Genomic DNA, 57,671 nt, shown 5'->3' with positions numbered 1-57,671 from the left:
TCGTGCTCCGGGACGAAACACGAAGACGTCCAAGCACATCAGGACGCGATCGACACCGCCTACCGAGAGTTGACGCAAGCCGAAGCCGAGCTGGGACGGCTACTGACCGACCGGAGCGAACTCATTCGTGCGGCCGGCGATCTTTTCGGCTCCTCGATCGAGGTCGACGAGGCGCCAACGGCAGGTTCCCGTCTCGGCGGCGAGGACGGGAAACGGCTGGCGGACGCTGCTCGCACCCACGACACGGCCGCGATCGACGCCGTCGCTGCCGACATGCCGCCGTTTCATCTCACGCCGCAGGACCTTCAGGACTTGGCCGACGGGAAGCAAGTGTCCGACATTCCCGCCGACGTGCAGGACTACTATCGCTCGTTCTTCCAAGCCTCCGGCAAAGACGGCCTGTTCGCACTGTCGGATCGTCTCGCCGAAGGCGAGGCGATGGCACACATCGGCGGCGGCGCGACGAATCCCGCTGCGGTACAGAGAGATAATTTGGCCAACGCCATCATGATGATGTCGAACGAGAACGTCGGCAGTACTGGGCCGGACGGTAAGTTCCGCGGTGGCGGCATAGGCGAATTGCCGAGCTACATGCAGCATCTGGTGTCCGACCGGCTGGAGTCGAATCCGCCGAAAACGGCACTGGAGATGAAGACCCGCTTCGCCGATCAAGCCAAGTTCGCGCAACTGCTCGGCGAGGCGAACCCAGGCTTCACGCCGGGCAAGGGCATGGCAGGCCAGATGGCGACGACAGCTGCCAGCATGGCCGGATACCTCGATGGAAAGACGCCTCATGTCGGCGATATGGTCGACGGCTTCAAACACGAAGGTCCGTTCGGCATCGGCGACAAGTACTTCGATGAGGACAAGCCGAAGATCGAAGCGGCCGCCAAGAGCTACCTCGACCTCGCGACCCGCAACCACGACGTCGACTACAACCTCCTGACAAATCCGGACGCCACGGCGATCGCCGAGAACGATTACTACGCCGACCCGAAAACCTGCCGCAACGAGATCTTCGCTCACGATTGGGGCGACAAGGGCAAGGTCGCGTCCCAGTTGTACAGCTGGGCCGGCGAACACGCGCACGACCGGACACCCGATGGCGACCTGTCGCGCAAGACGCTCGCCGCTCTCCCCGAGGTTTTCTCACCGACCCAGGTCGATGAGCACGGCAACCACACCTCCAAGCTGGTGACGGGCGCCGGTGACCACACCGAGTTCCAGAACAACGCAGATCTGTTCAAGAAGAACCCCGAACTCGCAACAGGGTTGTCGAAGGTACTCGCTCCCAACCTGGATGCCCTTGCCGATCCACACCAGGGCGAGACCAAGACGTGGCCATTCCCGGACGCGAGCAACAGCACCTACCCGCATCCGCCGGTCGATGACGTGAGGCTCGGTCGAGATGACGGGGATCGCCTGCTGTTCCTCGCCAATCAATCCGAAGACGGCCGGAATCTGCTCGAAACCAGCCGCGCCCTTCGAGAGTCGGCCATCTACGACCAGGCGATGAAGGAGGGCGGAGACAACGTGGGTGAATGGCTCGCCGACAACGAGGACTACAGCCACCTTCAGTCGCTGAACGATCGAATGACCGTTCAGCATTACAACGCACTCTTCTACGGCGACAATATGGACGCCGAGCATACTGCTCAGCATTTGCAAGAAGTGTACGAGAGCAAGCAGAAGGCGGCAGACGTCGCGAAGAGCGTGATCGACACCGCAGTGCCGTTCGACAAGTTCACCAAGCCTGTTACCGCAGTTCTGCCCCAGGTATTGGCAGATCCCGCGGGCAAGTACATCAACGGCTTGCCCGACAAGTGGATGGACTCGGCAATATCATCCTGGAACCACAAACCCGATCCTGTGCATGTACAGGATCCGAATCCGAGCCAGGTATCTTCGGAGATCAATCGGGAAACAAGCAATCGACTACTCGACGCGGCATACCGGAACGGGCAGCTGCCGACGAAACTCCTGAATCCTGATGGCACCGGCCCGATCCACTTGACCGATGACACGGCGCACGCGACAGAAGCACAGGTCACAGAATTCATACACATCAGAGGCTTACGAAATTACGTGACCGAGTCGCAGCAATCCGGTGACATTGCCATTCTGATGGGGCTGAAGGACGATCGGGAGAAACTGCAGAGCTTCCTGAGCTCGGGATACGAGACCGTGGAGCCGACGAAATGAGTAGCCGACGTTCTCGCATAACTCGATCAGCAATAATCGCATTGATGTTTGCCCCCACTGCGATCACGTCGTGCACGACGCAGAACGACCGGACTCAGTCACAGACTCCCGCCTCGACAACCTCTGCCACGACGCCTGCTTACCCGCCGGTCACATCCAGTTGGAATTCCGCGATCTCAATTTCATCCAATGAAAGATCCGCCGTGGAATTTGCGGCCGAGGCGGCGGTCCTGGATGACAAGTTCATGATGTCGAACACCTTCGACTCAGATTTGATGGATCGCATCAATCAGCGGGTAGCACCCGCCTATGGCGTCTCAGAAGCGGCATGGCAGGGAACTCGGACAAAAAGGCTTGGCACGGGAGGCACGCTTCTGCGGGTGGTCGACGTCGCCACTTCCACCGAGGGCGTGCGCGTCACGATGTGCACATTCAACTCTCCCGGATTGTATGACGTTGTCGATGGAAAACCGGTTGGCGATCCTCGAAACCCGCGGACGATAAGCGCGCAAATCTCGACCGTCGCTCAAACAACGCAGCCGGCAGCAGTCGACAAGAAGAAGTCCATGCCGAACCCACGGCCGCTCGTGGTGTCGATTGTCGATGCCGTCGAGTACAACGAATCCCCAGATGTGCTCTGCGACAAATTCGCGCCCGATCCTTTCGTTCAAACCCCTCCCTCTCCGCTGCCGCCGACCGCCGCCCATAAGTGATGCCGCCGGTCATAGCGAGACCATGACGACGCGACCGCGAGGACGAGTGCCGCCGGACTGCGAAGCGAGTCCGGAAACGCGAAAAGGGCCGCTCCCCGAAGGGAACGGCCCTTTTCATGCTGTCACCTACCGTAACGGCCCATCACAAGGTCACTTGATAGAAATTCTGCGGATGACATTCCCGTTTCACCGCGAGAACACGGTAGAGGCGAATTCAGCTAGGCCTTCGATCTGCTGCCCACTCGCGGATCAGCCCGCACATCCCGAACCAGACGCCCCGGATATCCAGTGACAGTCGCGCCAAAACTCCGTCGCTGCCCCTCCCGACCACCACGGAACCATCATCCAACAACCCTATTCGGTGGCTTTGGGATGCCCGGTACCCGCGTAGGTGACCCAAGCCGTCCCTCGCGCATCATCGATCAAAAACCAGATACGGCCCCCGCCGGTTACCTCGTACTGCCACTGTTCGAGCGAAGTACCTTTCCACATGCCTGTTTTCAGGGTTCCTTTGAGACGGTGATGGCGGTCCGGATTCGTGCGGGCTCGTGGGTTCGCGCGGATGGCCTCGAACGCGCGTCGAAGCCCAGTCGGAGCTTGTTGCGCAAGCTCATCCCATCCCTGCGCGGCATCCGAGGTGGCGAACCGTACCTCGAACTCACCCGCAACCGCAGGTGGAGCAGCTCGGTCGAGCCGCTTCGGGCTCATCCTTCGTCCCCATCCGCCGGGGGCGCTGCTTGGCCGAAATCACCATCATGCTCGGCGGTGAGGATCTCCAACAGTGCGGGATCGGCGTAGATCTCCGCGGTGTGACGCCACTGAGTCAGCAACGTGGCAAGTGGGGACAGGTTCTCCAAGGCAGCGGCGCCCTGCGCAACGCTCGCCAGTTCCACGAGAAACTCGTCGACATCGGCTTCGGGCAGGAACGCCACCCACGGAACGGCATCCGGCAAGGCCTCACGAACCGCACCGACACCGAATCGACGCACCAACCCACCGAGTAACCGGGCGGTGAAATCGATAACGGCGCCTTCAGCATCCAGCTGTTCGACGCGCATCAACGCGAGGTCCCCGGCATCGCGACGGCGCAGCCGCAAGGCACGCACTCGATCCAGCCGATCAGCAGTAACCGCAGGTTTATGCAATAAGTCGCTGAAAGGAACGATGTCATACGCCGCGCTCATACATCCACACTACCTCGGATGTCGGTCTAGGCTGTGCCGAAAATACGAAAAGGGCCGCTCCTCGAAGGGAACGGCCCTTTTCATGCTGTCACCTACCGTGACGGCCCATCACAAGGTCACTTGATGACCTTGGTGACGCGGCCGGCGCCGACGGTGCGGCCACCCTCGCGGATCGCGAAGCGCAGGCCCTCTTCCATGGCGACCGGCTGGATCAGCTTGACGCTCATCTCGGTGTTGTCGCCCGGCATGACCATCTCGGTGCCCTCGGGGAGGGTCACAACGCCGGTCACGTCGGTGGTGCGGAAGTAGAACTGCGGGCGGTAGTTGTTGAAGAACGGGGTGTGGCGGCCGCCCTCGTCCTTCGACAGGATGTACGCCTGGCCCTCGAACTCGGTGTGCGGGGTGGTGGTGCCCGGCTTGATGACGACCTGACCACGCTCGACGTCGTCACGCTTCAGACCACGAACCAGCAGACCGACGTTGTCGCCCGCCTGGCCCTGGTCCAGCAGCTTGCGGAACATCTCGATGCCGGTGATGGTGGTCTTCTGGGTCTTCTCGCGGATACCCACGATCTCGACCTCTTCGTTGACGTTGATCACGCCACGCTCGACACGACCGGTGACCACGGTGCCACGACCGGTGATGGTGAAAACATCCTCGATCGGCATCAGGAACGGCTTGTCGGTCTCACGAACCGGGTCCGGGATGGACTCGTCGACGGCGTTCATCAGCTCGACGATCGACGCGACCCACTTCTCGTCACCCTCGAGGGCCTTCAGGCCGGAGACGCGGACGACCGGGGCGTCCTCGTCGAACTCCTGGGCGGCCAGCAGCTCGCGGACCTCCATCTCGACGAGCTCGAGGATCTCCTCGTCGTCGACCATGTCCGACTTGTTCAGCGCGACCAGGATGTAGGGCACGCCGACCTGACGGGCGAGCAGCACGTGCTCACGGGTCTGCGGCATCGGGCCGTCGGTGGCGGCCACGACCAGGATCGCGCCGTCCATCTGGGCCGCACCGGTGATCATGTTCTTGATGTAGTCGGCGTGACCGGGGGCGTCGACGTGCGCGTAGTGACGCTTCTCGGTCTGGTACTCGACGTGGGAGATGTTGATCGTGATACCACGAGCCTTCTCCTCCGGAGCCTTGTCGATCTGGTCGAACGCGAAGCTCTGGTTCAGGTCCGGGTACTTGTCGGCCAGCACCTTGGTGATGGCGGCAGTCAACGTGGTCTTGCCGTGGTCGACGTGACCGATGGTGCCGATGTTGACGTGGGGCTTCGTCCGCTCGAACTTCGCCTTCGCCACTGTTGTCCTCCTGGACTAGTTAGTGCGTGCTTTTGTGCAGCAGTGCGGTTTGTATTTACAGGGGGTCGTACGCGACCGAACGGGGCGGATTTTCGCAAACCCGCCCCGACTGCGATTACTCGCCGGTCGCCTTGGCGATGATCTCCTTCGCCACGTTGGCCGGAACCTCCGCGTACGAATCGAACACCATGGAGTAGTTCGCCCGGCCCTGGGTCTTCGACCGCAGGTCACCGATGTAACCGAACATCTCCGAGAGCGGAACCAGCGCCTTGACGACACGGGCACCACTGCGTTCCTCCATGGCCTGGATCTGGCCACGGCGGGAGTTCAGGTCGCCGATCACATCGCCCATGTAGTCCTCGGGCGTGATGACCTCGACAGCCATGAGCGGCTCGAGGATCACCGGACCGGCCTTACGGGCCGCTTCCTTCAGCGCCATCGAACCCGCGATCTTGAACGCCATTTCCGAGGAGTCGACCTCGTGGTAGGCGCCGTCGAGCAGGGTGGCCTTCAGGTTGACCAGCGGGTAACCGGCGAGGACACCGTACTGCATGGAGTCCTGGATGCCGGCGTCCACCGACGGGATGTACTCGCGCGGAACGCGGCCACCGGTGACCTTGTTCTCGAACTCGTAGGTCGCGCCGTCCTCGCCCGTGAAGGGCTCCAGGCCGATGATGACGCGGGCGAACTGGCCCGAACCACCGGTCTGCTTCTTGTGCGTGTACTCGAGCTTCTCGACCGGCTTGGTGATCGTCTCGCGGTACGCGACCTGCGGCTTACCGACGTTCGCCTCGACCTTGAACTCGCGCTTCATCCGGTCGACGAGGATGTCGAGGTGAAGCTCGCCCATACCGCCGATGACGGTCTGGCCGGTTTCGGCATCCAGCTTCACGGAGAAGGTCGGGTCCTCTTCGGCCAGCTTCTGGATCGCGGTGCCCAGCTTCTCCTGGTCGGACTTGGTCTTGGGCTCGATCGAGACCTCGATGACCGGGTCCGGGAAGGTCATGGACTCCAGCACGATCTGGTTCTGCGGATCGCACAGGGTGTCACCCGTGGTGGTGTCCTTCAGGCCGATGACCGCGTAGATGTGGCCGGCGGAAACCTGCGGGACCGGGTTCTCCTTGTTGGAGTGCATCTGGAACAGCTTGCCCAGACGCTCCTTCTTGCCCTTGGTCGCGTTGATGACCTGGGCGCCGGAGTCGACCTTGCCCGAGTAGACGCGGACGTAGGTCAGCTTGCCGAAGAACGGGTGCACGGCGATCTTGAACGCCAGCGCGGCGAACGGCTCGTCGGCGCTCGGCTTACGAGTGATGATCTCGTCTTCCTTGCCGGGCACGTGACCCTGCACGTTCTCGACGTCCAGCGGCGAGGGCAGGTAGTCCACGACGGCGTCGAGCATGGGCTGCACGCCCTTGTTCTTGAACGCCGAACCACACAGCACCGGGTACAGCTCCGAGGCGACGGTCAGCTTCCGGATGGCGCCCTTGATCTCGTCGATCGTGAGCTCCTCGCCGCCGAAGAACTTCTCGAGCAGCGCCTCGTCCGACTCGGCGACGGTCTCGAGCAGCTCCTGGCGGTACTGCTCGGCCTTCTCCTTCAGGTCGGCCGGAATCTCGGTGACCTCGTACTTCTCACCGAGCTTGGTCTCACCGGTCCACACCTTGGCGTTCATCTCGACCAGGTCGACGATGCCCTCGAAGGTGTCCTCCGCGCCGATCGGCAGCTGGATGACCAGCGGCTTCGCGCCGAGACGGTCCTTGATGGTCTGCACCGTGAAGTAGAAGTCCGCGCCCAGCTTGTCCATCTTGTTGACGAAGCAGATACGCGGCACGTCGTACTTGTCGGCCTGACGCCACACCTGCTCCGACTGCGGCTCGACGCCCTCTTTACCGTCGAACACCGCGACGGCGCCGTCGAGCACACGCAGCGAACGCTCCACCTCGACGGTGAAGTCGACGTGGCCGGGGGTGTCGATGATGTTGATCTGGTTCTGGTTCCAGAAACACGTCACCGCCGCCGAGGTGATGGTGATGCCGCGTTCCTGCTCCTGCTCCATCCAGTCGGTGGTCGACGCACCGTCGTGGGTCTCACCGATCTTGTAGTTCACACCGGTGTAGAACAGGATTCGTTCGGTAGTGGTCGTCTTGCCGGCATCGATGTGAGCCATGATGCCGATGTTGCGGACCTTGTTGAGGTCGGTGAGCACGTCCTGTGCCACGGAAATCTTCCCCGCTCTGCTCTGTTAGCGATCAGCTAGTTGGGATTTTCGGGAACGGCCCGGGCGGTTCCGCTTCGATGCGGGCCCCTGGCCATCACTATGTCAACGTCGGGTGCGGCTGATTGGTGCCCTGCTGAGCACGTGCCGCACCCGACTGTGACTCGCCTCCCGGCGCCGTTCCTTCACCGGCGGACCGGGTGACCAATCACCAGCGGTAGTGCGCGAACGCCCGGTTGGACTCGGCCATCTTGTGGGTGTCCTCGCGACGCTTCACCGAAGCGCCCAGACCGTTGCTCGCATCCAGCAACTCGTTGGCCAGACGCTCGATCATGGTCTTCTCACGACGCGCACGCGAGTAGTTGACCAGCCAGCGCAGCGCCAGGGTGTTGGCGCGACCCGGACGAACCTCGACCGGGACCTGGTAGGTGGCGCCACCGACACGACGGGGCTTCACCTCGAGGGCGGGCTTCACGTTGTCGAGCGCACGCTTGAGGGTCACGACCGGATCGGTGCCGGTCTTCTCGCGCGCCTGCTCGAGGGCACCGTAGACGATGCGCTCGGCGGTCGACTTCTTGCCGTCCAGCAGGATCTTGTTGACCAGCTGAGTGACCAGCGGCGATCCGTAGACCGGATCGTTGATCAGCGGACGCTTGGGTGCGGGGCCCTTGCGTGGCATATCAGCTCTTCTCCTTCTTGGCGCCGTAGCGGCTGCGGGCCTGCTTGCGGTTCTTCACACCCTGGGTGTCGAGCGAGCCGCGGATGATCTTGTAGCGCACACCGGGGAGGTCCTTCACACGACCACCGCGAACGAGCACCATCGAGTGCTCCTGCAGGTTGTGACCCTCGCCCGGGATGTAAGCCGTGACCTCGACCGCGCTGGTCAGGCGAACACGCGCGACCTTACGCAGCGCGGAGTTCGGCTTCTTCGGGGTCGTGGTGTACACGCGGGTGCACACGCCACGACGCTGCGGGCTCCCCTTCAGGGCCGCAGTCTTGGTCTTGGCGACCTTGTCGCGACGACCCTTGCGGACCAGCTGGTTGATGGTTGGCATATACCGGCTTTCCTTATTCAGTAACCAGGTGTCTGGAACTCTTCGATGTCTGTTTGTCGGCGGTGCTGCCCCGATTCCCCGGAGTTCACACCGACGTCATAGAGCTGTCACCACTTGCCCGGATCGCGTTTCCACGCGCCCCGAGGTCGGGCGTGTCGCGCGCAGTACATGCCTACTTTTCCGGGCACGCTGAAACGGTCGGCCGCTCTCGCTGGCTTACGTTCTACGCACAAACCTGCCCGCACGCTTCCGGGCACAGCGATCCACGATACCCGTCGGCGCGGCGAGGGGCAAAAGTGGGGTCCGCAGGCCCCGACCCACCACCGGCTATGCGATTTCACTATCTCTCGAGACCACCCGCGCGGCGCGGCCGGGGTGGCGAGGCGACGATCGCCGGCCCCCGTCCGGCGACACCGCGCGAAGACCCCGCGCGCCGAACGACATTCGCTCAGCGCGCCAGGTTCAAGGTCAACTCCGCCAGCTTCTTCGCCCCTGCACACGGATCCGGATGACCACCCGGACGGTAGTTCACCCACCAGCCGATGATCCCGGTGTCCGCGGCCGGCGCCATCACACCGCACGAATCCGGATCGCCCGGCCGCTGGACCTGCAGCGAGCGCCGGCCCTGCACGTTCACATCCGTGGTGGTGTAGCCGAGCCGATCGTTGTTGGCCTTCTCGTTCGGGAGCGAACCCATCTCGTACCAGTTCAGCGTGGCCATACCGTCGCCGCCGGGCGTGCCCGACAGATCCCACATGCATACGGCGCCGTTGAACGACCCCTGCGCGTCCTGAGCGCCGGTCGCCTTGGCGATGTCCTCCTGCTTGACGACCTCGCATTCGCGCAGCAACTTGTCGAAGTTCATGTTCACCCCGCCGCCGCTACCCGCCGGCAACGCAGTCCCCGGGACCGTGCGCCCGCAGCCGCCGACTGTCACACCGATCGCGAGCGCGAGGACCGCGATCGCACTCGCCCGCATACCGCTCCGGACGCGCCCCTGGGCACGTATGCCGTTGCTCATTTCAGCCGCCCTCACTTCAGACGCTGCACGGTCAGTTCGGCCAATTTGCGGTTCTTGTCGCACGGCGTCGCCGAAGGCGTCCCGAACGCGCCGGCCGAAGTCGACCATTCGAAGAAGTCGTCCCCCAGTTGCACCGCGAAATCACAGATGGTGCCGTCCGGACTCGCATCCTGGAAACCCTGATGGCCGCCGACCTCGATCGACTCCGGATTGCGGCCCTGCGCGGTCACCCACGCCTTCTCCCGCCCGATCGGACTGCCCCGATACGACGCGAACGTCACACTCGGCCCGCCGATTCCGCCCGCCTGCCAATTGCAGCCGACCGAATTCTTGAACACCTGCGAGATCTGACCGAGCCCACCCAGATTCCGGACCTCGTCATCGGTGACATGCCCGCACTCCCCCACGAACGGACCCAGCGCCGCGACCTTCGCGGGCGGGCGAACCGACGGAGAATCGCTGCCCGAATCATCCCCCGACCCGCAGCCCGCCAGCAGCGCCGCGAGAGCCGTCCCGGTGACAATCGCCGCCGTCAATCGCATGAAAGGCACTCTATGTTATCGGCGGCGCAGGTGCTGTCCGCTGCGTTGCCCCATCTACTCGGCGGTCGGGTCGGCCAGGCCGTAGCGGCGTCTGCGCGGTTGCGGCCGCCGATCTGAGGGCGGGCGCCCGATCACAGATTTCCGCGTGCGTGCTGTTCCCTCTCGATCGCCTGGAACAGGGCCTTGAAGTTGCCCTTTCCGAAGCCCAGCGAGCCGTGCCGCTCGATCAATTCGAAGAACACGGTGGGGCGGTCGGTGAGGGGTTTGCAGAAGATCTGCAACAGATAGCCGTCCTCGTCGCGGTCGACCAGGATGCCGCGCGATCGCAGTTGTCGTACGGGAACGCGGACGTGGCCGATGCGGGCGCGCAGTTCGGGGTCGTCGTAATAGGTGTCCGGGGTGTCGAGGAATTCGATGCCTTCCCGGCGCAGGGCGTCGACGGTGCCCAGGATGTCGCCGGTGGCCAGCGCGATGTGCTGGACGCCGGGGCCACCGTAGAACTCCAGGTATTCGTCGATCTGTGAGCGTTTGCGCCCGGCCGCAGGTTCGTTCAACGGGAATTTCACCCGGTGGTTGCCGTTGGCCACGACCTTGCTCATCAGCGCCGAGTATTCGGTGGCGATATCGTCGCCGACGAATTCGGCCATATCGGTGAAGCCCATGACGCGCCGATAGAACTCCACCCACTCGTCCATCCGCCCGAGCTCCACATTGCCCACGACATGGTCCACGGCCTGGAACAGCCGATGCGGCACCCGCGGCTGATAATCCGAACGGCGCGCGACATATCCCGGCAGATACGGACCGTGATAGCGCGACCGGTCGACGAGGGTGTGGCGGGTTTCGCCGTAGGTGGCCAGGGCAGCCGTGCGGACCGTGCCGAATTCGTCGGACTCGTCGTGCGGCTCGACCAGAATCCGCGCGCCCTGTCGCCGGGCGTGGGCGATGCAGCGGTCCACATCGGGCACCTCGAGCGCGATATCGACGATGCCGTCACCGTGCCGGTCGTGGTGGGCGACCAGCGGACTGGCCGGATCCACCGCCCCGCACACCACGAATCGCGCACTGCCGCTGCGCAAAACGTAGGACTTGTGATCACGGTTGCCGGTCTCCGGTCCGGAATAGGCCTCCAGCGCCATCCCGAAGGCCTGCAGATAGTGCGCGAACTGGGTCGCGTTGCCGACCACCCACACCAGCGCGTCCCATCCGAGGACGGGAAACGGATCCGCACCGGGATCGTGGTCGACCAGACCGACCAGCCGGCGCAACTCCGCATCGCTCGCCACCGCGGGCCGGGTGCTGCGGGAGATGTCCTCGATTGTCATGCATCCAGATAATCTCCGAGCCCAGGTCCTGAGCAACATCGAGGACTTCGGGTAGACACCCTGGCGTAATTGGTCACCATATGCCGCCGAGTGCTGGACAATTTGAATAGCTGTACCCGGTCTCGCCCGGTGGCGCGGCGCCGGGCCGAATACAGGAGACGACGATGACGCGCACCCCCGCCAAACTGGACGAACTGGATCTGGCGATCCTCACCGCCATGCACGAGTACCAGAAGGCGGGCGTGCTCGAACTGTCGCGACGCACCCGGGTGGCGCGGGCGACCGTCCAGTCGCGCATCGCGCGTATGGAGGAGGCCGGGGTCATCGCCTCCTACGATCCGCGGGTCGACGTCACCGCCGCCGGATTCGACGTGCAAGCCTTCGTGAGTCTGGAGATCGCCCAGGGCGCACTGGACGCGGTGACCACCGATCTGGACGCCATTCCCGGCGTGCTCGAGGCCTACGCGACCACCGGTTCCAGCGATGTCCTGTGCCGCATCGGCGCCGATTCGCATTCGGGCCTGCAGGCGGTACTGCTGAGTATCGACCGCAGCGCCGCGGTGGTGCGCTCGCACAGCGTGATCGTGCTGTCCACGGTGGTCGCGCATCGCACGCTGCCACTGCTGCGCACGCTCACTCCGGCCGGGACGAGCAAGGCTCCGGCATACCGGAATTCGACGCCCTGAGCCTGCGCCGCCCCGGCGATGCTACTTCCCGATTGTGAGATCGGCTCTCGGCGAGAGGATCTCGACTTCCGGCCGCAGGCTCGGTTCCAGAAAACCCAGCAGATCCCGGGCCTCCGCCGCGACCTCGGCCGCTTCCCGCGCCGACCACTCCCGGCTCGGTGCGATGCGCAACCGCGCCGCCGACTTGTCGGCGAAGATCTTGTAGATACCGGCCCAGGTGAATCGTGGTGCGCATCAAGGTGATTCGCACCAGCGAACGGTTCTCGAGTCCGGCCGAGGCCGCCGCCGGGTCGAAATCGCTGATGCGGCTCCACAATCCGGCGTAGGGGCGGCGTCACGTCCTGGGCCTGCAACCCCACCAGATGTTCACACAGCTGAGGGACCGGCACCGGGGGACCGCTGTAGCAGGTACTGCCGGGCCAGCAGGGTGCGATTCAGAATCCGGTCGGACAGTTTCATGATGCGCCCACCCTACGGCCCGGCACCGACATCCAGCGGTGCCGAACGAGGCCCCGCTCAGCGGACGGTGACGACGATTTTGCCCTTCGCCGAACGGTTGTCGAGCGCGGCCACTGCGGCGGCCGTCTCCGTCAGCGGGTACAGCACGGGCTGCGGCGCCGCGATCTTGCCCGATTCCAGCAGCGGCGCCACCTCGTCCCACTGCTCCTGCAGATAACCCGGATGGGTCATCACCCATTCGCCCCAGGCGGCGCCCACCACCTCGACGTTCTTGAGCAGCAAGCGATTCACCTTCACGGTGGGGATCTCGCCCGCGGTGAAGCCGACCACGAGCAACCGGCCGGCCGGAGCCAACGAGCGAATGCTGTCGGTGAACCGGTCGCCGCCGACCGGATCCAGCACGATGTCGACGCCACGCCCGCCGGTCAATTCCTTCACCGCGGCCAGCCAGCCGTCGGTCAGCACCACATCGGATGCGCCGTTGGCACGCGCGACCTCGGCCTTCTCCTCGGTACTCACCACGGCGATCACCCGGCTCGCGCCCAGCGCCTTCGCCATGCGCAGGGTGGAGGTGCCGATGCCACCGGCCGCACCATGCACCAGCACGGTCTCACCCTCGGCCAGCCGGCCCCGGTGGCGCAGGCAGAAGTGCACGGTCAGATCGTTGAAGAGAATTCCCGCACCCGCTTCGAGGGAAATGTTGTCCGGCAGCCGGAACACCATCTCCTTCGCGGTCACCGCCGTTTCGGCGACCGCGTTACCCAGCATGGTCAGTGCCACCACCCGGTCACCCGCCCGCACCCGCGCATCCTCGGGCGCCGAGCGCACGATCCCGGCCACCTCGCCGCCGACCACGAACGGCAGTTCGGGTTTCATCTGGTAGAGCCCACGCGTCATCAGCACATCCGGAAACGCCACCCCCGCGGCATGGACGTCTATCACCACCCCACCGGGGAATTCCGCCGGTTCGGGGATGTCCACGACCTCGATGGATTCGGGCCCCTCGAGCTTGCTCACCTGGGCTGCGCGCATGAAACGACCTCTCTGTCCGCGGCTGCTTTCCCACAAGTTAACCGATCTTCGCGCACCCCTGTCCACAGGTCCCCGATTTGCTACGCTTGGGCCCGCTGAAATGAGCGAAGAGGGGGATTTCTCATGGCCGGTCCCAACGATCCACCCGCGAACGCGATGAAGATCGATCCCGCGGCCCTGCAAAGTTTCGCGAAAACCCTGCGTGACGAGTCCGATGCCATCGGCAAACTCGACTCCGGACTGGCCGGCGCCGCCGGCGCGCTCCCGGGCACCGGCTGGGACGCGGCCTGCACCGGCGCCAAGGATTCGGTCGAGAACGCGTTGAAGCGAATCGGTTCGCGCGTCACGCGTATCGCCGACACCGTCGAGCAGGCCGGCAAGGTCATCATCGATACCGACCAGCAGCTGCGCGATGATCTGAACAAGATCGGCATCCGCGCATGACCGGCGCGGCATTGACCATCGGCGATGTCGAAAAGTGGGCACCGGAAAAACTCACCGCCGCCGCCACCGCCGCCGCCAAACTCTCCGCAGACCTCGACCAAGCCGTCATCACCGCCGTCGACAGCACTCAAAAACTCGGCCATGAACAGCAATGGGGCGGCGGCGCAGCCCAAGCCGCCGACGGGCGCATGCAACTGGAGAAGGGACGTGCCTCGGCGGTGAGTCAGGCGGTGCTGGGGTTGCAGACGGCGTTGAACCAACAGGTCGAGAACCTGATACACGCGAAAGCCGAAGTGGCACGGTTGAAGAACATCGCCGAGACCCCGCCGAGTCCCGGCGTACCGGCGTTCAAGGTCAACGACGACGGCACCGTCTCGGCGACCGACCGCATCCAATGGCTTCGTGACAACAAGAAGGGCCCGCACGGCGAAGACCTGTTCAGCGACGCCAAACTTCAGCAGGAAATCCTGGTGGAGAACATCGACGCCTTGAACCAGCAAGTGGCGATTCAGCACGCCCTGTCCCAGGCGCAAGGCGTCGCCACCTCGGCAATCGACGCGCTCAATCAAGCCAAAACCACGGTCGACACGGCTTCGGTCGCGCTCGGCGATCCCGTCACCGGCGCGGGCGCCGCACCTCCGGCGCCACCCGCTCCCACCGCACCCGCCGCGGCGGCGCCGCCCGTTGCCCCGACCGCCACACCGGTCGCGAGCCATTCGGGCAGCCCGGCGTCCTCCAGCCTGATGGGCAACTCCCACCACGGCGGCGGCACCACCTCCTACAGCGGCGGCAGCTACGGCGGCGGCAGCTACAACGGCCCGTCCAGCGGTCCGCCGCCGACCGCCCATCCGTCCGGTGATGTGCAGCAGTGGATCGCCCAGGCCAAGCAGGTCCTGATCGAGATGGGCTATCCCCCGGAATCGATCGACGAGAACGCCATCGCGCTCATCATCGAGCACGAATCCGGCGGCGATCCCAACGCGATCAACAACTGGGACAGCAATGCGGCGGCCGGTCACCCGTCGAAGGGTCTGATGCAGTGCATCGACAGCACCTTCAACGCCCACGCGGCGCCGGGCCACACCGATATCTGGAATCCGGTCGACAACATCGTCGCCGCCACGCGCTACTCGATCGACCGCTACGGTTCGCTCGGCAATGTGCCGGGAGTTTCCGCGGTCTCCGGTGGCGGCGGCTACGTCGGCTACTGATCGGCGGCCGGAACGCCGGTGGCCGCGACACAACTGGACATTTGCTACGTATGGATAGAGCCATCTCGGCGTAACAGTGTGACCTGCGCCCCGTAAAGTCATGTCACAAGAAGCACCGCATGAAGTACGCGGCACACCGTGCAGCGCGAGGAGCACCAGTGTCACTCGATCAGCCACTCGCCCCGCTTCCCCAGGAGGGCATGGGCTTCGCCTCGGCGTGGCCCATCCGGGCTGGCGATGTAGATCCCTACAGCCGGCTGCGGCTCGACGCCGTGGCTCGATATTTGCAAGACATCGCGTGGGAAGAGTTGCACAGCACGTTCTTCCACCGCACCGACCCGGCGTGGATCGTGCGCCGCACCGTCATCGACGTGGTGCGTCCGATCGTCTGGCCGGATCGGGTGCAGTTGCGGCGCTGGTGTTCGGCGATGTCGACCCGGTGGACGAATATGCGGGTGCGGATCATCAGCGACAGCGGCGGCCTGATCGAGACCGAGGGCTTCTGGATCAATATCAACGAGTCGACGAATATGCCGACCCGGATCAGCGACCAGGGATTGGCGCATCTGGCCCGGACCACCGACGAACATCGGCTGCGCTGGCGGCCGTGGCTGACCGATGCGGTGCCGCCGGAATCGGATACCGATCTGACGTTCCCGGTGCGCGCGACCGATATCGACCAGTTCAACCACGTCAACAACGCCATGTACTGGCAGGCGGTGGAGCACTTCCTGGTGGACTACCCGAAGCTGGTGGCCGGGCCGCATCGCGCGGTGATCGAATATGTGGCGCCGGTGCTGGCCCGTCAGCACATCAGCGTGCGCAGCCGCTACGAGCCCGGTGACCGCAACGGCCAGCCGGTGCTGCGGCTGTGGTTCATGGTCGGCGGCACCATCACCACCACCGTGCGGATCGGCGCGTTACCGACCTGAGTGCGGATAGCGGAGAGTTCGCGAACAAGCCCCGCCGACTTCCGGACCCTCCCGCGCGGCAGGGTCCGGAAGCACCGGTGTTCAGCCGCGTGCGGCTTTGAGCAGATCCTCGATGGTGGTGAATTTGACCCGCGGCCGACCGCTGGACTTGCCGGCGCTCTTCTCGGCGGCGTCGATGGCCTTCCAGCCCTCGCGGCCGACGGCGTCCGGCTGGCGCTGTGCGAGCAGAGCCTCGAGTGCGGCCCGATCTCCTTGCGGGGCAGCCAGTTTGCCGGAGGTGAAATCCTCGAGCAGCTGTTCCACGGTTTCGGTGGCGTCGACGCGGTTGGAACCGATCACGCCACGCGGACCGCGCTTGATCCAGCCCGACACGTAGACGCCGGTGACGTGAGCGCCGTCGGCGACCACGCGGCCGTGCTCGTTGGGCACGATCCCGGCGCGCTCGTCGAAGGGCAGATCCGCGATCGGAACACCGCGATAGCCGATGGACCGCAACACCATCGACGCCGGCAGCGTCTCGGTGCGATCCGACGCCCGCGCCACGACGCGGCCGTCCTCGGTCACCAGTTCGTTGTGCACGAACTCGAGCTCCTCGACGTGATCCTCGCCGCGGATCTCGGTCGGGGAAGCCAGGTAACGGAACACGATGCGCTTGTTGTCCGGGTTGGGGGCCTCGGCCGCGTATTCCTGGGCCAGTTCGTACTTCAGCCGCAGCGAGGGCTCGATATCGGGGTCGTCGAGCAGCGCCCGGCTCTCCGGATCCAACTCCAGATCGGCCGGGTCGATGATCACATCGACGCCCTTCAGGTGTCCCAGCGCCAGGAATTCCGCCGACGTGTAGGCGGCCTGCAGCGGGCCACGCCGGCCCAGCACCACGACCTCACGGATATTGCTCGAGCGCAGCGCGTCCAAGGCGTGGTCGGCGATATCGGTCTTGGCCAGCTCCTCCGCCGACAGCGTCAGCACGCGCGCGACGTCGAGGGCGACGTTGCCGTTACCCACGATCACCACGCGCTCACCGGACAGATCGAAACTGCGCTCGGCGTAGTCGGGGTGGCCGTTGTACCAGGCCACGAACTCGGTCGCCGAATGGCTGCCGGGCAGATCCTCACCGGGCACGTCCAGGCGACGATCGGCCGACGCGCCCACGGCGTAGATCACCGCGTGGTGATGGGCCCGCAGTTCCTCGTGCGAGATGTGCTTACCCACCTCGACATTGAGCCGGTACTGCAGGGTGTCACGACGGAACGCGCTCTCGAACATCGACGACACCGACTTGGTTCCCGGATGATCCGGGGCCACACCGGCACGCACCAAACCCCACGGCGTGGGCAGCCGATCGAACATCTCCACCTCGACATCGGCGCGGCGCAGCAGCTCGTCGGCGGCGTAGCAGGCCGCCGGACCGGCGCCCACGATCGCCACCCGCAACGTGCCCAGCTCCTTCGGCGGGCGCGCCGGGGTCACCAGCGGGTCGAAATTCGATTCCAGGGGGTGGCGCTGGAAGTAGGCGGCGTTGATATCGCGGAAACGGGCCAGCGACGCCGTCAGATCGTCCTCGGAGAAGATGGCCTCCACCGGGCAGGCATCCACACACGCACCACAGTCGATACAGGTGTCGGGGTCGATGTACAGCTGCTCGGTCGTCGCGAACTCGGGTTGCTCCGGAGTGGGACGAATGCAATCGACCGGGCACTCGGGAACGCAGCTTGCGTCGTTGCAACAACGCTGCGTGATCACGTAGGCCATATCTCGCAGATCCTCGAAACATCATGGGACGTCCCCACCCGGGTTTGGACAGGGCGTGCATCACCGGTTGCCGGTTGGCCCCCACATGTGACACTACCTTCAGTGTGCCTCGAGAGTGAGTTACATCTCTCATCGGAGAGCGATTTAGATAACACCGTTTACTTACTACGGCGCTACGGTATTGCTCATGGCGCGGACGCTGATCCTGATGCGACACGGTAAATCCGCATATCCGCCCGGTGTCGACGACCACGATCGGCCGCTGGCGCCCCGGGGGCGGCGCGAGGCGGCGCTGGCCGGAACCTGGCTGCGTGAGACCCAGCCGGCGATCGACGCCGTGTGCTGTTCGGACGCGGTCCGGACCCGCGAAACGCTCGCCGCGACCGGCATCGACGCGCCGGTCGTCTACGAGCATTCGATCTACGAGGCCACGCCGCACGCCCTGATCGAATTGATCCAGTTGACCGGCGACGAGGTGGAGACGCTGCTGCTGATCGGTCACTCGCCGGGGATGCCGTGGACGGCGTGGGAGCTGGCGGCCAATCGCGCCTCACTGCCGGCGGAGGAGCTCAGCCGCAAATTCCCGACCTCCGCACTGGCGGTGCTGGAATTCGACCGGCCGTGGTCACGCGCCGACCCGGGCACCGGTGAATTGGTCCGGTTCCACGTGCCGCGCTGACGCTCTGTTCTCGAAAAGACTTGTCAGCGTAGGAATTTGCCGCGCACGACGACGACCGCGCCGAGCAGCACGAGCACCAGCAACGCGACGAACCAGTTCGTCAGCGCCCAGACGACGCCCAGTACGGCGATCACCGGGACCGCCACGACGAGGGCGATGAACGGGCTTTCCTTGACCGTCTCCAGCGCCGACCGCGCCCGGACCCGATCGATTTCCTTGGCCATGTACTCAGAGTAGGTGCTCGGCGCGGGTTGCGCCCGAATTGTCCGGCAACCCGGGTTGTCGGTGGTCGATGAGATGCTCCTCACATGGATTGGAAAATCGAACTCGTCGCCATCCCGGTCACCGACGTCGACCGGGCGAAGGACTTCTACACGAGCATCGGATTCAACGCCGATCACGACGCCAGCCCGACCGACGACATCCGGTTCGTGCAGCTGACTCCGCCGGGCTCGGGGTGTTCGATCTGCATCGGCAGGGGCATCACCGACGCCGCGCCGGGCAGCGTGGTCGGTATGCAGATGGTGGTCTCCAGCGCCGAGCAGGCCTATCGACAGCTGGTGGCCGCCGGCGTGGAGGCGACGCCGGTCAAGGACGAGGGCTGGGGCCTGTTCACCTATTTCGCCGATCCGGACGGCAACAAGTGGGCCGTGCAGGAACTGCCGCGGCGGGGTTGAGCCGCAACCGAGTCGAGCCCGAGCGGCGCGCTCCGATGCGCTCGGGCTTGCATGGAGTGCACTCCAAGTGGGTACTGTCGAAGCGCAGATCCGGCGAAGGCAGTGCGGGTCGGGAAGCGGCTCACGAAGAAGCGGCTCAGAAAGGCGAGGGGCGATGACGGCAACCACGGCGAATCCGCTCGAGCACACCGACGATTACGAGCGCCCCAAGTATTCGATCGGCGATGTCGCTGAGCGGTCCGGCCTCACCCGCGACACTCTGCGCTGGTACGAGCGAATCGGCCTGATGGACTACATCGGCCGCGATTCCAGTGGCAAGCGCCGGTTCAGCGATCGGGATCTGAGCTGGCTGCATCTGATCAGCTGTCTGCGCGCCACCGGGATGTCGGTCGCCGATATGGTCCACTACGCCGAATTGGTGCGCGCCGGTGACAACACCACCCCGGAGCGGCTGGAGATGTTCCGCAAAACCCGCGAGGGCGTGCTCGCCCAGATCGAGGACCTGCACCGCACACTCGCCGTGCTGGACCACAAGATCGGCTTCTACGAGGGCAGAGTGGCTGCCATGCAACACATCTGAACCCGCGTGACGTCGCATACATCCCGCGCATGGTGACGCAGCGCACGGTTAGGATGCCTCCGCTATGCAAACCCCCGCCGCCGATGCCCGCATCTGGATCGACAAACAGAGTCCCGAGTCCTTCCGTGCGCTCAACAGCGTCGCACTGGCCGTCCGCAACGCGGCCGCGGCCGCCGGTCTCGACCGCTCACTGGTCGAGCTGGTCAACGTGCGCGTCTCGCAGATCAACGGATGCGCGTACTGCCTGGATCTGCACTCCCAGGCAGCGCTGAAGGCCGGCGTGACCCGACAGCAACTCGACGTGTTGCCGGCCTGGCGGCGTACCGAGTTGTTCACCCCGTCCGAATGCGCCGCCCTCGCACTCGCGGAGACGACCACCACGTTGCCCGATGAGGACACCCTGCAACGTGTGTACGCCCATGCGCGGAAACAACTGTCGGACGAACAGGTTTCGGTGATCGTCTGGGTCGCCACGACCATCGGCGCGTTCAATCGCGTGTCGATCATGAGCAGGCATCCGGTGCGGGAACGGAAGGAGTAACCCGATGATCGATCAGGCCGCGACCGCAGCAGTCGTCCGCAACGACGCGCAGCACCGCTACGAGGTGTGGTACGGCGACAAACTCGCCGGATTCGCCGAATATCGCGACAACGGCGAGGACACCACCTTCATCCACACCGAGGTGGATTCGGAGTTCAGCGGGAAGGGCCTGGCCGGCACGCTGGCGCAGCACGCGATCGTGGACGCGATCGACCGCGGCCGGGCGATCGTGCCCCGCTGTTCGTTCATCAAGAGCTGGCTCGACAAGCACCCGGACTACGATGCTCACGTAGTGGGCAAAGGCATTCAGCGGTAACCGCGCCCGGCATCAGCGGTGACCCCGGACCGGAGGTGGCCGATGAGCGATCTCGAGGCGAATCCCGCCGAGGCGCTGTGCGAATCGTCGCCGGCGCCCGGTCCGCGGGCGGATTTCTATCCGGCGCGGGAGGTGCCACTGGGCGGCGTGCGCGGCGTCACGGTGATGCGGGTACTGCCCCAGCGCGATCTGCCGACGGTCGGGGCCTGGTGTTTTCTCGACCACTTCGGTTCGACCGAGACCTCGCATCGGCTGCCGCCGGATATCGATCCCCATCCACACATCGGATTGCAGACGGTGACCTGGCCGTTCGACGGCCGGATCCGTCATCGCGACAGCGTCGGATCCGATGTGGAGATCGAACCCGGACAGCTGAATCTGATGACCTCCGGGCGCGGTATCGCGCATTCGGAGTACACGGTGCCCGGTGCGCCCGCCGGACAGGGGCTGCAGTTCTGGATCGCCCTGCCGGATGCGCACCGCGATATCGCACCGCACTTCGAGCAGCATCGCGAGCTGCCCGTGCTCGCCCGTCCGGGACTGCGCGCGACCGTGCTCATCGGCTCGCTCGGCGATGTGCGCTCACCGGCGATCACCTACTCCCCGATCGTCGGCGCGGGCATCACCGTCGGCCCGGGCGCGGACGCACATCTGCCGCTGACACCCGAATTCGAGCACGCGGTACTGGTGATGTCGGGTGAGGTGCGCGTCGACGGCGTACTCGCCGAACCCGGTCCGCTGCTGTACCTGGGCAGTGACCGCGCCGAACTGCGGCTGCGCAGCGAATCCGGTGCGCGGGTGGTGCTGATCGGCGGCTCGCCCTTCGGCGAGGATCTGGTGATGTGGTGGAATTTCGTCGGCCGCAGCCACGACGAGATCAACGCCGCCCGCACCGCATGGGAGAAGCACGACACCGAACGCTTCGGCGATGTCGCAGGACATACTCCGCAGCAACGCATTCCGGCGCCGCCGCTGCCCAACCTGCGGTTGCGACCGCGCACCCGCCGCACCTTCCCGCCCCGCTGATCAGCTCCGGTCGAAAACCGGGCTGCCCGAATCGGTCTCGTCGGTCATGGTCTGGGTTCCGATGACGCGCAACAGTTCCAGCCGCTCCTTGGCGTCGGTGCCGGGGCGCGGATAGTAGACCAGCAGATGCTGGGCGGCATTCGGCGTGACCAGCGTTTCGCAGACCAGGTCGAGCAGCCCTACCTGCGGGTGCCGGATCCGCTTGGCATCGCTGATCCGGACCGCCACCTCGTGCACCGACCACAGCCGTTCGAATTCGGGACTGACCGCCCGCAGCCTCGTCACCAGTTCCGTCACGTCGGGGTCGCCCGCCCGCCGCGCGGCGGTCGCCCGCAGATCGGCGACGTGCCGGCGGGTCAGCCGGTCCCAGTCGGCGTCGGGGAACGTCTCCCGGCCGGCCGTATCGGTGAACCACCGCCACAGCAGGTAGCGATCCATGCCGGTGAAGCGGGTGTGGTCACCCATCATGTTGATGTGCATGCGGTTCTGCGCGAGGATCTCGCCGAGATCCGACACCACGCAGGCGGGCGTGTCCTCCAGCTTGTCCAGCAGGTAGAGCAGCCCGGGTCCGACGTGCCGGTCGCCGCCGCCACGATGGGGCGCCGCATGGCCGCACAGGTGGTAGAGATGGTCGCGCTCGTCGTCGGTGAACCGCAGCGCACGGGCTAGTGCGCCGAGAACCTGCACCGAGGGCCGCGGGCCGCGCGACTGTTCGAGGCGGGTGTAGTAGTCGGTGGACATCCCGGCGAGCAGGGCGACCTCGTCGCGACGCAGGCCGGGAGTCCGGCGACGGGTGCCGGGCAGCAGTCCCACATCGGCGGGCTGAAGTTGTTCGCGCCGGCGCCGCAGGAAATCGGCCAGTTCATCGCGATCCATCACTCCACTGTGCCCCGGCGCGACGGCCGCAGCCAGGGATCGCCGATCCCCCGATAAACGATCTCTGCCGAAGGCTTCGGATCGAGGCGCAGGATTCGAGCATGACTATCGAGCAGACACAACTGGGCGCGACGGGCCCGAAGGTCGGACGTATCGGTCTCGGCGCGATGGGTATGTCGGGCGCCTACGGGAAATCCGACGAGACCGAATCCATCGCCACCATCCACGCCGCTCTCGACTCCGGCGCCACCCTCGTCGACACCGGCGATTTCTACGGCGCCGGACACAACGAAATGCTGATTCACCGGGCCCTCGCCGAGCGCCCACGCGACGACTATCAGCTGAGCGTGAAATTCGGCGCGCTGCGTGGTCCGGACGGCAGCTTCGGCGGCGTCGACACGCGCCCCGAGGCGATGCGCAACTTCCTGCACTATTCGCTGCAGCGGCTGGGAGTGGACTACGTCGACATCTACCGTCCCGCACGGCTGGATCCGGCGGTACCGATCGAGGACACCGTGGGCGCGATCGCGGAGATGGTGCAGGCCGGCTATGTGCGCCACATCGGACTGTCCGAGGTCGGCGCGCAGACCCTGCGGCGTGCGGCGGCAGTGGCGCCGATCGTCGATCTGCAGATCGAGTACGCCCTCATCACCCGGGGCATCGAGCGCGAAATCCTGCCCACGGCAAGGGAACTCGGCATCGGGATCACCGCCTACGGCGTGCTCTCGCGGGGCTTGCTGAGCGACGCCCTGCGCGCGAACCAGACCTTCGACCCCGACGATTTTCGCGCCCACAGCCCGCGATTCCAGGGCGAGAACCTCACCACCAATCTCCGGCTGGTCTCGGCGCTGGCGGAGATCGGCGACCGGCACGGCGTGAGTGTGGCACAGCTGGCGATCGCCTGGGTCCTGACCCGGGGCACCGACATCGTCCCGCTGATCGGCGCGCGTCGCGTGGACCGCTGGTCCGAAGCCGTTGCCGCACTGGATATTCGGCTCTCGGAGTCGGAGGTCGCCGCGATCGAGGCGGCGGCGCCCGCCGAAGCGGTCGCCGGTGACCGCTACGCCGCCCCGCAGATGGCCATGCTGGACAGCGAGCGCTGAATCTCATTCACTGCCCGCCTGTGCGCGGCGCGGCTATGTGCGGCGGGGGCGGATCACCGCGGTGAACGTCGCCGCGGCGACCGACTTGCCGGTGCTGTCGGTGATGTCGACCGGCATCGCCAGTTCCACCGGCTGCTGCGCGGCGATTTCAGCGCGGGCCTGTTCCAGTTCCGCCGCAGGCAACTCCGAGGTGGCGCGGAACGGGCCTGCCTCCCCTTTGGCCCGGGCCAGATATTCGATCCGGCCGTCGCGCGCGACGATGAACGTCTCGCCCATCAGGTCGACGATGCCGGAAATGGAGGCGCCCATCGCGGCCGTCTCCGCGAGGCCGAACAGGATCGCGGCATGCACGTCGCCGTTGTGGTTGAGGTGTTCCGGCTTCGGCGCCATGCTCACCACATTGCGGCCGGGCAGATATTCCACCCCTTCCACCCCCGCGAACCGGATGAATCCCAGCTTCTGAAATCCGGCCATCACCAGCTCGCCCATGGCAGCGTGGTCCATCGCGTCTCCTGTCGCACCCAGAATTGAAACGTGTTCCACTTTTACTCTGCACGAGGAAACATGTCCACAGCACGCCGCCATGCGGTCCGGCAGGAGTGTCCGAAGAATCCGAAAAGAAGGTTGTTCAGATTCACCGGATTTTGGTTAAGCTTCATTTCACTGCGCTGAGCACGGCAGGACAACCAACCGGGTCCGCGACCCATGATGCACGAGGAAGCAGTTCATGAACGCCTTTATCGCCCTGATCGACTCCAACTCCGCCGGCACAGTGAACTCGAACAGCGTCTTCACCAACATCATGAACCTGTTCGTGACGGGGTCGGCCGGGTCCGCCACTCAAGGTGGCGGCATCTTCCACTGAGCCGCGCTCCGCAACCTCCGGCCCGCCCCCGACCCATGCACGGAGGCGGGCCGTCGGCATTCCGGCGGACAACCGGAATAGTCAGGCGCGCACCTGACCGGGGGTGGTGTGGAAGCGGCGGCGGAACGCCTTGGTGAAACTACTGGCCGAACCGAATCCCAAATCCGCGCCGATATCGGCGACGCTGCGCTGCCGGTAGGCCGGATTCCGCAAGCGGTCGCGGGCGATCTGCAGCCGCTGCTCCCGGATGACCTCGCTCGGCGTGGTTCCGGCCTGACTGAAGGCGAGTTGCAGCTGGCGCAGCGACCAGCCGAGTGCCGCCGCGACGCGCGCGCCGGTGAGCTCCGGATCGCCCGCATGCGTGCGGATATAGCGCCGGGCACTCGCCTCCACCTGTGCCAGCTGCGCGGGCGCACTCGGCGATTCCCCGAGAATCTGCATACACAGCAGATCCACCAATTGTTCTGCGACCGCGTCGAATTGGTGGTCGGTGAGCGCGGCGCGCTCGGTGTACAGGGTGCCGGCCACCGCTCCGGCGACGCCGCCGATTCCGGTGCTGAGGTTCAGCGGCCGCGGCGGCGGCTCCCGCCGGTTGAGACGGTGCCGGATGTCCTCACGCGCAATCGTGACAATGAGCCCGTGCGAGCCCTCACACATCGACATCTCGAAGGGTTCGTCGGTGGAGACCAGGCACGCACTGCCGGGCGGCAAGGAACCGGTGTCGTCACCGTGGCGGAAGGCCAGGGTCCCGGTGATCGGTACGAGCAAACGATAGTCGTGGTCGGGGTCGGCGCGGATGAGCCGCGGACTCCGGAAATAGCTGACGGCATCGGATTCCCAGCCGACGAGTTGATACGACTCGGTACGGCGTAGCGAGGTCCGGCCGCGGAAATCCGCGGAAGTCGGGAACCGGTAGCCCAGCGCGCACTGATACGAGCTGATCAGATGAGCCCAGTAATCGACCCGCTCGTGCGGCTCGATCGCACTCGTCGTCTCCGATTCGGCAATGGTCATCGTGGATATCATTGCCGGTTTTCCGATTCTGCGCACATGGACAATGTCCGTGCGTTTCAGGACATGTGGGCACGCCCCGGCGCTCGCTACCGTGCCGGAGAGCTGATATCCGGAAACGGGCTGCACGACGGCGGAATACAGGTCCGGATCAGCGCGGAATGGATGAGGATCAGGAGGTTTTCATGCGCAGGATCGTGGTCGGGGACGACGGCGCCGGACAGGGCACAATACTTTCCGACGAAGACGTCGAGCCGCTGACGCTGGCATTGCTGCCGGGGACGCAACTTCATCGGATGTGGGAGGTCGACGAACTGCCCACACTTCCCGTGGACCGGATGCCGTCCGACGTCGACACCAGCTACTTTCCCGGCCCCGGCGGAGTGCGCTTCGGATTCATCTCCGTCCCACCCGGTTTGAGTTACGAGCCCGACGCCGAGTTGTCCGAGGCGGAGATGGCGGCGGTGGCGGCCGAGGCGGAGCAGAAGTTGCCGGGCATGATGGCCGCTTTCGACCCGGCTCGTCCCGGCGTGCATGCCACCGAGAGCGTCGACTTCGTGGTGGTGCTCAGCGGAGAGGGCCGCCTGCGGATCGGCGACGGCAAGGATGTGGCACTGCGACCGGGCGATTGCGTTGTGCAGCACGGCGCCCCGCACGCCTGGTTCAACGACGGTACCGAGCCGTTCGTGTTCTGCTACACCCTCTGCGGCGTCGAGCGGAACACGCCGGCCGCACCGTGAGGCGAGCGCGGCCATGAGAATTACCGGAAGCCGTTGGCGCAGTTTCGAATACACACCTGTCGACGCCGGCCCGTGTGCGGTGGAACTGCCTTCCGCCGCCGTGGGAGTACCGCGGCGATTCTTCGATTGCCTGCTGGTGCGGATCGTCGTCGAACCCGGCGACTGCCCTATCAGCGGTGACGCCGTGCGCGCGGTCCGGCGACTGTGTGTCGACAGCGACGCATCCTTCGTCGTACTCGCCGGCAGTCCGTTCTGCGTGGCGGGCGGCAGTCGTTTCACCGTCGCCGCCGATCAGGCCGACGTGCTGACCCATCTCGCCGACACCTTGGACGTGCTGGCCGAGGTCACCGATCGCCTGGAAGAACACGGAGAACGCGCCCATGCGATTCCGTTCGGCTGGAACGTCGCGTGCCGGATGGAGATGCCGGCCCGGCCGTGGACGTCGACGGTGACGCTGCGCGCACCGGCCCCGCCGCGGCGCTTCGACGGATTCGCACCCGCACCCCGCGGCCGGCCGCATTGCCCGCACGCACTCGTGTCGGCGCATTCGCGCATCTTCCGGCGGTGAGGTCGAGCCACCGCTCGTGGAGTCCACCGCTCTTGACCTTCAGGTCGGCTGAAGCTTCATGATGGGGCGGTGGCGGAATCCGGAATGGTGACGATCGGAGCGTTCGCGCGGGCCAGCGGGCTCACGGCGAGCGCACTGCGATTCTACGCCGACTCCGGACTGCTACCGCCGGCGATCGTGGATCCGGTGTCGGGATACCGGTACTACGCCGACGACCAACTGGAACGGGCGGTGGCGATCCGCGGTTTGCGCGAGATCGGTATGCCGCTGGACACGATCGCGGCGGTGCTGGCGGCCGAGGGCGAGAGCGCGGGACAGCTCATCGACGAGCACGTCGCCGGGTTGGAACAGCAGGTGCGGCGGGCTCGGGGCCGCGCCGCCGAGATCAAGGCGACGCTCGGCACCGGGCGCGGGTGGGCGGTCGCGACGGTCAGCGGTCCCGTCTTCGCGACGGCGGTCGAGCAGATACTCGCCGCGACCGTGCACGAACCGGAGCATCCCGTCCTCAGCGGAGTCCACGTCGAGGTCTCGGCGGAGGCACTGACGCTCACGGCCACCGACCGCTACCGGCTCGCCACCCGCACCCTCGTCCCCGAGCGGCCGAGTTCGACCGAATGGGCCGCGACCGTCGACGGTGACGATCTGCGGCTGGCCGTGCCGCGGATCCGCCGCCACCACCAGGTCCGGCTGGATGCCGGACCGCATTCGGTCCGGTTCCGGGCCGGCGAGTCGCCGGCCGGGACGTGCCGCATCCTGCCGGGGCCGTTTCCCGACCACCGTATGCTGCTGGGTTCCATCGACAACGCCCGCACGCGCGTCGTGACGCCGAGGGACGCACTCGTCCGGGCGGTGGAATCGCTGCGCGCACGCCACATCCGGCTGTGCGTCCACACCGGGACGGTTGCGCTCGCCGGGACCGGTTCCGATGCGACCGAACAGGTTTCGGCCGCGGTCACCGGACCGGATGTCGAGCTCACCTTCGACATCACCACCCTCTACCCGGCGATCGGCGCCTCCATCGGCCCGGACGTGATGATCGACATCGCCGGTCCGAAGCAGCCCGTCGTCATCCGATCCGCGGACGACGGCGACCTCACCACCGTGGCGATGCCCGTCGCCCCCGTCCACTTCGAGGAATCATGACCGACACCGTTACCCACGACCCGATCATGGCGGCCATCGGCGCGGCCGTAGAGCGCGGCCGGCAGGGCGAAACCGACTCCGCCCGAAAGCAACTCGCCGAACTGTGGGAGACGATCGGACCGCTCGGTGATCCGCTGCACCGATGCACCCTCGCCCACTACCTGGCCGATCTCCACGCCGATCCGGCCCGGGCACTGGTGTGGGACGTACGGGCGCTCGACGCGGCCGACGCCCTCACCGAGGCGCGGGTGCAGAGCCATCACGCGAGTCTGCACATCGCCGGGTTCTATCCGTCGCTGCATCTGAACCTCGCGGACAACTACCGGCTGCTGGGTTCGTTCACGGCCGCCGCGGAGCACATCGCCGCGGCGCGCAACCATGCCGGCGCGCTGGCCGACGACGGCTACGGCCGGCTGATCCGCACGGCGATCGACGAGGTCGGCGCGGCGATCGATCGACGATCGACCCGCGACAGCCGTGGCTCCGGTTTCCGCTCAGGTGAGAGGTGCGCGCAGCTCGCGGACGACGATGGCATTGCCGCCCCGTTGTTTCGCCCGGTACATGGCGGTGTCCGCGAAGCTGAGAAGCCGCTCGGGCGAGACACCGTCATCGGTCGCTGCACCGTGGTCGACGACCGCCACGCCGATGCTGGCGGTGACCGCGGCGCCATCGCTCGAATTCTCGACCGCCCGCCGCAGCCGCTCGGCCATCGCCCGAGCGGCTCCGGCGTCCAGCGGACCGACGATCGTGAACTCCTCACCACCGGTGCGCGCGATAGTGGCAACGGGGTCGGCGGTGTCGCGCAACCGTGCCGCGATTCTGGCCAGCACCCGGTCGCCCTCCTGGTGCCCGAAGGTGTCGTTGACCTCCTTGAATCGATCCAGGTCGATGACCATCGCGCAGATCGGCGCGCCGGGGGCGAACACTTTCGGTAGGTGGTAATCGAGTCCGCGCCGGTTCAACAGGGTTGTCAGCGGATCCGACAACGCGTTCGTGCGCAGCACCCAATAGAAGAATTGCAGCGTGGGCAGCACGAAAACGACGGCGAGGACCATGATCAGTGTGGTGGCCATCGCAAGGGGGACGTCGCGATCCGAGTCGGAATAGATCATCATTCGTCCCGTGACCAGCAGCACCGAGAACAGCGACCACCCCGCATGCACGGCGAGAGCCTTGGCGCTGTGGAAGAGCGCGAGATAGCCACCGGTCAGGATGAGGATGGTCTCGCTGATCAGCGCCACGCGGCCGGAGACCAGCAGGCTGCAGCTCGTAATGGCGATATCCGCGACCGCGATCAACGCCAGCGACACCGAAGCGGTCGGCCAGGGCAGTAGATACCAGCGCAGGGCCGCCAACGGCGCCACAACGACGAACAGGCCGATAATCGCCCGGCCGGCCGCGCTGTGCGGGCCCTCGGACGACAGCAGGAGCATGAGGGCGACGAAGCTCAGGCCCAGGCTGGATGTGCCGATAAGGAATTTCAGCAAGCCGAGTGCTCCCTGGTTCCGGACCGTGCTCAGCAGCCAGCGATAGTCGGTGGGTTCTCGCCACCACATCCGCACGGCACGTAGTCCGCCGGAGCTCAGCGCATCGGCGATACGTCTCCGCGCGGATACGCCCCTGCTGTGGCGATGCTCGACGTCGACCGGCTCGGGTGCAGCCATCCGACAACGCTAGGGCCTTGTGGGACGACCCGTGAAGAGCCGCAGGACCAGCGATCTATGGCCGTAATGCCCTCCTCCGCCCAGACCCCGAACGAGCCTGGATCGGTGCCGGATCAGTTCCTGATTTCCCGGATGAACACCCGGCCGTCACGGGTGGTTGTGATGGCGGTGTAGGCGCGGTGGAGGAAACCGCGGTCGGGGCGGCGTTCGAAGACCTGCACCCGGTAGCGGTCCGGGACATCGCCCCCGGTCACGTGCACACAGTGCTGGGTGCCGGCCGGGACCTGGTCGATCTGGCTCTGCAGGGTTTCGGCGGTCGGGACCGCAGTGGATTCGGGAGCGACGTATTCCCGTGCCGCCGAACCGCTTCGGGTGTCGTACTGCGCGTATTCGTAGCCCAGCACCGCATCCGGGCCGGATGAGGTGCCGCCGGGCGCGTCGTCGTTGACGTCGGTCGCGGTCCGGGTGGCGTAGCACCACGGAGCGTTCTCCGGCGCCGCGACTTTCGCATCCGGCGAGGCTGTCACATCCGGCACCGCGACACCCATCGGCAGCTGCGGCCACCAGCGATCGTAGATCTCCAGCGCCGCATGCTTGGTCCAGCGCAGGCCGAGGACGAATCGGGAGCGCTGCGCATCCTGGGGGAACAGCGTGTAGAGATCCTGCGGACCGGACGCATCCGGCGTCGGCAACACGACATCCAGCGGATCGGTGAAGCCCGGATGCTTCGCCAGCAGATCCCCGCTGTGCTTACTCGCGTCTGCGGCGAATTCGGTTGCGGCATCGCCATTCTCGAGATCGACTAGCTCGACGCGCAGATCCCGGTCCGGGTTGTCGCAGGCGATGGCAGTCCGGCCGTCGGCCGTCGGGTCGACCGCACACCTCGTCGCCTGCCATCCGGTCTCCCCCGGCCGGGCGGACACCAGTCGGGGGAAGCTATCCGCGATCAGCTGGTACTTCGTACCCCAGCCGGGGCCGATGGCCGAACCGCCGCTCGACCACTTCCCCACGGCCAGTACCGCCGCGGCCGACACGATCACGACCACCGCCGCAGCCGCACCCCACCGAATCCACGCCTTCGGCCGCCCCACTCCGAACCGGCCCGGCGGGGTCGGCGGCCGCCCGTGCACCGATAGCAGCGATGGCGGGCGCCCGGCCGGCTCCGCCGCGGGCTCGTGCACCGGCGGCTGCGACCGGGAGGTGGACTCCCACGGGGCGTGTCCACTCGCCCTGGACACGCCGCGCGGCCCGGAGTGATAGGTCTCCGCGTGCGGGATGTCGGTCGAAGCGGGGGCGCGATACCTGTCGCGCACCGAACCGGACCCGTTGCCGGACAGCGCTTCCCGCACCTGGGTCACGAATTCCGAACAGCTGCCGTACCGCTCGTGCGGCTGCTTCGCCATCGCCCGCGCCAGCACCGGATCGAGGACGGGCGGCAGGTCCGATCGCACCGCGGTCAGCCGGGGAATCGGTTTCGTGATGTGCCCGGCGACCACCTGCCCGGGGTTTGTTCCGGCATACGGCGGCCGGCCGCACAACAGGGTGAACAGGGTGCAGGCCAGGGAATACTGGTCGCACCGATGGTCGAGCGGTTCGCCGGAGAGCTGTTCCGGAGAGGCGTAGGCGAGAGTGGCGGTGAGGGTTCCGGTCACCGTGAGTTCGGTGTCGGCGTCCTGTAATCGGGCGATGCCGAAATCGGTGAGGACCGCTCGTTCGGCGCGACCGGCCTCGGGCGCCTCGAGAAGGAGGTTCGCCGGTTTGATGTCGCGGTGCAGCACCGCCTTGCTGTGCGCGTAGTCCAGTGCCGCAGCGGTTTCGGTGACGATGCGCAACACCCGCTCGGTGGTGAGAGCCCGCCGGTCCAGCCGCGCCGCATCGGTCCCGTGCACATACTGCATGGATATCCACAGGTGTCCGGCATCGGCGCCGCGATCGTAGACCCGCACGATGCCCGGATGTTCCAGGCGCGCAACGATATCGGCTTCCTGATCGAACCGGCGGCGGCGCTCGCGGTCGGCGGAGACCTCCCGGTCGAGCAGTTTCAGTGCCACCCGGCGCGGCAGCCGGGGATGGCGGGCGAGATAGACCGTTCCCATTCCGCCACGGCCGAGCACGCCCTCGATGAGGTAATCGGCGAACATCTCGCCGATCGCGAGTGCGGCCACGGTCCCCCTTCTGGTCGAGCCCACCGAGGCGTCAGCAGTTTACCGGACTGATCCGGTGCTTTCGCGGGACAGCTCCGCCGTCCCCTTCCGGGCGGATCCGTCGGCTCCTCGCCGGGCGTCGCCTCCTCCGATACCGTGGATATCCAGCGTCGCGTATGTCGATGAAGGTGGTGAGATCGCAGTGTTCGACCCGTTGGCCGATATCGACCGGGCCCTCGCCGACCGGGCCGGATGGACGTGGTTCGACGACCACCTGCTGTATACCTGCGGTGTGCTCGATCTGCTGCGCCGCGAGGAGTTGGCGCGGATGCCCGTCAAGTCGACCCGGATCCGGATCGATGCGGGCGAGGTCTGTATCGCGGAAGGCCCGGCGACCTGGTCGTTCTGGCGTGCGCCCGGGGACGGCAGCTGGACCCGCGACAACATCTACGTCGCGGGCAGTGCCGCCTTCGTGGCGGCCGCGCAACTGGGAAACGCGCTGGTGAATCAGGCCCGGCGCCAGCGCGCGGAAGCCGCGTCCCAGCCACGCTGGATCGCCGAACGCCCCGGTTCGGTGATGATCTCCGACCGCCGTATCCACCTCACCAACCCCGATTACTCGTTCCGGATTCGCTGGGCCTCGCTCGAGACGATCGACCTGACCGCCGCCGATCAGGTGATCGCACGCTACGTCGACCGCAACAACACGTTCCACCGGTGGCAGGTCCGAACGCCCTGGGCCGTGCTGATATTCGTGGTCGCCGCCCACCTGCACTTCCCGAATCATCCGCTGCTGCTGTCCGGAAATTGGCTGCCCGCCGGATTCGAGGACAAATGTCATCTCGCGGGGAAGAAATGCCCACCGGTCCGGGAGCGTTGACCTCGCCTGCCGCAAACCCTCGTCCCGCTCGTGGTGAGGATTGCTGGGCAATGTCGGCGCCGCGTGGGACCATCGCGTTGTGAGCAGCACACCTGCCCCCGACCCGCGCCTGCGCGATCTCGCCCGGCTGCGCAAGGTCCGTGACCGCATCGACCGGGAATATGCCAAACCTCTGGATGTGGAGGCCCTCGCACGCGATGTGCACATGTCCGCGGGACATCTGAGCCGGCAGTTCCGTCTCGCCTACGGCGAGTCCCCGTACGGATATCTGATGACGCGGCGGATCGAACGCGCGATGGCGCTGCTGCGGCGGGGCGATCTCAGCGTGACGGAGGTGTGTTTCGAGGTCGGCTGCCAATCGCTGGGCACGTTCAGCACCCGCTTCACCGAACTGGTCGGAGTGCCGCCCAGCGTCTACCGCCGGGAGGCCGCCGATGCCACCTTGGGGATGCCGTCGTGCGTTGCGAAACAGGTGACCAGACCGATCAGGAATCGAGAAGCGCAGGTCGCCGAGTAGCAATTAGCGTGAGCGACATGGACATCACCATTCACGACACCTTCCTCCCGCAAGACGATCCGGAGGCCGCGCTGACGTTCTACCGCGACACGCTCGGCTTCGAGGTGCGCAACGACGTCGGCTTCAAGGGCATGCACTGGATCACGGTCGGCCCCGCCGGACAGCCGGACATCTCGATCGTGCTCTACCCGCCGAACGCCACCCCCGGCGTCACGGCAGAAGAGCAGCGCACCATTTCCGAGATGATGGCCAAGGGCACCTTCGCCAGCCTCAACCTGGCCACCAAGAACGTCGACGAGGTGTTCGAGCGGCTGCAGGCGAACGGGGCCGAGGTCGTGCAGGAGCCGACCGATCAGCCCTACGGACTGCGCGACTGCGCGTTCCGCGATCCCTCGGGCAATCTGCTGCGGATCCAACAGGCCTCCTGAGCCGACCCCGACAACCGAGCCGGCCGGCGGATCGAGCCGCGCCCGAATTGGAGAAACCATGAGCAAGGCCTCGACGCCGGACCGGCACGTTGCCGACACCCACGACCTGATCCGCGTGCACGGTGCGCGGGTCAACAACCTCAAGGACATCAGCGTCGAAATTCCCAAGCGTCGCCTGACCGTCTTCACCGGCGTCTCGGGATCGGGGAAGAGTTCGCTGGTCTTCGGCACCATCGCCGCGGAGTCGCAGCGGATGATCAACGAGACCTACAGCGCCTTCGTTCAGGGTTTCATGCCGACCCTGTCACGGCCGGAGGTCGATTTCCTGGACGGCCTCACCACCGCGATCTCGGTCGACCAGGAACGAATGGGCGCCAACCCCCGCTCCACGGTCGGCACCGCCACCGACGCCAACGCGATGTTGCGCATCCTGTTCAGCCGCCTCGCCCAACCGCAGATCGGCTCGCCGAACGCGTATTCGTTCAATGTGCCCTCGGTGACCGCCAGCGGTGCGATCACCGTCGAGCGCGGCGGGAAGACCAAGGCCGAGAAGGCGACCTTCCACCGGCTCGGCGGTATGTGCCCGCGCTGTGAGGGCATGGGCTCGGTCACCGATTTCGATCTGACCGCCCTCTACGACGAGAGCCTGTCGCTCAACGAGGGTGCGCTCACCATCCCCGGCTACAGCATGGACGGCTGGTTCGGCCGCATCTACCGCGGTTGTGGGCTGTTCGACCCCGACAAGCCGATCCGCAAGTACAACAAGCGCGAACTGCACGACCTGCTCTACAAGGAGCCGACCAAGATCAAGGTCGAGGGCATCAACCTCACCTACGAGGGCTTGGTCCCGAAAATCCAGAAATCGATGCTGTCCAAGGACGTCGATTCGCTGCAGCCGCATATCCGTGCGTTCGTCGAGCGTGCCGTGACCTTCACGACCTGCCCGGAATGTGAGGGCACCAGGCTCAGCGCCGAGGCCCGGTCCTCGAAGATCGGCGACAAGAGCATCGCCGACGTGTGCGCGATGCAGATCAGCGATCTGGCCGAATGGGTGCGCCGCCTCGACGAGCCGTCGGTCGCGCCGCTGCTGAAGGGTCTGCAGCACCTGCTCGACTCGTTCACCGAGATCGGGCTCGGCTATCTGTCGCTGGATCGGCCGGCGGGCACGCTCTCCGGCGGTGAAGCGCAGCGCACCAGGATGATTCGCCACCTCGGCTCGTCCCTGACCGATGTCACCTACGTCTTCGACGAGCCCACCATCGGCCTGCATCCGCACGATATCGAGCGAATGAACAACCTGCTGCTGCAGTTGCGCGACAAGGGCAACACGGTGCTGGTGGTGGAGCACAAGCCGGAAGCGATCGCGATCGCCGACCATATCGTCGATCTGGGGCCCGGGGCCGGAAGCCAGGGCGGCACAGTCTGTTTCGAGGGCGATCTCGAGGGGCTGCGCGCCAGCGACACGATCACCGGCCGCCACCTCGACGATCGGGCGAAACTCGAGGATGCGCCGCGGAAGCCGGCCGGCGCGTTGGAGATTCGCGGCGCCTCCACCCACAACCTGAAGGACGTTGACGTCGACATCCCGCTCGGGGTGCTGTGTGTGATCACCGGCGTGGCCGGGTCCGGCAAGAGTTCGCTCATTCACGGGTCGGTCGCCGACCGCGACGGTGTGGTGGTGGTCGATCAGGGCGCCATTCGCGGCTCCCGGCGTAGTAATCCGGCCACCTACACCGGACTGCTCGAACCGATCCGCAAGGCATTCGCCAAGGCCAACGGCGTCAAGCCGGCGCTGTTCAGCGCGAACTCCGAAGGAGCGTGCCCCACCTGCAACGGCGCCGGCGTGATCTACACCGATCTGGCGATGATGGCCGGCGTCGCGACCACCTGCGAGGAATGCGACGGAAAGCGCTTTCAGGCGGCAGTTCTGGACTATCACCTCGGCGGCCGCAACATCAGCGAGGTGCTGGAGATGTCGGTGGCCGAAGCCGAGGAGTTCTTCGGCGCGGGCGACGCGAAACTTCCGGCGGCACACAAGATTCTGCAGCGCCTCAGCGATGTCGGGCTCGGCTATCTGAAGCTGGGCCAGCCCCTCACCACGCTCTCGGGCGGTGAACGCCAGCGCATCAAACTCGCCACCCACATGGGCGAGAAGGGGGGGATCTACGTTCTCGACGAGCCGACTACCGGCCTGCATCTCGCCGACGTGGAGAACCTGCTCGGCCTGCTCGACCGCATCGTCGACTCGGGCAAATCGGTGATCGTCATCGAACACCACCAGGCGGTCATGGCGCATGCCGACTGGATCATCGACCTCGGCCCCGGCGCGGGGCACGACGGCGGGCGCATCGTGTTCGAGGGAACGCCGTCCGACCTGGTCGCCGATCGCTCGACGCTCACCGGCGAACACCTCGCCGCCTACGTCGGGGGTTAATCCGCGCCGGGCGAGCACCGACCGGCCCCCTGCGTCGATCGGGCGGCGAGTCCACCGTTTCTTCCAGCGCCTGCCGGTTCCGGTGAACCCGGAACCGGCAGGCCGGATGCGTCGGCGCGGGCGGCTCAATGCTGCGCCGACGCGGTCTGCGGTCGCTACGGCCGGCCCAGCGCGGCACGCAGGAACCGGCCGGTGGTGATCACCTCGCGACTTTCCGGCATGCCTGCGTCACTCGGTGCTCGGAGGCGGTAGGTCGGTCGGATCGGCCAGGCCGCGTTCGTAGGCGGCGCGGGCGGTGGAACCGCGGGTCGCCGCGACCTGATCCGGAACCATGCGACGGAAGGTCAAGTCCCGCAGACGTTGCGGAAGCAGTTCGGCGAGCCGGACGAGCGGTCCGATATACCCCGGCACGGTGACCTCGAAACGAGGGTGTTCGATCGTCCGCAGCACAGCTCGCGCCACATCGGCCGGCTCCAGCAGTTTCGCGGCACCGGTGTCGGTACCCGCAGCCAGTTCGGTCGCGACGACCCCAGGCATGATCACCGAGATCCGCACGCCGCTGCCGCGCAGTTCTTCGCGCACGCCGGTCAGATAGCCGAGCACCCCGTGTTTGGTCGCGGCGTAGGTCGATTCGCCGGGCGGAGACAACCGCGCGGCGGCCGAGGCGATCGTGACGATGTGGCCCCGCCCGCGCGCCCGCATGCCCGGTGCGGCCAGCCGCACGCCGCGGATGACGCCGTGCAGATTGACCTCCAGCATGCGCGTGGTCACGACCTCGGGCTCGGCGTCGAACGAGCCGACCCACATCACACCGGCGTTGTTGACCAGCACGTCGATCGGACCCCACAGCGATTCCACGGCGGCGAGGAAGCCGCGGAAGGAGTCCGTGTCGGTGACGTCGAGCGCGAAACCGCGAACGGCACCGGACAATTCGGCCGCGGTGGCGACAGCCGCCGGTTCGTCGCGGTCGCCGATGGCAACCCGGGCACCGGCCTCGGCGAGCACATGCGCGATCTCCCGGCCTATGCCCCGCGCCCCGCCGGTCACCGCGACGACACGACCGGCAATCGGTGAGGTCATGGATGGTTCTCCATTCTGACATGCCTGCGTGTCAGGAACGATGCTCTAGTGTGCCATAGGCCGGGACGTAAGGACAGGGGCCATGCCAGGACGGAAGTATCAAGGACTGATGCCGGACGAGCGCCGGGTGCAGCGGCGTGCGGCGATCCTGGACGCCGCACTCGAGGTCTTCGGCACCAGCGGTTATGCGAACAGTTCGGTCAAACAGATCTGCCGTGCCGCTCGGCTGACCGAGCGATATTTCTACGAATCCTTCACCGACCGCGAAAGTTGCCTGGCCGCACTGTATTCCGAGACCGTGGACGGGGTGCGCGCAACGACCCTAGCCGCGATGGCCGCCGCAGGCGGCGATATCGATGCCCAAACCCGCACCGGGATACAGACATTCATCGAATACCTGACCGAGGATCGGCGACTTGCCAGAGTGGCGCTGATCGAGGCCGTCGGCGTCTCCCCCGCCATGGAGGAACGCCGCCACGAGGTATTGCGCGAATTCGCGGAGATCGTCACCACCACGTGGGCGGCCGCCCGCCCCGAACCACTGTCGGTCGAACAACATTCGGCCGCGGTCGCCCTGGTCGGCGGCGTCAACCACCTGCTGGTCGACTGGTTGATGAGCGGCACCCCGCAAACCCCCGCAGCGCTCACCGACGTCTGTACCACCCTGTTCATCGCCGCCCGCCACGCCCTCGAAGCGCGGGCCTGACCGGCGTCCGGCCCCCGGCCCACGCTCGCGCCGCCGATCGTGTTTTCCGCGTCCGCCTACCAGGTTATTTCGGGCAGCTCCACGTCGATCGGAAAGGGCCGCTCGATGCGCAACTGTTTGCGGAAGACGCCACTGGGCGTGTGGCAACCGCCCTCGGGCAGCAGCTCGAACGTGTAGACGACCATCGCGTCATCCGTTCGAAGTTGCCATCCACTACTTCCATCAAGCGAGGCAGGTCTTCGGCGGTGAAACCGCCGGGTGGCGGCGTCGGCAACAGCACCATCCGACCGCGGATCGGTTCGTCGTGGTGATGGTGGGCGACGGTCATACCTGAAGGCTACCCGCTGGATCGATCGCGATCGGGTCCGATTCCCCGCTCACTCGACTCGGTTCCACCCCACAACGATCACACCGAGCGAACCATCGATACGATTCGGCCCCCGTTCCGTTCGGAACGGGGGCCGAATGTGGTTGTCTCCTACCGGATTACCGGTAGTCGCTGAAACCGTAGTCGTCCAGCGGGACCGCGGCACCGGTGGTCGTGCCGAAGCCCTCCGGGCTGTAGTAGGTGTCGTCGTAGGACGGCACCGCGTACGCCGCGGCACGGGCCTCTTCGGTTGGCTGCACCTGGATGTTGCGGTAGCGGTTGATACCGGTACCGGCCGGGATCAGCTTACCGATGATCACGTTCTCCTTCAGGCCGATCAGCTTGTCGGAGCGGCAGTTGATCGCCGCGTCCGTCAAGACCCGAGTCGTCTCCTGGAAGGAGGCCGCCGACAGCCACGAATCGGTAGCCAGCGACGCCTTGGTGATACCCATCAGCACCGGGCGACCCGACGCGGGCTCGCCACCCTCGGCGACGACGCGGCGGTTGGCCGCCTCGAACTCCGAGCGCTCCACCAGCGAACCGGGCAGGAACTCCGTCGCACCCGAGTCGATGATGGTGACGCGGCGCAGCATCTGGCGGACGATGACCTCGATGTGCTTGTCGTGGATGGACACACCCTGCGACCGGTACACCTCCTGGACCTCGTGCACCAGGTGGACCTGCACCTGACGCGGCCCCATCACGCGCAGCACCTCGTGCGGATCGGCCGAGCCCTCCAGCAACTGCTGGCCGACCTCGACGTGGTCGCCGTCGGCGAGCAGACGCTCGGAGCCGTCGTCGTGCTTGAACACCCGCAGACGCTGACGCTTCGACAGCTTGTCGTAGACCACCTCGTCCGAACCGTCGTCCGGAATGATGGTGATCTTGTAGAAGCGGTCGTCGTCCTCGAGCCGCACCCGGCCCGAGACCTCCGCGATCGGCGCCTTGCCCTTGGGCACACGAGCCTCGAACAGCTCCTGCACGCGGGGCAGACCGCCGGTGATGTCGTCACCCGCGACACCACCCTGGTGGAAGGTACGCATGGTCAGCTGGGTACCGGGCTCACCGATGGACTGGGCGGCGACGATACCGACGGCCTCACCGATGTCGACCAGCTTGCCGGTCGCCATCGAGCGGCCGTAGCAGGTCGCACACACGCCGGTGCCGGTGGTGCAGGTGAGCACCGAGCGGACCTTGACGTCGGTGATGCCGGCCTCGAGCAGCGCCTCGATGGCCGGGTCGCCGAGGTCGTGACCCTTCTCCACGATGACGTTGCCTGCTGCGTCGACCGCGTCGGCGGCCAGCGTCCGGGCGTAGGTGCTGGTCTCCACGTGCGGATCGCGGATGAGCAGACCGTCGGGCTGCTTCTCGGCGATCGCGACCGTGATGCCACGCTCGGTGCCACAGTCGGTCTCGCGCACGATGACGTCCTGCGACACGTCCACCAGACGACGGGTCAGGTAACCCGAGTCAGCGGTGCGAAGCGCGGTGTCGGCCAGACCCTTTCGCGCACCGTGGGTGTTGATGAAGTACTCCAGGACGGTCAGGCCCTCACGGAACGAGGACTTGATCGGTCGCGGAATGAACTCACCCTTCGGGTTGGTCACCAGACCCTTCATGCCCGCGAGGGTACGAGTCTGGGTGAAGTTACCCGTGGCGCCCGAATCGACGATCGTGATGATCGGGTTGTCGGCCGGATAGTGCGCACGCAGCGCCTTACCGACCTCTTCGGTCGCTTCCTGCCAGATCTTGACCAGGGCGTTGTTGCGCTCCTGGTGGTCGAGAGCACCACGCTGGTACTTCTTCTCGATCTGGTCGGACTGGGCCTCGTAGCGCTCCATGATCTCGGCCTTCTCCGGCGGAACGAGAACGTCCGACATGGAGACGGTGACACCCGAACGCGTGGCCCAGTAGAAGCCGGCGTCCTTGAGCTTGTCGACGGTCTGCGCAACCACGATCATCGGGTAGCGCTCGGCGAGATCGTTGATGATCGTCGCCTGCCGCTTCTTCGGCATCTGCTCGTTGATGAACGCGTAGTCCGCGGGCAGCAGCTCGTTGAAGATGACCCGGCCCAGAGTGGTCTCGCACAGCCACGCGTCGCCGCGCTGCCAGCCCTCGGGGAACAGCTCCGCCTCGACGTCCTTCGGCGGGCGCTGATCGGTCAGGCGCACCTTGATCAGCGAACGAACCGTCAGCTCGCCGCGGTCGACGGCCATCTGGGCCTCGGCCGGTGACGCGTAGACGCCCTGCTCGGGAGCATCCGCGGTGGCAGGCCGGTACTCGCCCTTGGCGCCCTCTTCCAGGCGGGTCAGGTAGTAGAGACCGGTCACCATGTCCAGACGCGGCATGGCCAGCGGGCGGCCGGACGCCGGGGACAGGATGTTGTTCGACGACAGCATCAGGATGCGGGCCTCGGCCTGCGCCTCCGCCGACAGCGGCAGGTGCACGGCCATCTGGTCACCGTCGAAGTCGGCGTTGAACGCCTCACAGACCAGCGGGTGCAGCTGGATGGCCTTACCTTCGACCAGCAGCGGCTCGAAGGCCTGGATACCCAGCCGGTGCAGCGTAGGCGCACGGTTCAGCATGACCGGGTGCTCGGCGATGACCTCTTCGAGGACGTCCCACACCTGGGCGCGCTGCCGCTCGACCATCCGCTTGGCGGACTTGATGTTCTGCGCGTGGTTCAGGTCGACCAGACGCTTCATCACGAACGGCTTGAACAGCTCCAGCGCCATCAGCTTCGGCAGACCACACTGATGCAGCTTCAGCTGCGGGCCGACGACGATGACCGAACGGCCCGAGTAGTCGACGCGCTTACCGAGCAGGTTCTGACGGAAACGACCCTGCTTACCCTTGAGCAGATCGCTCAGGGACTTCAGCGGGCGGTTACCGGGGCCGGTCACCGGGCGACCGCGACGGCCGTTGTCGAACAGCGCGTCCACGGACTCCTGCAGCATCCGCTTCTCGTTGTTGACGATGATCTCGGGGGCGCCGAGGTCGATCAGTCGCTTGAGGCGGTTGTTGCGGTTGATCACGCGGCGGTACAGGTCGTTCAGGTCGGAGGTGGCGAAGCGGCCACCGTCGAGCTGAACCATCGGCCGCAGCTCCGGCGGGATCACCGGAACGGCGTCGAGGACCATACCCATCGGCGAGTTGCCGTTGGTCTGGAACGCCGCGACGACCTTCAGGCGCTTGAGCGCGCGCAGCTTCTTCTGCCCCTTACCGGTGCGAATGGTTTCGCGCAGGCTCTCGGCCTCGGCGTCGATGTCGAAGTTCTCCATCAGCTTCTGGATGGCTTCGGCACCCATCGCGCCGGTGAAGTACTCGCCGTAGCGGTCCTGCAGCTCGCGGTAGAGAACCTCGTCCACGATCAGCTGCTTGGGAGCCAGCTTGGTGAAGGTGGTCCAGATCTCGTCGAGCCGGTCCAGCTCGCGCTGGGCACGGTCGCGCAGCTGACGCATCTCGCGCTCGCCGCCGTCCTTGACCTTGCGGCGGACGTCGGACTTGGCACCCTCGGCCTCGAGCTCGGCCAGGTCGGCCTCGAGCTTCTGGGCGCGGGCCTCCAGATCGGCGTCGCGCTGGTCGGCGATCGCCTTCTTCTCGACCTCCATCTCCGCCTCGAGCGTGGACAGCTCGTTGTGGCGCAGATCCCCGTCGACGGTGGTGATGACGTAGGCGGCGAAGTAGATGATCTTCTCGAGATCCTTCGGCGCGAGGTCCAGCAGGTAACCGAGGCGGCTCGGCACACCCTTGAAGTACCAGATGTGGGTGACCGGCGCGGCCAGTTCGATGTGGCCCATCCGCTCACGACGCACCTTGGCGCGAGTCACCTCGACGCCACAGCGCTCACAGATGATGCCCTTGAAGCGGACGCGCTTGTACTTGCCGCAGTAGCACTCCCAGTCCCGGGTGGGACCGAAGATCTTCTCGCAGAACAAGCCGTCCTTCTCCGGCTTGAGCGTGCGGTAGTTGATGGTCTCCGGCTTCTTGACCTCACCGTAGGACCAGTTGCGAATGTCTTCGGCGGTCGCCAGGCCGATCCGGAGTTCATCGAAGAAGTTGACGTCTAGCACGTAACTTCCTTTCCCCTGTTCGGGTTCAGTATCGAGCAAAGTTCGCTAGTTCGTCCGCCGTGGCGGACCACTTCCGCGGAGCGGGAAACTATGCCCCGGCGCCCAATGCGGGCGCCGGGACCGATCGGCTACTGTGCGAGGTCGTCGACCGTCGCAGCCTCGTTGCGGGACAGGTTGATGCCGAGGTTGGCGGCGGCGCGCTCGAGGTCCTCGTCGTCGCCGTCGCGCATCTCGATCGCCGCGCCGTCGGAGGACAGCACTTCGACGTTGAGGCACAGTGACTGCAGTTCCTTGAGCAGAACCTTGAACGATTCCGGGATGCCCGGCTCGGGGATGTTCTCGCCCTTGACGATCGCCTCGTACACCTTCACACGACCGACCACGTCGTCGGACTTGATCGTCAGCAGTTCCTGCAGGGTGTAGGCCGCGCCGTAGGCCTGCATGGCCCAGCACTCCATCTCACCGAAACGCTGACCACCGAACTGCGCCTTACCACCGAGCGGCTGCTGAGTGATCATCGAGTACGGACCCGTCGACCGCGCGTGGATCTTGTCGTCCACCAAGTGATGCAGCTTCAGGATGTACATGTAACCCACCGCCACCGGATACGGGAACGGCTCACCCGAACGACCATCGAACAACACCGACTTACCGTTGGCGTCGACCATGACCTCACCGTCACGGTTCGGCAGGGTGGAACCCAGCAGACCCGTCAGCTCGTCTTCCTGCGCACCGTCGAACACCGGGGTCGCGATGTTGGTGTCGGCTTCCTGACCCAGCATCTCCTCGGGCAGGTTCTTCGCCCAGTCCGGCAGGTTGCCGGATTCGGCCCCGTCGACCTGCCAGCCGGCTTTGGCGATCCAGCCGAGGTGGGTTTCCAGGATCTGCCCGATGTTCATACGACGCGGCACACCATGGGTGTTCAAGATGATGTCGACCGGAGTACCGTCGGGCATGAACGGCATATCCTCCTTCGGCAGGATCTTGCCGATCACACCCTTGTTGCCGTGCCGGCCCGCGAGCTTGTCACCGTCCTGGATCTTGCGCTTCTGCGCCACATACACGCGCACCAGCTCGTTCACACCCGGGGGCAGATCGTCGTCGTCCTCACGCGAGAACACACGAATACCGATCACCTTGCCCGACTCACCGTGCGGCACCTTCAACGAGGTGTCACGCACCTCGCGCGCCTTCTCACCGAAGATCGCACGCAACAGCCGCTCCTCGGGAGTCAGCTCGGTCTCACCCTTCGGAGTGACCTTGCCGACCAGGATGTCACCATCACGCACCTCGGCACCGATCCGCACGATGCCACGCTCATCCAGATCCGCGAGCACCTCGTCGGAGACATTCGGGATGTCACGAGTGATCTCCTCGGCACCCAACTTGGTGTCACGAGCATCGATCTCGTGCTCCTCGATATGAATCGAGGTCAGCACATCCTCCTCCACGAGACGCTGCGACAAGATGATCGCGTCCTCGTAGTTATGCCCCTCCCACGGCATGATCGCCACCAGCAAGTTCTTACCCAACGCCATCTCACCGTTCTCGGTGCACGGGCCGTCGGCCAGAACCTGGCCGTGCTCGACCCGCTGGCCCTCGTCCACGATGGGACGCTGGTTGGCGCAGGTGCCCTGGTTGGAGCGGGCGAACTTCCGCATCCGGTAGCTCTTACGAGTGCCGTCGTCGTGCATGACGGTGATGTAGTCGGCCGAAACCTCTTCCACCACACCCGGCTTCTCGTTGACGACCACGTCGCCGGCGTCCACCGCGGCACGCAGCTCCATACCGGTGCCGACCAGCGGCGACTCGGAACGGATCAGCGGCACGGCCTGACGCTGCATGTTCGCACCCATCAGGGCGCGGTTGGCGTCGTCGTGCTCGAGGAACGGAATCATCGCGGTCGCGACCGACACCATCTGGCGCGGGGAGACATCCATGTAGTCGACCTCGGCCGGGGAGACGTATTCCATCTCCTCGTTACCGCGGCGGGCGAGCACGCGCTCCTCGAGGAAGTTGCCGTCGGCGTCGACGGGCGAATTCGCCTGGGCCCGGACGTGCCGGTCCTCCTCGTCGGCGGTCAGGTACTTGACCTCGTCGGTGACCCGGCCGTCCTCCACCTTGCGGTACGGGGTCTCGATGAAACCGAACGGGTTGACCCGCGCGTACACCGACAGCGAACCGATCAGGCCGATGTTCGGGCCTTCCGGGGTCTCGATCGGGCACATGCGGCCGTAATGCGAGGGGTGCACGTCGCGCACTTCCAGGCCGGCGCGCTCGCGGGACAGACCACCCGGGCCCAGCGCCGACAGACGACGCTTGTGGGTCAGGCCCGAGAGCGGGTTGTTCTGGTCCATGAACTGCGACAGCTGCGAGGTGCCGAAGAACTCCCGGATCGCCGCCGTGATCGGGCGGATGTTGATCAGGGTCTGCGGAGTGATGGCCTCGACGTCCTGGGTGGTCATGCGCTCACGCACGACGCGCTCCATCCGCGAGAGGCCGACGCGCAGCTGGTTCTGGATCAGCTCGCCGACAGTGCGCAGGCGACGGTTGCCGAAATGGTCGATATCGTCGACCTCGACGGGGACCTCGACGCCGCCGGGCACGGTCATCAGCTTGTCGCCCTGGTGCAGGCGCACCAGGTACTCGATGGTGGCGACGATGTCCTCGCGGGTCAGCGTCGAGCCGACCACCGGCTCGCCGCTGTTGACGCCCAGCTTCTTGTTGACCTTGTAGCGGCCGACACGGGCCAGGTCGTAGCGCTTCTCCTTGAAGAACAGGTTCTCCAGCAGGGTCTGCGCGGACTCCTTGGTCGGCGGCTCGCCCGGACGCAGCTTGCGGTAGATGTCGAGCAGCGCCTCGTCCTGGCCGGCGGTGTTGTCCTTCTCCAGGGTCGACAGCATGATCTCGGAGAAACCGAAACGCTCGGTGATCTCCTCGGTGGTCATGCCCAGCGCCTTGAGCAGCACGGTGACCGGCTGACGACGCTTGCGGTCGATACGCACACCCACGGTGTCGCGCTTGTCGACATCGAATTCCAGCCACGCACCACGCGACGGGATGACACGCACACTGTGCAGGGTCTTCTCGGTGCCCTTGTCGATGGACTCGTCGAAGTACACACCCGGCGAACGCACCAGCTGCGACACGACCACACGCTCGGTGCCGTTGATGATGAACGTGCCCTTGTCGGTCATCATCGGGAAATCACCCATGAAGACCGTCTGCGACTTGATCTCACCGGTGTTGTTGTTGATGAACTCCGCGGTCACGAACAACGGCGCCGCGTAGGTCATGTCCTTGTCCTTGCACTCCTCGATCGAGGCCTTGACCTCTTCGAAGCGCGGATCGGAGAAGGACAGGGACATCGAACCGGAGAAGTCCTCGATCGGCGAGAGCTCCTCGAGCACCTCCTCCAGCCCACCGACCGGGCTGGCGTCGCCCCGGGCGATGGCCCGCTCACGCCAATCGGGGGCACCGACCAGCCACGCGAACGATTCGGTTTGTAGATCGAGAAGGTCCGGAACCTCCAAGGGCTCACGAATCTTCGCGAAAGACACCCGCTTCGGGGCTCCGGGAATACCGGCCTTGGTCTGGGTGGAGACTGCCAAGATGCGTCCTTCCAGCACCTCACGCGCGTCGCCCGGTGCCTGTACGTACAAGACACCAAGCGACCGTCGCTTGTCTGCTACGAGTTCTGCTGGTTACAACCCGGACAAAACCCGAACAGCAAACAGCGGAAGTAACACCTCAACGGTGGAACTTTCGTGATGCGATCAAGGAATGGACAGGAGGCAGCCAGCGCAAAGTCCAAACCTACACCCGCGAAGAAGGGGTGTCAAAGTACCATCCGAACCGAGTTCCGGATGTTCGGCGCGCCGGACCCGCTTCCGCTGGCTGCGTTCGAGTCTCCGGCGGCGCCTCGACCTGGGTACTCGACCCTGTCGCAGCTGCCGCTGTTGTGAATAGCGTGACGGTTCGGACGTAAGTCGTCAAGTGGCGAGACCACCTCGATAACTGCGAGATCCCCTGCGGCGCTGGCGAATCACACCGTCACGCGGGTGAATATCCGCCGCTGAGCTGGGAAGATTCCGCAGGTGACGGGCTCGAACATACTTCCGAACCCGTCTGGGCCACTCAACGGTCGGCGATCTCGCTCGCCAGCCAGTGACCGTCCACCTTCTGCATGCGCAACACGATCGGCCCCGACGCGCTCTCCTGCGGAGCGCCGTTCTTGGTCGCGCTCACAGTCAGATTCACCAGCAGTTCCGCTCGGTCATCAGTGAGCAAAGTCACACCGATCGGGTCCGGGGTGGCCTGCGCGGTCGACTGCGCCTGCTGAATGGCGGAGACCGTCGTGTCGGCGAACTTGTCGAAATCGCCGCGCATCTTGCCGGTGACGACCTTGTGCACAGCGTCCTTGTAGCCGCCGACGGTCTTCACGTCGTAGGAATAGACCGTCTTGAGCGCGTTGTCGGCCGCCGCGGTCACTTCCTGGGTGGCCTTGGTGTCGACGAATGCCTTGTTGCCGTCGTCCACACCCGGCTCGAAAGCCGCGACGACGGCGAACGCGGTCAGCAGCAGGCTCACCACGATCAGTCCCGCGGCCAGACCCCAGGTGGCCAACGCGGGACGCGACAGACGGCCGGGGCGCGGCAACTTCCGGGGCCGGCGCGGCGCCACCGGCGGCGCCGGACGCGTGGCCGCCGCACCGGCGCGCACGGTCTTGGCGCGTGATTTGGCGTTTGCGGACTTACCGGCGGGCCTGGCGGACCTCGCACCGGATGCGGCGCGATCGGCCGCGACGCGACGCCGGATCGTGCGATCGGCGGCGTCGGACGGGCGGTCGCCGGGCTTGAGCCGGGGGGAAACCTTGTTGATCGGCGGACGGGATGCCATCGGTGTACCTCTCCTACGATCCCGGCTGGGGGGCGGGCGCCTCGGACGGATTCGCGGGCGCCGGGGCCGGCGCGGCGTTTCCGTTCGCGGGCGGCTGTGCCGCCCCGGCGGGACCGGGGGTATCCAGCGACACCAGCTGGCCGAGCGAATTGGCCTGCTCGGCCTTCCAGGTGTCGCCGTCCTTCTTCATATCCAGCGTCCAGGTGGCCCGGAAGGACTGCACCGGAACGTTGGGCGCGGTCTGCGTGAGTTTCAGCACCACGATCGCCGATGCCTTGTCGCGCTCACTGTCCAGTGAGCTCAGCGCCGCTCCCAGCACCTTGCTGTCGATCTTGGTCTTCGACTTCTCGGCGGCATCCTTGATGCGGTCGTGATTCTCGTTGAGCTGGGTCAGCATGTCGCCGGTCATCGAGGACCGCATGGTGGTGATCGAGCCCTCGACATCGTTGGGATTCATCGAGGTGAGGTTGATCGCCGCCTGCCGGGCCGCATCCAGCGCGGTATCGCGGGCGTCGGCGCGCGGTCCGTCGGTGAACCACATCGCGCGCACCCAGCCGGTGCCGAACCAGGCCGCCAGCACCAGCGCCGCCACCAGCCAGACCGCCGCGACCGACGTCACCACGGTCCGCACGATCGAGGACCGCTCGTTCGCCGCGGGGGCGGGCTGCGCGAACTTCACCGTCTGCGCGAACCTCACCGTCTGCTCGGAATCGGCGTTCCGCTCGGCCGCCACCGCGTCCACGACCGGCTCGCCGGTGGACCAACGCACCGTCTCGTCGGCGGAATTGTCGGCCGGCGCGCCGAGGCGCACGGTCGCGTCGGTATCCATGCGCACGGTCGCGTCGGGATCCATGCGCACGGTCGCGTCGGCTGCCCGCACACCCCGCGACGGATCAGCTACCGGCTTTTCAGCATCGTCCGGCGGCTCCACCGCAGGTTTCGAGGAGGGGTTGGGCAGATCAGAACTCACAGCGACACCCTAGCGTCGTCGGTTTTCCGGACTTGCCTCCATGCCCGCCTCACCGTTTCGGGGTCACTCCGATGAGAGTGGCCAGCTGGATGGCGACGGGGCTCAGGTTGAGCTTGTCCGGATCGGTCTTGGGCTTGGAATCCCACGGCTGCGGGACATTCGGATCGGCGTACTGCGCACGCGCGCCGCCGCGGACGTCGGTCGGACTTCCGAACGGCACCGTACATTTCGCGTCCGTGTTGAACGGGAAATCGTCACGGGTGTCGTCGAAGTTGGGGTTCTGCGCCTTCATCTGGTCGAGAATGCGCTGAGTTCCCTCGTACCCGACGGTACAGGCGGGCGGATTGTTGGTTTCCAGCACGAGGCCGAAGTGGGTCGTACCGTCGCCGGGCGCGGTCGCCGAACCACCGACCGACAGCAGCGGCAGCATCTGCAGCAGCGGCTTCAGCGTGTAGGTCTGCGGCGACACCGCCTGCAGCAGCAGCCGCAGATTCGACAGATCCGTGGTCAGCGGCTGCGCGCTCTGATCGAGCAGCTTGCCGATCTGTTCGCCGGCGTCGGCGCCGGTGCCGATCAACCGCCGGATATCGGGATCATTGGCCCGCAGCTGCACCGCGAGCCGATCCAGGCCGTCGCTGAAGGTCCGGATCGCCGGAGACTGATCGGCTTGGGTGCCGAGCACGGTCTGGGCGTCCCGAATCAGCTGCACGGTCTGCGGCAGCGCCTCGATGCCGGTCTGGGAGAACTTGTTCAGCGAATCGACGAGGATGCGCAGGTTGTCGCCCTGTCCGTCGAAGGCTTTCCCGAGTTCGGTGACGGTCGTGCTCAACGCCGTCAGATCCGTCGTGCTCGAGAAGTAGTTGACGCTGGCGAGCAGATCCTCGACCGGAATCGGGGTCTCCGCGCCGTCGATGACCGAACCGTCGCGCAGGTAGGGCCCCTTCGCCGTATCCGGCACCAGATCCATGTACTGCTCACCGATCGCCGAGCGGTTGGCGATCACGGCCTTGGCGCTGGCCGGGACCTTCGGCTTCCCGGAATCCAGCTCCAGATAGATCATCACGCCGTCGGGAGTGACATCGAGCGAGTCCACCCGCCCGACCGGCACACCGCGATAGGTCACCTCGGCGCCCTTGGACAGGTTGGCGGTGGTTTTCGCCTTCACCTTCACCTGATACTGGCCGAAGCCGAGCATGTGGTCGAGGTGGATGTACTTCGCGCCGACGAACACCACGCCGAGCACGGCGATCACCACGAATGCGACCAGTTGGTAGCGCACCAATCTACTCATCGCGGCTTCACTCCCAACTGATCCAGAATCGACCCGATCGGGTCACCCGGCTTGGCCGGGGCCGGAGCCACCACGGTCGGCGGCAGCGGCACCAGCGATACCGTCGGCCAGCCCGGCCGCGGGCCGTTGCCGTTGTAATACGGATTGGTCGGATCCACCGGCACCGGCGGCCCGTACTTCGGCGGAATGTATACCGGATCCGGTTTGCCCACACCGAGATTCGACATCAGGACGCCGATCTGCGTGTCCACCGACAGCCAGGTGTTCACCGAACCGCCGAAGGTCGACTTGATCGCCTCGTCGGGGAACGGATACGTCGGAATGAGCGGGAACGCGGTCACCAGATCCGGCGCCGAACGGCCCAGCTCCTGCAGCGTCGGCCGCAGCGCCTGCAGATCCCGGATCAGGTTGTCCTTGGACCGGTCCAGCACGTCGACGCCGGCCTGGCCGACCCGGTCGAGCTGCTTCAGCAGGCCGATCAGCTGTGGCCGCTGCTCGTCGAGAATCTTGATACCGGCAGGCAGCTCGTCGAGGATCTTGCCGATCTGGTCGGACTGCTGCCCCACTCGGCTGGACAGTGTGCCCAGGCTGTCGAGCGCGTGCTGAATATCGGCGACCTGCTGGTTGAGGCCGTCGATGAGGGTGTCGGCCTGATCCAGCAGCGACCGCACCCGATTCTCCCGGCCGGCCAGCGCCTTGTTCAGTTCCACCACGATGGGCTGCAGCTGCGCCACGCCGCCGCCGTTGAGCAGCAGCGACAACGCGCCGAGGACCTGTTCGATCTCGACCGCGTGCCGGGTCCGGTCGACGGGGATGACCGCGCCGTCCTTCAACCGGTCGGGCGAGGCCTCGTCCTTCGGCGCGGACAGCTCGATGAATTTCTCACCGAGCAGATTGGACTGCCGCACCTCGGCGTGCGCGTTGGCGGGCAGTTTCACCGAGGAGTTGACCACCGTGTGCACATTCGCGGTCCAGCCGTCGGGGGCGACGTCGATGGACGCAACCCGGCCGACCGGCACACCCTCGACCTTGACCGCCGACTGCGGCACCAGATCCAGGACGTCGTCGAAGCGCACATCGATATGCATCGGGTGGTCACCCACATCGGCGCCGCCGGGTAGCGGCACGCTGTAGATGCCGTCCGACGAGCATGAACCCACCAGCATCGCGGTCACGCCGACCACCGCGACGGCCCCCAGTCCGCGGGCCGTCCTGCGGAATGCGAAGGGCGTCATCGCTGGCCACCTTCCTGCTGCGACGGCGGCTGCCGGTCCGACGGGGTGCCCGGAACACTGCCGGGAGCCGGGGTCTTCTGGATGTTCTCACCGCTGAGGATGCCGAACGGCAACACCAGCGACGGCGTCTGCACACCGTTCTTGATCTGATCGGTGATTACCTTGCACTGGTCCAGGATCGGGCGCATCTGCCGGCTGATCGCATCGAATTTCGGGTCGCCCGGCCGCAATTGGCCGAGGTCGAGCAGCTTGCAGACGGTGCCGAACGGGTTCTGCAGATCGGTGAAGTTGGCGCGCATGTCGAGCGTGCCGGATTCACCGTTGTGGATGTTGATCAGGTTGCTCAGCGCCAGCGGCAGCACCGGCAGCGCGTTCGCCACATCCTGGCGCTGGTCGGCCAGCGTCTGGGTCAGTTTGGTCAGCGCGTCGGCGTTCTCGGCCACCAGATCCCGGTTGTTGTCGATGAACCGGGCGACATCGCCGAGCGCGATCGACAGCAGATTCAGCGCCTGCCCGAGGTTTTCGCGCTCACCGGAGAGGAATCCGGCCAGATCCGCCAGCTGCGTGTTGAATTCACGCACCTGCTGGTCGTTGACCGCCAGGGTGTGCACGAAGATCTGCAGATTCTTGATGGTGTCGAAGATGTCACCACGGGCATCCGACAGATACCGGGCGGCGTGCGAGAGCTGGGTCAGGCTGTTGGCCAGCGCGTCGCCGTTTCCGGACAGATTCGCCGCACTGGTGCGGACCAGCTCGTTCACCGCACCGTCCTTGTTGGCGCCGTTGGGCCCCAACGCATCCGACAGTTCCTGGATGCTCTTGTACAGCCGGTCGACCTCGACCGGGGTCGCCGTGCGGTCGCGCGGGATGGTGGCGTTGCGCGGCATCTTCGGCCCGCCCTTGTAGACGGGCGTGAGCTGGATGTAGCGGTCCGACACCACCGACGGCGTGATCTGAGCGGCCTTGGCGTCGGCCGGAATGTCGTATTTCCGGGCGACGTGCATGGTGACCTTCACCTGATCACCCTGCGGCGTCACCGAATCGACCTTGCCCACCGGGACTCCGAGGATGCGCACCTCGGAGCCCTCGTAGATGCCGATCGACTTGTCGAAGTAGGCGGTGATCTTGGTGGTGTTGTAGCTGCTGAACAGCCACCACAGCACCCCGGCGACGACCACCACGGCGACCGTGCCGAGGGCGAGGGCGATCTTGGTGCCGCGGCCGGATTCGCGGATCGCGGTCAGCGGATCCCGGCGCGATCCCTTACCGAGAGCAGCCTGCATCAGTTGCCTCCCAGAGTGCGGATCGGCGGGCGGTTACCCGGAATCTCGGGCAGCGCCGGCGGGATCAGGTTGACGATCACCGCGTCGAACCAGCGCCCGTTGCCCAGCACGTTGGCGTACAGGCCGTAGAACGGCGCCGCCAGCGTCAGCGTCTTGGAGATGTTCTGCTGATTGTCGTTGAGCATGTCGATGGACTTCTTCAGATTGGTCAGCGCCGGACCGATCTGCTGCTCGTTGTCGTGCACCAGCGCACTCAATTCGGCGGCAACGGTTTTCGCTCCGTTGAGCAGCTGCGAGATAGCCTGCTGGCGGACGTTCAACTCGGCCAGCAGCTGACCGCCGTTGGCCAGCAACCGCTCGAACTGCTCGTTGCGATCGGCGAGCACCTTGGTGGTCTTGTTGGTCGCGTTGAACAGGTGCTTGAGCTCTTCGTCGCGCTTGGCCAGCGTCTCCGACAACCGGGCGACGCCGTCGATCGAGCCGCGGATCTCCGGCGGAGTGCCGGAGAACGCATCCGAGAGCACCCGGAAGCTGGTGGCCAGCTGCGCGGTGTCGGTCTTCTCGATACTCGAAGCGGCATCGCTGAAGGCTTCGACCACGTCGTACGGAGAAACCGTGCGCGACAAGGGAATTCGCTTGTCCGGATCGGCCGGGTGGGAACCCTTGGGATCCAGCGCCAGATACTTCTGCCCGAGCAGGGTCTTGATCTGGATGGACGCGGTGGTGGCATCGCCGATCCACGCGTCCTTGGTCCGGAAGTCGACCAGCACGCGGTCGCCGTCGAGACGCACGTCGGACACGTCGCCGACCTTCACGCCCGCGATGCGAACCTCGTTACCCTTCTTCAGGCCCGCGGCCTCGGAGAATTCCGCGGTGTAGCTGGTGCTCGCGCCGATGATCGGCAACTTGTCCAAGAAGAACGCCGACAACGCGATCAGCAGCACCATGAACAGGCCGAGCCCGCCCATGAACGCCGGGCTGCGCTTGCCGAGGAGAACCCGGTCTTCCATCAGCGGCCACCCTTCCCGTGACAGCGCGGCGCCGGGTTGGTGTAGACCGGCTGATTCACCGTCGGCATCTCGGCCGGCAGGTTCAATTGCGGCGCATCCTGGACTCCGGGACCGGCGACGATATCGATACCGCAGAGGTAGAACTGGAACCACGAGCCGTAACTGGCCGCGCGCCCCAATTTCTCCATCTTGATCGGCAAATTCTCCAGTGCCTGATTCACGTCGTCGGAGCGGTCGTTCAGGGTCCCGGTCAACTGGTTCAGACCGGCGATCGAGCCCTGCAGGGTCGGCCGGGTCGGTACCAGCAGATCAGCGGTCGCCGAGGCGAGATTGCCCAGCGACTGCACCGCCGAGCCGATCGTGCCGCGTTCGGCATTGAGCCCGCTGACCAGTGCCTCGGTATTGACGATCAGATCATTGAGCTGTCCGTCGCGGGCGTTCACCGCATCCAGCACCTGATTGAGGTTCTTGACGATCTCGCCGATCACCGCATCCTTGTCGGCGATCTTGTTCGTCAGGCTCGCGGTATTGCGCACCAGATCGGTGATCGTGCCGGATTCACCCTGGAAAACCTGGATGATCTCGTAGGACAGCTTGTTCACGTCCTCGGCCGACAGCGTCTGGAACAGCGGCCGGAAACCGTTGAACAGGGTGGTGAGATTCAGGGCGGGCTTGGTCCGCTCCAGCGGAATCGTGGCGCCCTTGGTGATCTTGCGGCCCTGCTGTCCGGCACCCTGCTCCAGCGCGATGTACCGCTGGCCCACCAGGTTGCGGTAACGGATGGTCGCGGTGGTGGAGGCGGGCAGCCAATCTCGGTCGGTGAGCTGGAAATGCACCTCGGCCAGAGCGCGGTCGACAACCGACACCTTGGTCACCTTGCCGACCCGCACGCCGGCGATGCGCACCTCGTCGCCCTTGTTCAGCGATGTCACATCACTGAACCGCGCTTTGAACTCGGTGCCGCCGCCGGAATAGTTGGCGATGGTGAGCGCCAGGAACGCGGTCGCGAGCACTGTCACGAGTACGAAGATGCCCAGTTTGGTCAGGGGCCCGCCCAGACCACGCAACTTTGCCTTCATCGCACACTCACCTCACTTCCACGCATCGCGGGGGCGCCGATCCGGCTCACCCAGCTGGGCACCTGATCGGGCGAAACCCCGTTCGCCGCACCGTAGATCGCACCCAGGGTGAGCTGTTCGGCGGGCGAACCCATACTCGTGGCGCTCTGCGCGCCGTAGACGGAGAACTGTGCCGGGGGCAGCTGACCGATGTTCTGGTCGCCCGGGTTGCGGGTCGGCGGCTGGTAGGAGCCGTCGTTCGCCGATCCGGTCGGGTACTGACCGGGATCCACGCCGAGCGGGTATTCGGGGAAACAGGCCGGCGGCCGGTTCGTGTCCAGCCAGCGCGGCTCGTCCTGGTTCGGCAGGTAACGACCACGCGGGTTGGTGATCTCGATCGTCACCCGCGAGCCCGGGGTGTCGGTGCCCTTGCCGAAGAGGTTGTCGATGCGCGGCTTCAGCTGCGCGAAGTTCCTCATCGTGCAGGCGTACTCCGGCGAATATGTCGCCAGCAGTTCCAGCGCGCCGCGCGAATCGGCCGCGATGTCGATGATGTTGTCGTGGTTGGCCGTCAGGAAATCGGCGGTCTTCGACGACGTCGGGGTCAGGACCGAGTACAGCGTGTCCAACTGCGAACGCTTTTGCACGATGGTGGCATTCAGCGTGCGCAGATTGTCGAAGGCATCCACCAGCTGCGGCAACGCGTCCGAATAGGTGTCGGCGACCGTCGCGAAGGAGCGGATGTCGTCCTGCAACTGCGGCATCACGCCGTTGATATCGCGGAAGATGTCGTCCAGCCGATCGATGGTGTGGCCCAGTTCCTCACCCTGACCGCCCAGCGCCTGCGACAGCGCGCCCAGCGTAGAGGCCAGATACTGCGGCGGAATCGCCTGCAGCAGCGGCATGATCGAATCCAGCAGCTGGCTCACCTCGACCGCGTTGCCGCTGGCGTCCTGATAGAGCGTCATCCCCGCCTGCAGATGCTTCGGGCTGGGCTGCTCGGGCCAGACCAGATCGACATAACGCTCACCGAACAGGGTTTTCGGCAGCAGCCGGGCCGTCACATTGGACGGGATCTTCGATGCCTTGTCCGGATCGATCGCCAGATGCAGCGTCACCTTGCCGTTCGCGGATTCGCTGGAACGCACCTCGCCGACATTGACCCCGCGAACTTTCACATCCGCGTTGCGGGTCAACGCGTTTCCGACGGTATCGGTGATCAGATCCACCTTGACGACCCTGACCCACACCTTGTTGTAGGCCGCGATCGTCGTACCGAGAAACAGCGCCATCACCACGAAGAACACGATGCCCAGCGTGCGGACGCGGAGTTTCTCGGTAGAGCGCCAGAATTGCACACTGCGCGCGCTCATGCTCCCACCTTTCGGGACGCCGTCGCCCTCATGCTGCACACCCGGCGGGATGATCGGAGGCGCTGCGTGGTTACGCGGGCTGCCGCCCGCAGCATCCGACGGCGGCGCTCCCGGGGTTCTGCGTGGTTACGCACGCTGCCGCCTCCGAACCCGTCGGTCGCGCCGCGGCCCTGTCCGCTCATCCCGCGACCCGCACTGTTGTCGTCGTACCCCAGATCGCCAGGCTGAGGAAGAAGTCGAGGATGTTCACCAGCACGATCGACGCACGCACCGCGCGGCCCACGGCCACGCCCACGCCGGCCGGGCCGCCGGTGGCGTTGAAGCCGTAATAGCAATGGATCAAGATGATCACGAAGGCGAACACCAGCACCTTCACGAACGAATACAGCACGTCCTCGGGTGGCAGGAACAGACCGAAATAATGGTCGTACGATCCCGTGGATTGCCCGTTGAACCACACGCTGATCTGCCTGGACGCTACGAAAGTACCGAGCAGGCCGACGATGTAGAGCGGAATCACGGCGACGAATCCGGCGATCACGCGCGTGGTCACCAGGAATGGAACACCGGGTACCGCCATCACCTCGAGCGCGTCGATTTCCTCGGAAATTCGCATCGCACCCAATTGCGCGGTGAAACCACAGCCGACCGTCGCCGACAATGCCAACGCCGCGACCAGCGGCGCCAATTCGCGAGTATTGATGTAGCCGGTCAGGAAGCCGGTGAGCACCGAACTGCCCAGGGCGTCCAGCGCTTTGAAGCCCTGCAGGCCGACGACCACACCGACCGAGGCCGACATCATCACCACGACGCCGATGGTGCCGCCGATGACCGCGAGTGCACCCGAACCGAAGGTCACCTCGGCCAGCAGCCGCATGACCTCCTTGCGGTAATGCACGACCGTGCGCGGAATCCACGCAATCGCCTTGGAATAGAACGACATCTGATCGCCGGCGCGATCGATGACGTTCACCGGCGACTTGAGCGCAGCACCTACTCGGCGCATCCGCCTCGAAAAGATCGGAGAACGCTGGGAAACAACCATCGTTACGACCCCTTGGCCGGGACAACCTGCAAGTACACCAGCGTCAAAAGCAGATTGACGAAGAAGAGCACCAGGAAGGTGATCACCACGGATTGATTCACCGCGTCACCAACACCTTTCGGTCCCCCCTTGGGATTCAAACCTTTGTACGCGGCGATCACGCCCGCGAGCAGTCCGAAGATAAGTGCCTTGAATTCACCGATCCAGAGGTCCGGGAGCTGCGCCAGCGCGGAGAACGACGCCAGGTAAGCGCCGGGAGTTCCGCCCTGCAGCAACACATTGAAGAAATATCCACCGCAGATGCCGACCACCGAGACCAGGCCGTTGAGCAACAGCGCCACCAGCATCATGCCGAGGACGCGCGGCACGACCAGGCGCTGCACCGGATCGATGCCGAGCACCTCCATCGCGTCGATCTCTTCGCGAATGGTGCGGGAGCCGAGGTCGGCAGCGACGGCCGAACCCGCGGCACCGGCGATGATCAGCGCGGTGACGACGGGCGCGGCTTGCTGCACAGTTGCGAGCACACTGGTTGCGCCGGTGAACGATTCAGCACCGAGCTGCTTGATGAGTGAACCGGTCTGCAGTGCCACAACGGCGCCGAACGGGATTGCCACCAGTGCGGCGGGCAGGATCGAGACACTCGCGATGAACCACGACTGCTCAATAAACTCACGCCATTGGAAAGGCCTGCGCAGGGTGTTGCGTGCCACGGAAATGAGCAGCGCAAAAATGTTGCCGGCCTGCGCAAATCCCGACTCGACCGGAGTGCGCAGCCGTGCCAGGGGTTGATTCACGGTTGCGTATGTTACCCGCTGGTTGTGTCGTGGCGCACGGTGGTGTCGTACGTGCCGCCGTGATATTGCGGAGCGTTGGCCGTATACGCCGGAAGGACTTGTGTGTCGCCGTTGTCTTCCATCGACTCGCGGATCGCCACCTGCGCGGAATGCGGCAGGGTGTGCATGATCTCGAGTACGCGGCGGCGGCGGCGTTCCACGGCCTGGCGCACGGG

General features: G+C 65.8%; 53 protein-coding genes and 1 pseudogene (1 of these 54 running past the window's edge). 22 read left to right on the top strand and 32 right to left on the bottom strand.

What is annotated here, in order from left to right; genetic code table 11:
• Positions 1 to 2,202: the 3' portion of a TPR repeat region-containing protein gene (locus C5E41_RS09460; protein WP_104375470.1), read on the top strand. 336 nt of this gene lie to the left of the window's left edge; 2,202 of the gene's 2,538 nt are visible here — the last part of the coding sequence; its start codon lies off the left edge, out of view; its stop codon occupies positions 2,200 to 2,202.
• 203 nt (positions 2,203 to 2,405) lie between these two features.
• Positions 2,406 to 2,915 carry a hypothetical protein gene (locus C5E41_RS33240; protein ID WP_146097508.1) on the top strand — a complete coding sequence of 170 codons (510 nt, stop codon included), beginning with the start codon at positions 2,406 to 2,408 and terminating at the stop codon, positions 2,913 to 2,915.
• Positions 2,916 to 3,619: 704 nt separating this feature from the next.
• Here the strand turns inward: C5E41_RS33240 and C5E41_RS09450 are convergent.
• From C5E41_RS09450 to hppD, 8 genes are all read right to left on the bottom strand, one after another.
• A complete protein-coding gene (locus tag C5E41_RS09450; protein WP_104375468.1) occupies positions 3,620 to 4,099 on the bottom strand; it encodes a DUF6247 family protein in 480 nt (159 codons plus the stop codon).
• Between the two features lie 116 nt (positions 4,100 to 4,215).
• Positions 4,216 to 5,406 carry an elongation factor Tu gene (tuf, locus tag C5E41_RS09445; protein WP_104375467.1) on the bottom strand — a complete coding sequence of 397 codons (1,191 nt, stop codon included), beginning with the start codon at positions 5,404 to 5,406 and terminating at the stop codon, positions 4,216 to 4,218.
• 115 nt (positions 5,407 to 5,521) lie between these two features.
• Positions 5,522 to 7,624, bottom strand: coding sequence for an elongation factor G (gene fusA / locus C5E41_RS09440; protein WP_063029255.1), 2,103 nt, complete (start codon positions 7,622 to 7,624; stop codon positions 5,522 to 5,524).
• Between the two features lie 205 nt (positions 7,625 to 7,829).
• Entirely contained in the window at positions 7,830 to 8,300 is a 471-nt protein-coding gene (rpsG, locus tag C5E41_RS09435; protein WP_030517120.1) for a 30S ribosomal protein S7, read from the bottom strand.
• Between the two features lies 1 nt (position 8,301).
• Positions 8,302 to 8,676 carry a 30S ribosomal protein S12 gene (gene rpsL / locus C5E41_RS09430; protein WP_014353064.1) on the bottom strand — a complete coding sequence of 125 codons (375 nt, stop codon included), beginning with the start codon at positions 8,674 to 8,676 and terminating at the stop codon, positions 8,302 to 8,304.
• 448 nt (positions 8,677 to 9,124) lie between these two features.
• Positions 9,125 to 9,697, bottom strand: coding sequence for a DUF3558 domain-containing protein (locus C5E41_RS09425; RefSeq protein WP_258080859.1), 573 nt, complete (start codon positions 9,695 to 9,697; stop codon positions 9,125 to 9,127).
• 11 nt (positions 9,698 to 9,708) lie between these two features.
• On the bottom strand, positions 9,709 to 10,239 hold the full coding sequence (locus tag C5E41_RS09420) for a DUF3558 domain-containing protein (RefSeq protein ID WP_104375465.1): 531 nt from the start codon (positions 10,237 to 10,239) through the stop codon (positions 9,709 to 9,711).
• Between the two features lie 131 nt (positions 10,240 to 10,370).
• Entirely contained in the window at positions 10,371 to 11,564 is a 1,194-nt protein-coding gene (gene hppD / locus C5E41_RS09415) for a 4-hydroxyphenylpyruvate dioxygenase (RefSeq protein WP_104375464.1), read from the bottom strand.
• Between the two features lie 164 nt (positions 11,565 to 11,728).
• Between hppD and C5E41_RS09410 the strand changes: the two genes are divergently transcribed.
• On the top strand, positions 11,729 to 12,250 hold the full coding sequence (locus C5E41_RS09410; protein WP_030517113.1) for an Lrp/AsnC family transcriptional regulator: 522 nt from the start codon (positions 11,729 to 11,731) through the stop codon (positions 12,248 to 12,250).
• Here C5E41_RS09410 and C5E41_RS33235 read toward each other — a convergent pair.
• Both C5E41_RS33235 and C5E41_RS09400 read right to left on the bottom strand, forming a co-directional pair.
• The gene (locus C5E41_RS33235; protein WP_258080858.1) at positions 12,198 to 12,566 is read right to left on the bottom strand and encodes a winged helix DNA-binding domain-containing protein; all 369 of its coding nucleotides are present in this window, start codon (positions 12,564 to 12,566) and stop codon (positions 12,198 to 12,200) included. The two genes, C5E41_RS09410 and C5E41_RS33235, sit on opposite strands and share 53 nt — an antisense overlap.
• 200 nt (positions 12,567 to 12,766) lie before the next feature.
• Positions 12,767 to 13,741, bottom strand: a complete 975-nt coding sequence (locus C5E41_RS09400) for an NADPH:quinone oxidoreductase family protein (protein ID WP_104375463.1) — start codon at positions 13,739 to 13,741, stop codon at positions 12,767 to 12,769.
• 123 nt (positions 13,742 to 13,864) lie between these two features.
• On the opposite strand from C5E41_RS09400, the gene C5E41_RS09395 reads away from it, so the two are divergent.
• The 3 genes from C5E41_RS09395 (at position 13,865) to C5E41_RS09385 (ending at position 16,328) form a co-directional block, all read left to right on the top strand.
• Positions 13,865 to 14,185, top strand: a complete 321-nt coding sequence (locus tag C5E41_RS09395; protein ID WP_104375462.1) for an ESX-1 secretion-associated protein — start codon at positions 13,865 to 13,867, stop codon at positions 14,183 to 14,185.
• Positions 14,182 to 15,396 carry a transglycosylase SLT domain-containing protein gene (locus tag C5E41_RS09390; RefSeq protein ID WP_104375461.1) on the top strand — a complete coding sequence of 405 codons (1,215 nt, stop codon included), beginning with the start codon at positions 14,182 to 14,184 and terminating at the stop codon, positions 15,394 to 15,396. Before C5E41_RS09395 ends, C5E41_RS09390 begins: the two co-directional genes overlap by 4 nt.
• A 158-nt stretch (positions 15,397 to 15,554) precedes the next feature.
• A complete protein-coding gene (locus C5E41_RS09385; RefSeq protein ID WP_181063177.1) occupies positions 15,555 to 16,328 on the top strand; it encodes an acyl-[acyl-carrier-protein] thioesterase in 774 nt (257 codons plus the stop codon).
• Between the two features lie 81 nt (positions 16,329 to 16,409).
• On the opposite strand, the gene C5E41_RS09380 is transcribed toward C5E41_RS09385, so the two are convergent.
• A complete protein-coding gene (locus C5E41_RS09380) occupies positions 16,410 to 18,077 on the bottom strand; it encodes an FAD-dependent oxidoreductase (RefSeq protein WP_104375459.1) in 1,668 nt (555 codons plus the stop codon).
• Between the two features lie 187 nt (positions 18,078 to 18,264).
• On the opposite strand from C5E41_RS09380, the gene C5E41_RS09375 reads away from it, so the two are divergent.
• Positions 18,265 to 18,756: a SixA phosphatase family protein gene (locus C5E41_RS09375; protein ID WP_104375458.1), complete on the top strand. Its 492-nt coding sequence runs from the start codon at positions 18,265 to 18,267 to the stop codon at positions 18,754 to 18,756.
• Positions 18,757 to 18,779: 23 nt separating this feature from the next.
• Here C5E41_RS09375 and C5E41_RS09370 read toward each other — a convergent pair whose 3' ends face one another.
• Entirely contained in the window at positions 18,780 to 18,980 is a 201-nt protein-coding gene (locus C5E41_RS09370; protein WP_104375457.1) for a hypothetical protein, read from the bottom strand.
• Positions 18,981 to 19,064: 84 nt separating this feature from the next.
• Here C5E41_RS09370 and C5E41_RS09365 point away from each other — a divergent pair, with 84 nt between their 5' ends.
• From C5E41_RS09365 to C5E41_RS09345, 5 genes are all read left to right on the top strand, one after another.
• Positions 19,065 to 19,433: a VOC family protein gene (locus C5E41_RS09365; RefSeq protein WP_104375456.1), complete on the top strand. Its 369-nt coding sequence runs from the start codon at positions 19,065 to 19,067 to the stop codon at positions 19,431 to 19,433.
• Positions 19,434 to 19,587: 154 nt separating this feature from the next.
• A complete protein-coding gene (locus C5E41_RS09360) occupies positions 19,588 to 20,013 on the top strand; it encodes a MerR family transcriptional regulator (RefSeq protein WP_104375455.1) in 426 nt (141 codons plus the stop codon).
• Positions 20,014 to 20,077: 64 nt separating this feature from the next.
• Positions 20,078 to 20,554 (top strand): carboxymuconolactone decarboxylase family protein, encoded by a 477-nt coding sequence (locus C5E41_RS09355; RefSeq protein ID WP_104375454.1) that lies wholly within the window; start codon positions 20,078 to 20,080, stop codon positions 20,552 to 20,554.
• Between the two features lie 4 nt (positions 20,555 to 20,558).
• Positions 20,559 to 20,870: a GNAT family N-acetyltransferase gene (locus C5E41_RS09350; protein WP_062964931.1), complete on the top strand. Its 312-nt coding sequence runs from the start codon at positions 20,559 to 20,561 to the stop codon at positions 20,868 to 20,870.
• Positions 20,871 to 20,912: 42 nt separating this feature from the next.
• A complete protein-coding gene (locus tag C5E41_RS09345; protein ID WP_104375453.1) occupies positions 20,913 to 21,896 on the top strand; it encodes a pirin family protein in 984 nt (327 codons plus the stop codon).
• On the opposite strand, the gene C5E41_RS09340 is transcribed toward C5E41_RS09345, so the two are convergent.
• The gene (locus tag C5E41_RS09340) at positions 21,897 to 22,772 is read right to left on the bottom strand and encodes a helix-turn-helix transcriptional regulator (RefSeq protein ID WP_104375452.1); all 876 of its coding nucleotides are present in this window, start codon (positions 22,770 to 22,772) and stop codon (positions 21,897 to 21,899) included. It lies immediately after the preceding gene.
• A gap of 101 nt (positions 22,773 to 22,873) precedes the next feature.
• On the opposite strand from C5E41_RS09340, the gene C5E41_RS09335 reads away from it, so the two are divergent.
• Positions 22,874 to 23,875 carry an aldo/keto reductase gene (locus C5E41_RS09335; protein ID WP_104375451.1) on the top strand — a complete coding sequence of 334 codons (1,002 nt, stop codon included), beginning with the start codon at positions 22,874 to 22,876 and terminating at the stop codon, positions 23,873 to 23,875.
• 33 nt (positions 23,876 to 23,908) lie between these two features.
• Here C5E41_RS09335 and C5E41_RS09330 read toward each other — a convergent pair whose 3' ends face one another.
• Positions 23,909 to 24,379: a PaaI family thioesterase gene (locus tag C5E41_RS09330; RefSeq protein WP_104375450.1), complete on the bottom strand. Its 471-nt coding sequence runs from the start codon at positions 24,377 to 24,379 to the stop codon at positions 23,909 to 23,911.
• Positions 24,380 to 24,602: 223 nt separating this feature from the next.
• Here C5E41_RS09330 and C5E41_RS33765 point away from each other — a divergent pair, with 223 nt between their 5' ends.
• Entirely contained in the window at positions 24,603 to 24,740 is a 138-nt protein-coding gene (locus C5E41_RS33765; RefSeq protein WP_157110960.1) for a hypothetical protein, read from the top strand.
• Between the two features lie 81 nt (positions 24,741 to 24,821).
• Here C5E41_RS33765 and C5E41_RS09320 read toward each other — a convergent pair whose 3' ends face one another.
• The gene (locus C5E41_RS09320) at positions 24,822 to 25,754 is read right to left on the bottom strand and encodes an AraC family transcriptional regulator (RefSeq protein WP_181063176.1); all 933 of its coding nucleotides are present in this window, start codon (positions 25,752 to 25,754) and stop codon (positions 24,822 to 24,824) included.
• A gap of 182 nt (positions 25,755 to 25,936) precedes the next feature.
• Between C5E41_RS09320 and C5E41_RS09315 the strand changes: the two genes are divergently transcribed.
• From C5E41_RS09315 to C5E41_RS09305, 3 genes are all read left to right on the top strand, one after another.
• Entirely contained in the window at positions 25,937 to 26,491 is a 555-nt protein-coding gene (locus C5E41_RS09315; protein WP_181063175.1) for a cupin domain-containing protein, read from the top strand.
• Between the two features lie 13 nt (positions 26,492 to 26,504).
• Positions 26,505 to 27,059, top strand: a complete 555-nt coding sequence (locus C5E41_RS09310; RefSeq protein ID WP_146097507.1) for a hypothetical protein — start codon at positions 26,505 to 26,507, stop codon at positions 27,057 to 27,059.
• Positions 27,060 to 27,128: 69 nt separating this feature from the next.
• Positions 27,129 to 28,202 (top strand): MerR family transcriptional regulator, encoded by a 1,074-nt coding sequence (locus C5E41_RS09305; RefSeq protein ID WP_104375445.1) that lies wholly within the window; start codon positions 27,129 to 27,131, stop codon positions 28,200 to 28,202.
• Between the two features lie 494 nt (positions 28,203 to 28,696).
• Here the strand turns inward: C5E41_RS09305 and C5E41_RS09295 are convergent, their stop codons facing one another.
• Positions 28,697 to 29,866: a GGDEF domain-containing protein gene (locus tag C5E41_RS09295; RefSeq protein ID WP_104375444.1), complete on the bottom strand. Its 1,170-nt coding sequence runs from the start codon at positions 29,864 to 29,866 to the stop codon at positions 28,697 to 28,699.
• A gap of 113 nt (positions 29,867 to 29,979) precedes the next feature.
• A complete protein-coding gene (locus C5E41_RS34400; protein ID WP_258080857.1) occupies positions 29,980 to 32,031 on the bottom strand; it encodes a serine/threonine-protein kinase in 2,052 nt (683 codons plus the stop codon).
• Between the two features lie 181 nt (positions 32,032 to 32,212).
• On the opposite strand from C5E41_RS34400, the gene C5E41_RS09285 reads away from it, so the two are divergent.
• The 4 genes from C5E41_RS09285 to C5E41_RS09270 all read left to right on the top strand — a co-directional run bounded on the left by C5E41_RS09285 (position 32,213) and on the right by C5E41_RS09270 (position 36,269).
• Entirely contained in the window at positions 32,213 to 32,890 is a 678-nt protein-coding gene (locus tag C5E41_RS09285; RefSeq protein ID WP_104375443.1) for a hypothetical protein, read from the top strand.
• Between the two features lie 79 nt (positions 32,891 to 32,969).
• Positions 32,970 to 33,407 carry a helix-turn-helix transcriptional regulator gene (locus C5E41_RS09280; protein WP_104375442.1) on the top strand — a complete coding sequence of 146 codons (438 nt, stop codon included), beginning with the start codon at positions 32,970 to 32,972 and terminating at the stop codon, positions 33,405 to 33,407.
• Between the two features lie 17 nt (positions 33,408 to 33,424).
• Positions 33,425 to 33,835: a VOC family protein gene (locus C5E41_RS09275; RefSeq protein WP_104375597.1), complete on the top strand. Its 411-nt coding sequence runs from the start codon at positions 33,425 to 33,427 to the stop codon at positions 33,833 to 33,835.
• A 58-nt stretch (positions 33,836 to 33,893) separates the two neighbouring features.
• The gene (locus tag C5E41_RS09270; RefSeq protein WP_104375441.1) at positions 33,894 to 36,269 is read left to right on the top strand and encodes an ATP-binding cassette domain-containing protein; all 2,376 of its coding nucleotides are present in this window, start codon (positions 33,894 to 33,896) and stop codon (positions 36,267 to 36,269) included.
• Positions 36,270 to 36,497: 228 nt separating this feature from the next.
• Here C5E41_RS09270 and C5E41_RS09265 read toward each other — a convergent pair whose 3' ends face one another.
• Positions 36,498 to 37,349: an SDR family oxidoreductase gene (locus C5E41_RS09265; RefSeq protein WP_104375440.1), complete on the bottom strand. Its 852-nt coding sequence runs from the start codon at positions 37,347 to 37,349 to the stop codon at positions 36,498 to 36,500.
• Positions 37,350 to 37,431: 82 nt separating this feature from the next.
• Here C5E41_RS09265 and C5E41_RS09260 point away from each other — a divergent pair, with 82 nt between their 5' ends.
• Entirely contained in the window at positions 37,432 to 38,055 is a 624-nt protein-coding gene (locus tag C5E41_RS09260) for a TetR/AcrR family transcriptional regulator (RefSeq protein WP_104375439.1), read from the top strand.
• A 56-nt stretch (positions 38,056 to 38,111) separates the two neighbouring features.
• Here the strand turns inward: C5E41_RS09260 and C5E41_RS34915 are convergent, their stop codons facing one another.
• The 14 genes and pseudogenes from C5E41_RS34915 to C5E41_RS09195 form a co-directional block, all read right to left on the bottom strand.
• Positions 38,112 to 38,240 carry a hypothetical protein gene (locus tag C5E41_RS34915; protein ID WP_258080856.1) on the bottom strand — a complete coding sequence of 43 codons (129 nt, stop codon included), beginning with the start codon at positions 38,238 to 38,240 and terminating at the stop codon, positions 38,112 to 38,114.
• 301 nt (positions 38,241 to 38,541) lie between these two features.
• Positions 38,542 to 42,495 (bottom strand): DNA-directed RNA polymerase subunit beta', encoded by a 3,954-nt coding sequence (locus tag C5E41_RS09255; protein WP_104375438.1) that lies wholly within the window; start codon positions 42,493 to 42,495, stop codon positions 38,542 to 38,544.
• A gap of 128 nt (positions 42,496 to 42,623) precedes the next feature.
• Positions 42,624 to 46,124, bottom strand: coding sequence for a DNA-directed RNA polymerase subunit beta (gene rpoB, locus C5E41_RS09250; RefSeq protein ID WP_104375596.1), 3,501 nt, complete (start codon positions 46,122 to 46,124; stop codon positions 42,624 to 42,626).
• 508 nt (positions 46,125 to 46,632) lie between these two features.
• Positions 46,633 to 47,394, bottom strand: coding sequence for a hypothetical protein (locus C5E41_RS09245; protein WP_104375437.1), 762 nt, complete (start codon positions 47,392 to 47,394; stop codon positions 46,633 to 46,635).
• Positions 47,395 to 47,407: 13 nt separating this feature from the next.
• Positions 47,408 to 48,364, bottom strand: coding sequence for a hypothetical protein (locus tag C5E41_RS09240; protein WP_146097506.1), 957 nt, complete (start codon positions 48,362 to 48,364; stop codon positions 47,408 to 47,410).
• Positions 48,365 to 48,413: 49 nt separating this feature from the next.
• Positions 48,414 to 49,655: an MCE family protein gene (locus tag C5E41_RS09235; RefSeq protein ID WP_104375435.1), complete on the bottom strand. Its 1,242-nt coding sequence runs from the start codon at positions 49,653 to 49,655 to the stop codon at positions 48,414 to 48,416.
• Complete coding sequence (locus C5E41_RS09230) at positions 49,652 to 50,890, bottom strand: MCE family protein (protein WP_104375434.1); 1,239 nt, start codon at positions 50,888 to 50,890, stop codon at positions 49,652 to 49,654. The genes C5E41_RS09235 and C5E41_RS09230 overlap by 4 nt, the downstream gene beginning before the upstream one ends.
• Positions 50,887 to 52,173, bottom strand: a complete 1,287-nt coding sequence (locus tag C5E41_RS09225) for an MCE family protein (RefSeq protein WP_104375433.1) — start codon at positions 52,171 to 52,173, stop codon at positions 50,887 to 50,889. The genes C5E41_RS09230 and C5E41_RS09225 overlap by 4 nt, the downstream gene beginning before the upstream one ends.
• Positions 52,173 to 53,183 (bottom strand): MCE family protein, encoded by a 1,011-nt coding sequence (locus tag C5E41_RS09220; protein ID WP_104375432.1) that lies wholly within the window; start codon positions 53,181 to 53,183, stop codon positions 52,173 to 52,175. The genes C5E41_RS09225 and C5E41_RS09220 overlap by 1 nt, the downstream gene beginning before the upstream one ends.
• Complete coding sequence (locus C5E41_RS09215) at positions 53,183 to 54,262, bottom strand: MCE family protein (RefSeq protein WP_181063174.1); 1,080 nt, start codon at positions 54,260 to 54,262, stop codon at positions 53,183 to 53,185. The genes C5E41_RS09220 and C5E41_RS09215 overlap by 1 nt, the downstream gene beginning before the upstream one ends.
• Positions 54,259 to 55,614, bottom strand: coding sequence for an MCE family protein (locus tag C5E41_RS09210; RefSeq protein ID WP_104375431.1), 1,356 nt, complete (start codon positions 55,612 to 55,614; stop codon positions 54,259 to 54,261). Before C5E41_RS09210 ends, C5E41_RS09215 begins: the two co-directional genes overlap by 4 nt.
• Before the next feature lie 178 nt (positions 55,615 to 55,792).
• Positions 55,793 to 56,620, bottom strand: coding sequence for an MlaE family ABC transporter permease (locus C5E41_RS09205; protein ID WP_227995575.1), 828 nt, complete (start codon positions 56,618 to 56,620; stop codon positions 55,793 to 55,795).
• Between the two features lie 41 nt (positions 56,621 to 56,661).
• Positions 56,662 to 57,456 carry an MlaE family ABC transporter permease gene (locus C5E41_RS09200; protein ID WP_051025193.1) on the bottom strand — a complete coding sequence of 265 codons (795 nt, stop codon included), beginning with the start codon at positions 57,454 to 57,456 and terminating at the stop codon, positions 56,662 to 56,664.
• A gap of 11 nt (positions 57,457 to 57,467) precedes the next feature.
• Positions 57,468 to 57,671, bottom strand: a pseudogene (locus C5E41_RS09195) (ABC transporter ATP-binding protein); the annotation flags it as partial.

Origin of the sequence: Nocardia nova (assembly GCF_002933465.1) — a bacterium.
In the GTDB taxonomy this organism is placed as follows: domain Bacteria; phylum Actinomycetota; class Actinomycetes; order Mycobacteriales; family Mycobacteriaceae; genus Nocardia; species Nocardia nova_B.
This window is presented reverse-complemented; position numbering and strand designations above follow the sequence as displayed.

Coding starts and splice junctions, on each gene's coding strand:
- C5E41_RS09390 (WP_104375461.1), top strand. CDS start 14,182: ATGACCGGCGCGGCATTGACCATCGGCGATGTCGAAAAGTGGGCACCG.
- C5E41_RS09375 (WP_104375458.1), top strand. CDS start 18,265: ATGGCGCGGACGCTGATCCTGATGCGACACGGTAAATCCGCATATCCG.
- C5E41_RS09450 (WP_104375468.1), bottom strand. CDS start 4,099: ATGAGCGCGGCGTATGACATCGTTCCTTTCAGCGACTTATTGCATAAA.
- C5E41_RS09220 (WP_104375432.1), bottom strand. CDS start 53,183: ATGGAAGACCGGGTTCTCCTCGGCAAGCGCAGCCCGGCGTTCATGGGC.
- C5E41_RS09205 (WP_227995575.1), bottom strand. CDS start 56,620: ATGCGCCGAGTAGGTGCTGCGCTCAAGTCGCCGGTGAACGTCATCGAT.
- C5E41_RS09265 (WP_104375440.1), bottom strand. CDS start 37,349: ATGACCTCACCGATTGCCGGTCGTGTCGTCGCGGTGACCGGCGGGGCG.
- hppD (WP_104375464.1), bottom strand. CDS start 11,564: ATGACAATCGAGGACATCTCCCGCAGCACCCGGCCCGCGGTGGCGAGC.
- C5E41_RS09355 (WP_104375454.1), top strand. CDS start 20,078: ATGCAAACCCCCGCCGCCGATGCCCGCATCTGGATCGACAAACAGAGT.
- rpsL (WP_014353064.1), bottom strand. CDS start 8,676: ATGCCAACCATCAACCAGCTGGTCCGCAAGGGTCGTCGCGACAAGGTC.
- C5E41_RS09395 (WP_104375462.1), top strand. CDS start 13,865: ATGGCCGGTCCCAACGATCCACCCGCGAACGCGATGAAGATCGATCCC.
- C5E41_RS09335 (WP_104375451.1), top strand. CDS start 22,874: ATGACTATCGAGCAGACACAACTGGGCGCGACGGGCCCGAAGGTCGGA.
- C5E41_RS09370 (WP_104375457.1), bottom strand. CDS start 18,980: ATGGCCAAGGAAATCGATCGGGTCCGGGCGCGGTCGGCGCTGGAGACG.
- C5E41_RS09360 (WP_104375455.1), top strand. CDS start 19,588: ATGACGGCAACCACGGCGAATCCGCTCGAGCACACCGACGATTACGAG.
- C5E41_RS09310 (WP_146097507.1), top strand. CDS start 26,505: ATGAGAATTACCGGAAGCCGTTGGCGCAGTTTCGAATACACACCTGTC.
- C5E41_RS09235 (WP_104375435.1), bottom strand. CDS start 49,655: ATGAGTAGATTGGTGCGCTACCAACTGGTCGCATTCGTGGTGATCGCC.
- C5E41_RS09270 (WP_104375441.1), top strand. CDS start 33,894: ATGAGCAAGGCCTCGACGCCGGACCGGCACGTTGCCGACACCCACGAC.
- C5E41_RS09320 (WP_181063176.1), bottom strand. CDS start 25,754: ATGACCATTGCCGAATCGGAGACGACGAGTGCGATCGAGCCGCACGAG.
- C5E41_RS09260 (WP_104375439.1), top strand. CDS start 37,432: ATGCCAGGACGGAAGTATCAAGGACTGATGCCGGACGAGCGCCGGGTG.
- C5E41_RS09330 (WP_104375450.1), bottom strand. CDS start 24,379: ATGGACCACGCTGCCATGGGCGAGCTGGTGATGGCCGGATTTCAGAAG.
- rpsG (WP_030517120.1), bottom strand. CDS start 8,300: ATGCCACGCAAGGGCCCCGCACCCAAGCGTCCGCTGATCAACGATCCG.
- C5E41_RS09350 (WP_062964931.1), top strand. CDS start 20,559: ATGATCGATCAGGCCGCGACCGCAGCAGTCGTCCGCAACGACGCGCAG.
- C5E41_RS09215 (WP_181063174.1), bottom strand. CDS start 54,262: ATGAAGGCAAAGTTGCGTGGTCTGGGCGGGCCCCTGACCAAACTGGGC.
- C5E41_RS09410 (WP_030517113.1), top strand. CDS start 11,729: ATGACGCGCACCCCCGCCAAACTGGACGAACTGGATCTGGCGATCCTC.
- C5E41_RS34915 (WP_258080856.1), bottom strand. CDS start 38,240: ATGGTCGTCTACACGTTCGAGCTGCTGCCCGAGGGCGGTTGCCACACG.
- C5E41_RS09425 (WP_258080859.1), bottom strand. CDS start 9,697: ATGAGCAACGGCATACGTGCCCAGGGGCGCGTCCGGAGCGGTATGCGG.
- C5E41_RS09275 (WP_104375597.1), top strand. CDS start 33,425: ATGGACATCACCATTCACGACACCTTCCTCCCGCAAGACGATCCGGAG.
- C5E41_RS09340 (WP_104375452.1), bottom strand. CDS start 22,772: ATGGATCGCGATGAACTGGCCGATTTCCTGCGGCGCCGGCGCGAACAA.
- C5E41_RS09345 (WP_104375453.1), top strand. CDS start 20,913: ATGAGCGATCTCGAGGCGAATCCCGCCGAGGCGCTGTGCGAATCGTCG.
- C5E41_RS09295 (WP_104375444.1), bottom strand. CDS start 29,866: ATGGCTGCACCCGAGCCGGTCGACGTCGAGCATCGCCACAGCAGGGGC.
- C5E41_RS09420 (WP_104375465.1), bottom strand. CDS start 10,239: ATGCGATTGACGGCGGCGATTGTCACCGGGACGGCTCTCGCGGCGCTG.
- C5E41_RS09225 (WP_104375433.1), bottom strand. CDS start 52,173: ATGCAGGCTGCTCTCGGTAAGGGATCGCGCCGGGATCCGCTGACCGCG.
- C5E41_RS09380 (WP_104375459.1), bottom strand. CDS start 18,077: ATGGCCTACGTGATCACGCAGCGTTGTTGCAACGACGCAAGCTGCGTT.
- C5E41_RS09365 (WP_104375456.1), top strand. CDS start 19,065: ATGGATTGGAAAATCGAACTCGTCGCCATCCCGGTCACCGACGTCGAC.
- C5E41_RS09315 (WP_181063175.1), top strand. CDS start 25,937: ATGCGCAGGATCGTGGTCGGGGACGACGGCGCCGGACAGGGCACAATA.
- C5E41_RS09210 (WP_104375431.1), bottom strand. CDS start 55,614: ATGAGCGCGCGCAGTGTGCAATTCTGGCGCTCTACCGAGAAACTCCGC.
- C5E41_RS09245 (WP_104375437.1), bottom strand. CDS start 47,394: ATGGCATCCCGTCCGCCGATCAACAAGGTTTCCCCCCGGCTCAAGCCC.
- C5E41_RS09400 (WP_104375463.1), bottom strand. CDS start 13,741: ATGCGCGCAGCCCAGGTGAGCAAGCTCGAGGGGCCCGAATCCATCGAG.
- C5E41_RS09230 (WP_104375434.1), bottom strand. CDS start 50,890: ATGACGCCCTTCGCATTCCGCAGGACGGCCCGCGGACTGGGGGCCGTC.
- C5E41_RS33765 (WP_157110960.1), top strand. CDS start 24,603: ATGAACGCCTTTATCGCCCTGATCGACTCCAACTCCGCCGGCACAGTG.